At 60.3% G+C, this 57,671-nt stretch carries 48 protein-coding genes (1 of these 48 cut by a window edge); 23 read left to right on the top strand and 25 right to left on the bottom strand.

Annotated elements, in window-relative coordinates:
* Positions 1–6 precede the first annotated feature (6 nt).
* The 9 genes from L0U79_RS04235 to glk all read right to left on the bottom strand — a co-directional run bounded on the left by L0U79_RS04235 (position 7) and on the right by glk (position 15,859).
* Positions 7–1,944: a M61 family peptidase gene (locus L0U79_RS04235; protein ID WP_345778417.1), complete on the bottom strand. Its 1,938-nt coding sequence runs from the start codon at positions 1,942–1,944 to the stop codon at positions 7–9.
* Between the two features lie 284 nt (positions 1,945–2,228).
* Positions 2,229–3,770, bottom strand: coding sequence for an amino acid permease (locus L0U79_RS04230; protein ID WP_233840637.1), 1,542 nt, complete (start codon positions 3,768–3,770; stop codon positions 2,229–2,231).
* 243 nt (positions 3,771–4,013) lie between these two features.
* Complete coding sequence (locus L0U79_RS04225; RefSeq protein WP_233840636.1) at positions 4,014–5,258, bottom strand: sterol desaturase family protein; 1,245 nt, start codon at positions 5,256–5,258, stop codon at positions 4,014–4,016.
* 98 nt (positions 5,259–5,356) lie between these two features.
* Entirely contained in the window at positions 5,357–5,776 is a 420-nt protein-coding gene (locus L0U79_RS04220; protein ID WP_233840635.1) for a DoxX family protein, read from the bottom strand.
* Positions 5,777–6,087: 311 nt separating this feature from the next.
* Positions 6,088–7,164: a hypothetical protein gene (locus L0U79_RS04215; RefSeq protein ID WP_233840634.1), complete on the bottom strand. Its 1,077-nt coding sequence runs from the start codon at positions 7,162–7,164 to the stop codon at positions 6,088–6,090.
* A gap of 416 nt (positions 7,165–7,580) precedes the next feature.
* Positions 7,581–9,875, bottom strand: coding sequence for a family 20 glycosylhydrolase (locus L0U79_RS04210; RefSeq protein ID WP_233840633.1), 2,295 nt, complete (start codon positions 9,873–9,875; stop codon positions 7,581–7,583).
* Between the two features lie 72 nt (positions 9,876–9,947).
* The gene (locus L0U79_RS04205; RefSeq protein WP_233840632.1) at positions 9,948–11,783 is read right to left on the bottom strand and encodes a glycoside hydrolase family 9 protein; all 1,836 of its coding nucleotides are present in this window, start codon (positions 11,781–11,783) and stop codon (positions 9,948–9,950) included.
* 138 nt (positions 11,784–11,921) lie between these two features.
* The gene (locus tag L0U79_RS04200; protein WP_233840631.1) at positions 11,922–14,702 is read right to left on the bottom strand and encodes a TonB-dependent receptor; all 2,781 of its coding nucleotides are present in this window, start codon (positions 14,700–14,702) and stop codon (positions 11,922–11,924) included.
* A gap of 125 nt (positions 14,703–14,827) precedes the next feature.
* Entirely contained in the window at positions 14,828–15,859 is a 1,032-nt protein-coding gene (gene glk / locus L0U79_RS04195) for a glucokinase (protein WP_233840630.1), read from the bottom strand.
* A 412-nt stretch (positions 15,860–16,271) separates the two neighbouring features.
* Here glk and L0U79_RS04190 point away from each other — a divergent pair, with 412 nt between their 5' ends.
* The 4 genes from L0U79_RS04190 (at position 16,272) to nagA (ending at position 21,086) form a co-directional block, all read left to right on the top strand.
* The gene (locus tag L0U79_RS04190) at positions 16,272–17,558 is read left to right on the top strand and encodes a sugar MFS transporter (protein WP_233840629.1); all 1,287 of its coding nucleotides are present in this window, start codon (positions 16,272–16,274) and stop codon (positions 17,556–17,558) included.
* A gap of 97 nt (positions 17,559–17,655) precedes the next feature.
* Complete coding sequence (locus tag L0U79_RS04185; RefSeq protein ID WP_233840628.1) at positions 17,656–18,684, top strand: LacI family DNA-binding transcriptional regulator; 1,029 nt, start codon at positions 17,656–17,658, stop codon at positions 18,682–18,684.
* 207 nt (positions 18,685–18,891) lie between these two features.
* Positions 18,892–19,926: an SIS domain-containing protein gene (locus tag L0U79_RS04180; protein ID WP_233840627.1), complete on the top strand. Its 1,035-nt coding sequence runs from the start codon at positions 18,892–18,894 to the stop codon at positions 19,924–19,926.
* Positions 19,926–21,086: an N-acetylglucosamine-6-phosphate deacetylase gene (gene nagA / locus L0U79_RS04175; protein WP_233840626.1), complete on the top strand. Its 1,161-nt coding sequence runs from the start codon at positions 19,926–19,928 to the stop codon at positions 21,084–21,086. Before L0U79_RS04180 ends, nagA begins: the two co-directional genes overlap by 1 nt.
* Before the next feature lie 64 nt (positions 21,087–21,150).
* Here the strand turns inward: nagA and L0U79_RS04170 are convergent, their stop codons facing one another.
* Positions 21,151–22,863 (bottom strand): LTA synthase family protein, encoded by a 1,713-nt coding sequence (locus tag L0U79_RS04170; protein WP_233840625.1) that lies wholly within the window; start codon positions 22,861–22,863, stop codon positions 21,151–21,153.
* 166 nt (positions 22,864–23,029) lie between these two features.
* On the opposite strand from L0U79_RS04170, the gene L0U79_RS04165 reads away from it, so the two are divergent.
* The 4 genes from L0U79_RS04165 (at position 23,030) to thrC (ending at position 28,866) form a co-directional block, all read left to right on the top strand.
* The gene (locus tag L0U79_RS04165; protein ID WP_233840624.1) at positions 23,030–25,060 is read left to right on the top strand and encodes a bifunctional 2',3'-cyclic-nucleotide 2'-phosphodiesterase/3'-nucleotidase; all 2,031 of its coding nucleotides are present in this window, start codon (positions 23,030–23,032) and stop codon (positions 25,058–25,060) included.
* 349 nt (positions 25,061–25,409) lie between these two features.
* Positions 25,410–26,552, top strand: a complete 1,143-nt coding sequence (locus L0U79_RS04160; RefSeq protein ID WP_233840623.1) for a homoserine dehydrogenase — start codon at positions 25,410–25,412, stop codon at positions 26,550–26,552.
* Positions 26,549–27,538: a homoserine kinase gene (locus L0U79_RS04155; RefSeq protein ID WP_233840622.1), complete on the top strand. Its 990-nt coding sequence runs from the start codon at positions 26,549–26,551 to the stop codon at positions 27,536–27,538. The genes L0U79_RS04160 and L0U79_RS04155 overlap by 4 nt, the downstream gene beginning before the upstream one ends.
* Entirely contained in the window at positions 27,535–28,866 is a 1,332-nt protein-coding gene (gene thrC / locus L0U79_RS04150) for a threonine synthase (RefSeq protein ID WP_233840621.1), read from the top strand. The genes L0U79_RS04155 and thrC overlap by 4 nt, the downstream gene beginning before the upstream one ends.
* A gap of 147 nt (positions 28,867–29,013) precedes the next feature.
* Here the strand turns inward: thrC and L0U79_RS04145 are convergent, their stop codons facing one another.
* Positions 29,014–30,366 (bottom strand): GH1 family beta-glucosidase, encoded by a 1,353-nt coding sequence (locus tag L0U79_RS04145; protein WP_233840620.1) that lies wholly within the window; start codon positions 30,364–30,366, stop codon positions 29,014–29,016.
* 95 nt (positions 30,367–30,461) lie between these two features.
* Between L0U79_RS04145 and ugpC the strand changes: the two genes are divergently transcribed.
* Positions 30,462–31,553 (top strand): sn-glycerol-3-phosphate ABC transporter ATP-binding protein UgpC, encoded by a 1,092-nt coding sequence (ugpC, locus tag L0U79_RS04140; protein WP_233840619.1) that lies wholly within the window; start codon positions 30,462–30,464, stop codon positions 31,551–31,553.
* A 22-nt stretch (positions 31,554–31,575) separates the two neighbouring features.
* On the opposite strand, the gene L0U79_RS04135 is transcribed toward ugpC, so the two are convergent.
* The 7 genes from L0U79_RS04135 to L0U79_RS04105 all read right to left on the bottom strand — a co-directional run bounded on the left by L0U79_RS04135 (position 31,576) and on the right by L0U79_RS04105 (position 41,259).
* Complete coding sequence (locus L0U79_RS04135) at positions 31,576–32,397, bottom strand: carbohydrate ABC transporter permease (protein ID WP_233840618.1); 822 nt, start codon at positions 32,395–32,397, stop codon at positions 31,576–31,578.
* On the bottom strand, positions 32,394–33,272 hold the full coding sequence (locus tag L0U79_RS04130) for a sugar ABC transporter permease (RefSeq protein WP_233840617.1): 879 nt from the start codon (positions 33,270–33,272) through the stop codon (positions 32,394–32,396). The genes L0U79_RS04135 and L0U79_RS04130 overlap by 4 nt, the downstream gene beginning before the upstream one ends.
* Positions 33,269–34,552, bottom strand: a complete 1,284-nt coding sequence (locus tag L0U79_RS04125) for a sugar ABC transporter substrate-binding protein (protein ID WP_233840616.1) — start codon at positions 34,550–34,552, stop codon at positions 33,269–33,271. The genes L0U79_RS04130 and L0U79_RS04125 overlap by 4 nt, the downstream gene beginning before the upstream one ends.
* Before the next feature lie 32 nt (positions 34,553–34,584).
* Positions 34,585–36,120 (bottom strand): glucoamylase family protein, encoded by a 1,536-nt coding sequence (locus L0U79_RS04120; protein WP_233840615.1) that lies wholly within the window; start codon positions 36,118–36,120, stop codon positions 34,585–34,587.
* A 40-nt stretch (positions 36,121–36,160) separates the two neighbouring features.
* Entirely contained in the window at positions 36,161–39,178 is a 3,018-nt protein-coding gene (locus L0U79_RS04115) for a TonB-dependent receptor (RefSeq protein WP_233840614.1), read from the bottom strand.
* Between the two features lie 30 nt (positions 39,179–39,208).
* Complete coding sequence (locus L0U79_RS04110) at positions 39,209–40,273, bottom strand: LacI family DNA-binding transcriptional regulator (protein WP_233840613.1); 1,065 nt, start codon at positions 40,271–40,273, stop codon at positions 39,209–39,211.
* A 416-nt stretch (positions 40,274–40,689) separates the two neighbouring features.
* Positions 40,690–41,259, bottom strand: a complete 570-nt coding sequence (locus L0U79_RS04105; RefSeq protein WP_233840612.1) for a hydrolase — start codon at positions 41,257–41,259, stop codon at positions 40,690–40,692.
* Between the two features lie 70 nt (positions 41,260–41,329).
* On the opposite strand from L0U79_RS04105, the gene L0U79_RS04100 reads away from it, so the two are divergent.
* Entirely contained in the window at positions 41,330–41,926 is a 597-nt protein-coding gene (locus L0U79_RS04100) for a TetR/AcrR family transcriptional regulator (RefSeq protein ID WP_233840611.1), read from the top strand.
* 11 nt (positions 41,927–41,937) lie between these two features.
* On the opposite strand, the gene L0U79_RS04095 is transcribed toward L0U79_RS04100, so the two are convergent.
* Complete coding sequence (locus L0U79_RS04095; RefSeq protein ID WP_233840610.1) at positions 41,938–42,360, bottom strand: DUF4156 domain-containing protein; 423 nt, start codon at positions 42,358–42,360, stop codon at positions 41,938–41,940.
* A 290-nt stretch (positions 42,361–42,650) separates the two neighbouring features.
* On the opposite strand from L0U79_RS04095, the gene L0U79_RS04090 reads away from it, so the two are divergent.
* From L0U79_RS04090 to L0U79_RS04050, 9 genes are read left to right on the top strand one after another with little or no spacing between them, the layout of a single operon-like run.
* Positions 42,651–42,857: a hypothetical protein gene (locus L0U79_RS04090; protein WP_233840609.1), complete on the top strand. Its 207-nt coding sequence runs from the start codon at positions 42,651–42,653 to the stop codon at positions 42,855–42,857.
* A 35-nt stretch (positions 42,858–42,892) separates the two neighbouring features.
* The gene (locus tag L0U79_RS04085) at positions 42,893–43,066 is read left to right on the top strand and encodes a hypothetical protein (protein ID WP_233840608.1); all 174 of its coding nucleotides are present in this window, start codon (positions 42,893–42,895) and stop codon (positions 43,064–43,066) included.
* Between the two features lie 39 nt (positions 43,067–43,105).
* On the top strand, positions 43,106–43,576 hold the full coding sequence (locus L0U79_RS04080; RefSeq protein WP_233840607.1) for a tRNA (cytidine(34)-2'-O)-methyltransferase: 471 nt from the start codon (positions 43,106–43,108) through the stop codon (positions 43,574–43,576).
* A 49-nt stretch (positions 43,577–43,625) separates the two neighbouring features.
* Complete coding sequence (locus L0U79_RS04075; RefSeq protein WP_233840606.1) at positions 43,626–44,276, top strand: SCP2 sterol-binding domain-containing protein; 651 nt, start codon at positions 43,626–43,628, stop codon at positions 44,274–44,276.
* Positions 44,273–45,919, top strand: coding sequence for a ubiquinone biosynthesis regulatory protein kinase UbiB (gene ubiB, locus L0U79_RS04070; protein WP_233840605.1), 1,647 nt, complete (start codon positions 44,273–44,275; stop codon positions 45,917–45,919). The genes L0U79_RS04075 and ubiB overlap by 4 nt, the downstream gene beginning before the upstream one ends.
* Positions 45,920–45,966: 47 nt before the next feature.
* The gene (locus tag L0U79_RS04065; RefSeq protein WP_233840604.1) at positions 45,967–46,695 is read left to right on the top strand and encodes a pseudouridine synthase; all 729 of its coding nucleotides are present in this window, start codon (positions 45,967–45,969) and stop codon (positions 46,693–46,695) included.
* 9 nt (positions 46,696–46,704) lie between these two features.
* Positions 46,705–47,127 (top strand): alternative ribosome rescue aminoacyl-tRNA hydrolase ArfB, encoded by a 423-nt coding sequence (gene arfB / locus L0U79_RS04060; RefSeq protein ID WP_233840603.1) that lies wholly within the window; start codon positions 46,705–46,707, stop codon positions 47,125–47,127.
* Complete coding sequence (locus L0U79_RS04055) at positions 47,124–47,720, top strand: 1-acyl-sn-glycerol-3-phosphate acyltransferase (RefSeq protein ID WP_233840602.1); 597 nt, start codon at positions 47,124–47,126, stop codon at positions 47,718–47,720. Before arfB ends, L0U79_RS04055 begins: the two co-directional genes overlap by 4 nt.
* Before the next feature lie 14 nt (positions 47,721–47,734).
* Positions 47,735–48,370 carry a LysE family translocator gene (locus tag L0U79_RS04050; RefSeq protein WP_233840601.1) on the top strand — a complete coding sequence of 212 codons (636 nt, stop codon included), beginning with the start codon at positions 47,735–47,737 and terminating at the stop codon, positions 48,368–48,370.
* 52 nt (positions 48,371–48,422) lie between these two features.
* Here the strand turns inward: L0U79_RS04050 and L0U79_RS04045 are convergent, their stop codons facing one another.
* Together L0U79_RS04045 and L0U79_RS04040 are read right to left on the bottom strand one after the other, a co-directional pair.
* Positions 48,423–48,869: a nuclear transport factor 2 family protein gene (locus tag L0U79_RS04045; protein WP_233840600.1), complete on the bottom strand. Its 447-nt coding sequence runs from the start codon at positions 48,867–48,869 to the stop codon at positions 48,423–48,425.
* A gap of 47 nt (positions 48,870–48,916) precedes the next feature.
* Complete coding sequence (locus tag L0U79_RS04040; RefSeq protein WP_233843828.1) at positions 48,917–49,825, bottom strand: LysR family transcriptional regulator; 909 nt, start codon at positions 49,823–49,825, stop codon at positions 48,917–48,919.
* Positions 49,826–50,089: 264 nt separating this feature from the next.
* On the opposite strand from L0U79_RS04040, the gene aceB reads away from it, so the two are divergent.
* Together aceB and aceA are read left to right on the top strand one after the other, a co-directional pair.
* The gene (aceB, locus tag L0U79_RS04035; RefSeq protein ID WP_233840599.1) at positions 50,090–51,700 is read left to right on the top strand and encodes a malate synthase A; all 1,611 of its coding nucleotides are present in this window, start codon (positions 50,090–50,092) and stop codon (positions 51,698–51,700) included.
* A gap of 35 nt (positions 51,701–51,735) precedes the next feature.
* Positions 51,736–53,031: an isocitrate lyase gene (gene aceA / locus L0U79_RS04030; RefSeq protein WP_233840598.1), complete on the top strand. Its 1,296-nt coding sequence runs from the start codon at positions 51,736–51,738 to the stop codon at positions 53,029–53,031.
* 48 nt (positions 53,032–53,079) lie between these two features.
* Here the strand turns inward: aceA and L0U79_RS04025 are convergent, their stop codons facing one another.
* Positions 53,080–54,594, bottom strand: coding sequence for a YifB family Mg chelatase-like AAA ATPase (locus L0U79_RS04025; protein WP_233840597.1), 1,515 nt, complete (start codon positions 54,592–54,594; stop codon positions 53,080–53,082).
* 139 nt (positions 54,595–54,733) lie between these two features.
* Positions 54,734–55,063 carry an accessory factor UbiK family protein gene (locus L0U79_RS04020; protein ID WP_345778416.1) on the bottom strand — a complete coding sequence of 110 codons (330 nt, stop codon included), beginning with the start codon at positions 55,061–55,063 and terminating at the stop codon, positions 54,734–54,736.
* A gap of 110 nt (positions 55,064–55,173) precedes the next feature.
* Here L0U79_RS04020 and glnK point away from each other — a divergent pair, with 110 nt between their 5' ends.
* On the top strand, positions 55,174–55,512 hold the full coding sequence (gene glnK / locus L0U79_RS04015) for a P-II family nitrogen regulator (RefSeq protein ID WP_233840596.1): 339 nt from the start codon (positions 55,174–55,176) through the stop codon (positions 55,510–55,512).
* Positions 55,513–55,520: 8 nt separating this feature from the next.
* On the opposite strand, the gene L0U79_RS04010 is transcribed toward glnK, so the two are convergent.
* The gene (locus L0U79_RS04010) at positions 55,521–56,060 is read right to left on the bottom strand and encodes a DUF1453 domain-containing protein (protein ID WP_233840595.1); all 540 of its coding nucleotides are present in this window, start codon (positions 56,058–56,060) and stop codon (positions 55,521–55,523) included.
* Positions 56,061–56,144: 84 nt separating this feature from the next.
* The gene (gene gpmA / locus L0U79_RS04005) at positions 56,145–56,888 is read right to left on the bottom strand and encodes a 2,3-diphosphoglycerate-dependent phosphoglycerate mutase (protein WP_233840594.1); all 744 of its coding nucleotides are present in this window, start codon (positions 56,886–56,888) and stop codon (positions 56,145–56,147) included.
* A gap of 147 nt (positions 56,889–57,035) precedes the next feature.
* Between gpmA and L0U79_RS04000 the strand changes: the two genes are divergently transcribed.
* Positions 57,036–57,671 carry the 5' portion of a hypothetical protein gene (locus tag L0U79_RS04000; protein WP_233840593.1) on the top strand. 12 nt of this gene lie beyond the right edge of the window, so only the first 636 of its 648 coding nucleotides appear in the window; it begins with the start codon at positions 57,036–57,038; its stop codon lies off the right edge, out of view.

Here is a 57,671-nt window from a genome sequence, read left to right as displayed (position 1 = left end):
TAGGAGTTACTTACTACGCGGAGCGAGAATCGCCCCCATCAAGTCCTTGCCATCGCCACGCACCAGATGCGGGTAACGCAGGCCCTCGTGGTAGTCGACCTTCACCGTGCTGTACACGTCGACGTTCTTCACCAGCAATTCGATCGGCGCTTGCGAAGTCTTGGCGGCTGTCACGGCATCTTTCAGCACTTCGCCGGAGTAATCGTGGCCGTTGACCGCCACGATGGTCAGGCCCGGCACCAAGCCGGCCTTGAACGCCGGACCGTTCCACTGCACGTCCGCGATGCGACCGTGGCCGTTCACCACCATGCCGACCGAGTACGCCATGTTCACGGCGCCGTGACGCAGGCCTTCGGAGGCTTTTTCTTCGCCGTTTTGCTTGTCGGTGAACACCAGCTTCCAACCGCCGCGTTCGATGCCGTGCTCGGGCAGATCCGCGCCGGTGTAATCGAGGCGATCGCGCAGGAACTTCGCCCAGTCGAACGGCTGCACCTGGTTAAGCGTGCTGACGACATCCTCGAACTTGTAGGTCTTGGTGACGTAGCTGCCGTTGTCCATGCCATAGAACGCATGTGCGAAGTCGTCGAGCGAATGCTTGCCGCCGCTCAATTCGCGGATCTTGGTGTCGACATCGAGCCACAGCAGCTGGCCTTCCGGATAGAAGTCCGTGTCGCGCACATAGTTGATCCAGCTTTCGGAACCGTAATACGTCAACGGCGCCGCATCGGCGGTGTCTTGCAGCGAACGCCATGCGCGTCCGGTGCGATACGTCATGGAGCCGGCGATATTGGCGATGGAATCGCGATATTGCTCGGGCGTCCACAAACCGGCTCGCGCAGTGAGCACGCCGCACCAGTAGTCGGTAAGACCTTCGTAAACCCACAGCAGATCGTCTTGCATCGGAATGTTGAAGTTGGGCGTCCACAAGTCGGCCGGACGGCGGAATTTGCCGTTCCAGGAATGCACGAATTCGTGCGGCATCAGGCTGGCGGTCACCAGATGCATGTCGTCGTCGGTGAAGAAATTCGCCGGCAGACGATCGTCGCTGGATTGATGGTGTTCCAAACCGAAGTGACCGGTGTGATCGGACAGCGTGAGCAAGAAATCGTAGTGACTGTAGTGGTGCGCGCCGAACAGGAAGTTGGTCTGCTTCACCACGTTGCGCTGCTGCTCAAGCTGCTTGTCGGTAAGCTTGACGTCCTTGTCGCCGTCGCCGACGACATTCAAATGCACCGGCACGCTTGCGCCCGGCGCGAGATCGACGCGATTGAAATGCGCGCCAGCGATCAGCGGCGAATCCACGAAGTTGTTGAAGCTCACCGGTTTGAAATGGACGGTGTTGCCAGATTGGCTGTCCACTTCCAGCGCCGAACCGAACTTCCAGCCTTGCGGCAGCGTGACGGTCGGTTGAATCTGGATTTGCCGCGTGTAGTAACCCGCGGGATAGAACGCGACCTGGTTGAATTCCATGTCCACCAGATCCGGCGTCGCCGATGCGCTAGCGCCGAAGTTGCTGCCTTCGCCGTCGCCGGGCGACAGGAACTGAAATTCCAGATCCAGCTGGTTCACGCCTTCGGGCACGTCCAGATGGATGGCGAACATGTCGCGCAGATCTCGACGCCACGGCAACTGTTTGCCGTTCGCGCGAATGATCAGACCCGACACGTTTTGCACGGGACCGGATGGTGCGTGTTCGCCAGGAATCCACTTCGGATAGAACAAAGTGACCGCGCCGGCTTTGACCGGAATGGTTTCGTGCGAACGGAAAATACGCTTACCGGCATCGGTGAGATCCACATCGACCGTCAGCGTGCCTGCGTAAGATTGATCGACCGGCGCGGGCGCATCGGCCATTTCGGTTTGCGCGACGGCGGCGGCCGACAACGTACAAGCCGCCATCACGGCGGCGGCGATCACACTGAAACGCAGGGTTTGGAACTTCACGCGGCGACTCCGGCAGGCACTATCCCCGCGGAAAGTCGCGAGGACAGCAGGATGATAAAAACCGCCGAACAACAGGCGGGTTGCCCCGCATGGTAGAACCAAGCCCCCACCGCACCTCCCCTGCCAGAGGTCATGTTGCGAACGCTTTTGCGCAAACCACGAAAAAGCCCGGCTTAGCCGGGCTTTTTTTTCGTGCGACAGCGCATTGCGGGGCGACAAATCGTTCGAGCGCCCATGCGTCGGGACTATTGCATTGCGGCAAAATCCCGCACGACGTCGAGCACCTACTTTTGTTCCAGCCGACTATGCCGCATGCCGTATCCGAAATAGATCAAGCAACCGATCACCATCCAGATGATGAAACGCTCGAAGGTGATCCACGGCAAACCGCCGATGCGATGCCAGCCGTCCGTATCCGACCACGGCACACCGAAAATCAGCAGCAAGGAAAACAGCACGCCCAACGGTGCGACCAAAGCCAACGCCGGCGCGCGGAAACTGCGTTCGACATGTGGCTTGCGCACGCGTAGCACCAATACGGCGGTGCAGATGATGATGAACGCGCTCAGCGTGCCGATATTCACCAGCTCGGCCACTTCGCCAATCGGCAGCAGACCCGCCACGATGGCCGTGAAAACGCCAAGGATTACGGTCGGCCGCGCCGGCGTACCGAAACGCGGATGAATATGCGCGAACCACGCCGGCAACAAACCGTCGCGCGCCAACGCAAACCAGATACGCGCGGCGCCAAGCATGAAAGCGAACAACACGCTGGTCACGCCGATCACCGCCGCCACGGCGATTGTCACGCTTACCCATTTCAAACCGATCGATGCGAACGCCTCGGACACCGACGCATCGCCACCGAGATGGCTGTAGTGCGTAATGCCGGTCAACACCAGCGACACCGCGATATACAGCACCATCGCCACCGCCAGCGACAACAGCACCGCGCGAGGAAGATCGCGTTGCGGGTGCTTGGCTTCTTCTGCCGCGGTGGTCAACGTGTCGTAACCGAACACGGCGAAGAACACCACGCTCGCGCCGGTCAGCACGCCAGCCCAGCCGAAATGTCCGACGCCTTGCGCGTCGATCACGCGTGCCGGAATAAAGGGTTGCCAGTTCGCGGTATGGATATAGAACACGCCCACGCCCACCACCAGCATCACGCCGATCACTTTGATCGTCACCACCAGCGTGTTGAAGCGCGCACCCCATTCAGTGCGAATAGTGAGCAACGCCGCCACCAACAACGAAATGGCCGCGGCGATGATATTGAAACGATGCGCATCGCTAGGTCCGGCAATCGCCTGCCCACCGTGCACGCCGAAGAGCTGTTGCAGGTAATACTCCATCGTCTGCGCGCTCATGCTTTGCTGCGCCCAATCCGGCAGATGGATACCCACCGATCCCAGCAACACTTGCACATAACCGGACCAACCGATGGCCACTACCGCCACGACCAGCGCGTATTCCAGCAGCAAGTCCCAACCGATGATCCATGCGACGAATTCGCCCAGCACCGCATAACCGTAGGTGTATGCGCTGCCGGTCACGGGAATCAGCCCGGCGAATTCCGCATAGCACAACGCCGCGCATGCGCTGCCGAAGCCAGCGATGATAAAGCTGAGCGCGACGGCCGGCCCGGCGTTCATGGCCGCCTGCTGGCCCGCCAAGACGAAAATGCCGACACCGATAATGCCGCCGATGCCGATGGCGGTGAGCTGCCACAAACCGAGCACGCGACGAAAATCGCCGCGCCGACCCGCCTCCGTTTGTAATTGCTCCACGGATTTATGGCGCAGCATCCGGCTAAGAAAGCGCATCGCCCATGACTCCCCAAATCGCGAAAACGCGATCATAGCGAAAGCGCGACGCTTGCATGCACCCTGGCCGGGAGAGTGTTCCTAGACGGATGTCGCCTGTTGCGCTGCGCCGTGACGCCAAGCGGTGCGCGCCATCAGGCCATCGAACGGCAACACTGGCATGCGGAAAGCCGGTGTTCGCACATGCTGCGCGGTAACTTCCTGATGAGTCGCGTCTGGGTCGCCTTACCGCGTTCGCAAGCGTTACGCCAGGCGTCGATGCGAGGCGAGCAACGACAACATCGCCACCACGCTGACCCCGAACACGGCCGATATCGTCGCAACGCTTTGCGCGTTGAGATCCGCCATGCCGAACCAGTGTCCGCTTGCCATTACCGCTATCGCGGTTCCAAGCGTCCTGGCCAGTTCAAGCCATATGCCGATGCGACGCCCCTCCATCAAAAATCCGAGCGTCCACAAGCTATAAACCAGATACACCGCGTACGCGGCTGCTTGCGCCAGCGCCAACTTCGGTGCGGCATTCAAGAAATGCACGCCGATCATCAACAACACCGCGAACTGCACAAGGCAGTAGATCTTCCATGCCTTGGACATCGGTGGGTTGAAACGCGCATGCGCGATATCGAAGTCGGATTTCGGGAAACGTGCCGCCACATCGGCGGGGCGCCAGCCCGGCGGCTTGATCCACACGCGCAACTTGTCCAACAGGCTGCGCGCATGCCAGCTGTCTTTGAGCATCGCCCAATACACTTCGGCATTCGCCCACAGCGGATTCCAGCTTTGCAGCGGCGCGCGCGTGCCGTAGATCGGCGGATCGTCGTCGTTCTCTTCCACGAAGGTGCCGAACAAACGGTCCCACACGATCAAAATGCCGCCGTAGTTGTGGTCCAGATAACGATCGTTTACCGCATGATGCGCGCGATGATTGGAGGGTGAACAGAACACGCGATCGAACCAGCCCAACCGATCGATCACTTCGGTGTGCACCCAGAATTGGTAGAGCATATCGATGATCGCGATAACGGCGAATACTTCTGTGGGATAACCGAGCAAAGCCATCGGCAGATAAGCGATCCATCCCAGCAAAAATCCGCTGCCCGTTTGACGCAACGCGGTGGTGAGGTTGTAACTCTCGCTTTGGTGATGCACTACGTGTGCGGCCCACAGCACATTCACTTCATGCCCGAGCCGATGCAACCAGTAATAAAGCAGGTCGTAGAGGAGCAGCCCGCTGATCCACACCCAGATGCTGTTCGACGGCAACGTCCATAGCGCAGCATGCGCGGCGAACCACGCGTAGATGCCGATGGCGAACAATTTAGTGAATACGCCGACGATCTGCGAGACGACGCCCAATCCTAAGCTGTTGATCGCATCGTTGATGTAATAGACATCGCGACCGCGCCATTTTGCGATCAGCAATTCGATGCCGATCAGGATAAAGAAGCCTGGTATCGCCCAGGCCATGATGCGTTCCGGTGTGATCATCTCGCCCCTGTATGCCTGCAAGTCTTAAGGTCCTGCGTGCGGATTGGCGCGGCGCAACCGCGTTCCAATCCGCCAATCGGAGCGAACCGTCCGCGCCCCTATCGCCGGTCTAAAGAATACTTGCCCGGCCCGGTGATACACAGCAGCAGCAAGCCGCCGACGATGCCCATGTTTTTGTAGAAATGGATCATGGTGTCCAAATGCACGCCGGGATCGGTGATGGCCCAGTAGCGATGGCCGATCAAGGCCGTAATCAGCGTGTACAACGCCAAGGCGAACGCCAGTGGGCGCGTGTAGAACCCGACCAGGATCAATACCCCGACGACCAGCTCCATCACCAGCGCGACAAACGAAAACAGCGTCGGCAGGGGCATGCCGACCTGTTCCATATAAGCGGTGGTCCCCGAGAAATTCAGGAATTTGTCCAGACCGAAGATGATGAACAGCGCAACCAGGAACACGCGGGCGATCAACAGCAGTTCGTCTTTGCGACGATCGAACATCAACGTGTATCGCATGATGATTCTCCTCTCACAGAGAACAGCACAGACCCGGTGCAGATCCGCCCAACCCCCGTGAGGATGCGATTTTTTAGGCGGACCGCCCTGTAAGCACTATGAAACAATTCTCCCCACAGTCAAGCGCGAAGCGATCACACTTTAGATCGTGCAGAAAGGCAGGCTTCGTCGGGGCTGTCGTTTTTTGCAGGTCTGGGGCGCCGCACCACGACCTTAGCCTGGATATCGATGCGCAGCCTGAGAAATAAAAAACCGCACCCGGATGACCGGGTGCGGCGAAGGAAGGAAATCCGCAATGAACAGGTCGTGCGCTAAAGCGACAACTCGCACGCGCCGTTTTTGTCGGAATAGGTGCTTTGCATCGCGAACGTACCCGTCTTCATGCTGACGTTCCCAGAGGCGCCCTGCCCCGTGCTGATCCACGCGCAAACGTCGCCGGTTTCGCTGCCGCGCTTGGTCACCCAGCCCACGGACGGGAATTGGTCGGTAAGGGTCTCCGCGTATTCGTGACCTTCCACGATGGAGAACCCATCGTCGACGCCACCCACGCCCGCATTGACGAAGTTCTGTCCGCAGCTGGCGCCTGCGTCGGAGACATAGGGCATGTTGGTATAGGCGACATCTCCCGATGACGACGTCGTGTAATCGTGCCACGCGCAGAAATTAGCGCCTGCGTTAAAACCGTCCGGGTTCGTGCCCGTCGGCGACAGGATCACGTATTGCACATAGCGATTCGATGCCGCCGTGTTATTGCCGAAATGCGCCGCCGCGTTGAGCGCTTCTTGCGCCAACTGCGCTTGCGTCGCGCTTTGCGGCGACGGTGCGCTGTTGTCGTACCACACGCCTGCCAGCACGGTGCTGCCAGCCGGATACGGGATGAAATTGGCGCTGGCGGGACAGCTGGACGCGCCTCGCGCGACCGCCGCGCCATCGCAGTATTGCGTCATCACGTTGGACCAGCCTTCGCCGGTACCTAAACCCAAGAACAAATTCTGCAGGTAGGGCGCCGCGTTCGACGGATCGTTGGAAAACGTTGTCCGACCGCCACTGGAACCCGATGTGCCCCATTGCGATCCGTAGAACACCAGATACACCTTTTGCGGGCCGCTGGTGACGGCGGCATTCGCGAAGCTGCCGTCCGTGGCGCCGCCGCCGTAATACAAGGTCTTGGACGAAGCCTTAAGACGGTGAAGCGACGATTCGTAAGACTGCATCACGCGCCATGTTTCCATAGTCGGAATAACACCATGGCGATAGGCGTGCCCGTTGGCAGGCGAATAAGGATTCACTTGCAGCGACGACTGACCGGCGGCAAGCGCAGCGCCGGAAACGGCGGCAATCAGGGATGAAAAGAGGATGATCCTTCCATGCTTCGAAAAAGCAGACATGTCGTTTCCCCAGGAGATAGGACAAAAGGACCCATTGCGGCCACCTCGCCAATAACCTTTGCATCACCGCGTTGGGCGTTCACATGCATGGTTCGAAACGCATCGCATGGCGTCTTGCGGTGACGATGTCTTAGTGAAACATCATTGCGGATATTAAAAATCCGCTCACACGCGATGACGACATCGTTCACTGTCCCCTCGCAGCGAACCGGCGCAAGCTATCCGATAACGTTGCCGAAAACAACTTACGAAATTGACAAATCGCCGAATGATTTCAGGCCGATTAAGTTCGGCGCGACGACGTCACGTTTGTCGCGTCGCATCAAGAACGATCTATACGGCGCCATGGCCGCACGTTCGATACGTTGCGGCGTAGCGTGTCATTCGATGCATGCACCGTTGAAGCGACTGCGTCGCTAGAGCTTGCCGCTTGCTTTTCGAATCAACGAAACGCGACCGAGTCCGTACAACGGCCCATCCGTCGGCGCCGTAAATACCAAGCAAAGCAGATGTTCGCCGTGCTGCGAAGACATCGTCGCGTCGAGCGAGAATTGCCGGCCGCTGTGCGCGGGATCGGGTAACGGAGCGGTAGCGACGACAGGACCATCGCAGCGATCCAGATGCGCCACCAATTCGCCGTAAGGCGTGCTGTGCGGACGCGACACCACCAGATTGATGTCGTGCGCCAACGCGAAGTTGCGTTCCAGTCGAACCGCATCGATGTGAAGCGCCTTTACATTGTCGAGCGGCGCGGAAGGATATTGCTGACACGTGTCGAACACATTGATCGCGTACACCGGTGTCATGCTCGTCGCATCAGGCATGGGTTGCAGGCGCAGACGAAAATCGCTCCCTGGGCAATTGGGCATGTCCACGCCAAGGCGACTCAACAACGTTTGTTCGTCCAGCACGCGCGTACGCACGGCGGCGAGTTCGCTGCCGTCGTTCGCGAACGTGGCGGCTTTGATCGTTGCGGGCCATTTGACGTCGAATGGCTTGCTGTAAAGCGTCGCACGCGAATCGGGAGCGCTGCCGTCGGTGGTGTAGCGAATCGCACCGTAACCGGCTTGATCGGAGATCTTGACGTTCGCTTTTCCGCTCTTAAGCGCTGCGTTGGCGTCGGCCTGAATGTTGGGAGCGAACGCGCTATCGGCGTGAGGGATATTTTGATCGGCGTACCGCTCGAACTGCACGGATAGCCGCGCGAGGAAATCTTTCCAATCGCGCTGCTTCGCCGACGACCAGGTGACTTCACTCAACGCATCCAACCGTGGGAACACAGCATGATCCACGTGCTGCATGCTGGGCATATGCTCGGTCCACGCATTCACTTGCACGCCCATGACGTGTTCGGCTTGCGCTGCACTGAGCACCGACGGAACAGGATTGAAGCGATACACGGTTTCCAGATCGCGTACGGGAATGCGTCCAGCCGCCTCATCCGGCAGATCGCTTTGCGCGCTGTCCAGATACAGATCCGGCGCCGGCGACATCACCACATCGTGACCGAGCTTGGCGGCCTTGATCGCGCCATCCGTACCGCGCCACGACATCACCGTGGCGTCGGCCGGCACGCCGCCATCGAGAATTTCGTCCCAGCCGATCAGCCGGCGTCCATGCGCAGTGAGGTAGCTGCCCACGCGGCCGATAAACCAACCTTGCAGTGCATCTTCGTCTTTCAGATGCAAGGCGTGCATTTTCGCTTGCACGGCCGGGGATGCTTTCCATTGATCCTTGATCGCCTCGTCGCCACCGACGTGGATGTAGTGCGACGGGAACAACGCCATCACTTCATCGAGCACGTTGTCGATAAATTCGAACGTCGCGTCGTCGACATTGTAGAGATAGGGGTTCACGCCCCAATCGACGGATACCGGCGGACGCTTACCCGTCACGCCCACATTGGGATACGCCGCCACCGCAGCCTGCGCGTGACCTGGCATATCGATTTCGGGAACGATGGTGATATGGCGCGCGGCGGCATAAGCGACCACATCGCGAATCTGATTTTGCGTGTAAAAGCCGCCGTAGCGTTGCGGCTCGCCATCGTGACCTGCATCGGGCGGCGTGCGCCATGCACCGATGCGCGTCAAGTCCGGATAGCGTTTGATTTCGATGCGCCAGCCTTGATCGTCCGTAAGATGCCAGTGCAGCACGTTCATTTTGTGCTGGGCCATTTGATCGAGCAATTGCTTGACGTCGTCGACGCTTTGGAAATGACGCGCGGAATCGAGCATCACGCCACGCCACGCGAATCGCGGCCAGTCGGCGATATGTACCGCGGATACCTGCACCGCACCTTGCTCTACGTTAGGCGTCAGCAGTTGCCACAGCGTCACTGCGCCGTAAAAAAGACCCGCATCATCGCGCGCCTGGATACGAATGCCTTGCGACGTCACGTCGAGGGTGTAGCCCTCGGCATGCGCGACAGCCGCTTTCGGATCGTGCTGGAAGACGATGGCGCCGTTTGCGGCCGAGCCTTCTTTCACCGTCAGATGCAGTCCGCGCGTGCGCGCGAGCAGATCCGCTAGGTACTGCGCAGTGTCGCGCGCGGCCTTGTCGTGAGGCGGTACGACGATGACCGTTTTATCTTGGACTTGGAACGCGCCATCGGCCGTCGTTATCTGCACCGGAAACGGAATGAGCGGCAGACTGGAAGCCTGTGCGGCGCCGCATAGGGCTGCGCAAAGAAAAAAACCGGCTAACTTCATGAAATCATCCCGTTATCGTTGTACACGCGGTCGCCTTGTCTCCGAAGCGGCGACCTCGTTCGCACGTGTGACTCAGTCGTGCGGCAGACTCACCGCATACAAATACCATGCATCGTGGGGCAACCACTGTTCGGTCCAGCGCCAGTCGTCGTCGCGACCGGTTTGCGCATAGCCCAGATTGAAAGCGATACCATCCTCGTCGTCCAGTCCTGCGGTGATTCCATTGATGATGGCGCCAGGCGCACTGGTATATTCGTAAGAACGGAAGAACATGTATGGCGCGTTGCGCTGGCCGCTGCCCATCAGCATGCTGGTGTTGTAAGGATTGCGGCCGAGAATCCAGTGCAGCTGGTTCCAAGCGTAAGCTTCCAATTGCATTTGGAAATGGGCGTCGTCGGCAAACAGCGGTTCGGCCATGCGCGCGGCCGCCGCGAGTGAAGCAAGTCGCGCGTTCTCGCCCTGCCACCAAGGCGCCGCCTCCGAATCGTGCGGGAAGAAGTACGCGGTGCGCACCGTGCCGTTGCCCATGCGTATCAGTTGCCGCGCATAACCGAACGGATTGTTCGTTTCACTGGTAACGCTCAGCTCATAACGCAACGACCGGCCCACCGCGTCGCGAACGGTGCTTCGCTGCGTCGGCGATGCGATGAGGTCGTATTCCAGCAACGCGATTACCGGCAAGCCGGCGTCGGTAGGATGAAAGAACGGACGCGTCTCTGCGTCGGCGCGCCAATAGTCCTTTTGGCCGCCATGCGTGGTCAGGCGCGCCATAAGGCTTTGCGCGCGGCGATCCGCAGCGTCGCGCCAGGTTTCATCGTGCGTCGCGCGATAGAGCTCCGTCGCGGCGAGCAGCGCGCAGTAATCGTCGACGATATTTTCGACGCCATCGTTGGTCAGCGCTTTATTGTGCGTATCCAGAAAACGATAGGCGTCTTCCGCCGTGCGCAGATAATCCTGTCGGGTGAAATCGCCATCGGCATCCATGGTGCTGGCGAGCGCCAACGCGGCGATCGCCATGCCGCCGCCGGCGCGAAAGCTCGACTCGTAAGCGTGCGGTCCGCGCGCGGGTTGCTCGACACGCTGTGTCGTATCGTTGGCGCTGCGTTTGATCTGCGTGCGCCAATTGGGATCGCCAATCACACGATCCTGCGGCAACTTGTCTTTGCCAGGCGCGTCGATCGATTCATAGAACGATCCATCCGGCCGCTTGTCGCGCACCAGAAAATCCGCACCGAACAAACCTTCATCCAAAAGGCGACGCAGATACTGCTGGAAATTCGGATCGCGCCGCGCATCCAGTTGCTGGTAACTGCGCAGCAAACTCCATACGACGAGCGGTAGTTGCTGCGTATTGAAATACGAGGTCAGATTCTGATGCGACAGATGGATGCCGTAATCGCCGGTAGCGTCGTACCAGCCGCCATGGATATCCAGCGTGCCTGACTCGCCACCGGGTCGCGGCAAGCGGCGATCCGCTTTATCCATCAAGCCACTGGCGCGCTGACCTTTGAAGTAATAGATGACATTGGAAAGGGTGTTGCGCTCGAGCACATCGTCCTGCACGAGGAATTCGTCGGAACGTATGCACGCACCTTTTTCCTGTAGCGCCAGGTAATAGCGTCCCGGCGATTTCATCGAGGAGAAATCGGCGCGCCAATAATGCTGTTTACCCCATTTACCCACCGGGCCGGTGTCTTGCAACGTGCCTGTGTAGACCGGCTTTCCGGTAAGCGTGTCGATGACCTGAAATGCCTGCAGTGATCGATCCGGTTCGGCGGACACGATCGCTTGTTTGGATGCCTGTCGCTCGTAGCCGACTTGATCGACCAGAATCGTCGGCTCCGTAGCCCACGCCTGCAACGCGTACACACCGAGGCAGGCCACCATCCATCGCACAGCAGACTTCATTCGGTAGCTCCTGCAAGGCGCCAGCAACGCCGAATCGACGCTGCTGGTTTTATTGCAATCGACTTCCCCTAGAAAAAAAACGGACCTGGCAAAAATCGCCAGGTCCTTGGCGGGGAAGAAGAAAGGCGGTGCTTTACATCAGAACTTGAAGTGCGCTTCGAGCATGAACTGACGACCGGTTACATACTCTTCGGACAGCTGCGTCTTGCTGCCCAGGTAGGCGTAGTACTTGTAGTTGAGCAGGTTCAACATATCGAGCGTGACCGAGAAGTTCTTGTTGAACTGGTAAGCGACCGAACCGTCGAGTTCCTTGAAGCCGTCGACGTAGGTAGCCGGCGCACCCGCCACATAGCCACCGGCGAGGTAGCTGCTGCGATAGTTGTACGAAATGCTCGCGCTGTACGGACCTTGTTCGAAGTACGGCGCGATGTTGTACGCGTTCTTCGAGTTGTAAGGCAGCAGACCGCCCGAACGCGTGGTGCCGTCCGAGTAGGTGTAGTTCGCACGCAGACCGAAGCCCGTGTCGCCGAACGCTTGCTGATAGCTCAGCGTGCCGCCCTTGACCTTGGCGCGACCACCGTTGACCGGCGCGGTGACGTCATAGTTACAAACGCCTCCCGCCGTACATTGACCGGTCGCAACCAGTGCGGCCGCACTCTGTGCGAAGCCAGGAGTCGTCCACGAACCATTGATGCGGGACTGCGTCGTCGCCGAGTTGACGATGTAGTTCAGCACGTCCTTGTAGAACACCGACGCCGCAACGACCGACTGGTTGTTGAAGTACCACTCCGCCGACGCATCGAAGTTCGCCGAACGATACGGCTTGAGGTTGGGATTACCGGCCGTTGCCGTCAGCACCGTGTCGTTGGCTTCGAAGTACGGAGCCATCTGGTTATACGGCGCATAAGCCACCGTTTCCGACGCCGCACCGCGCAGGATGAAGTCCGGCGTGATGTTCCAGGCCACGTTGACGGCCGGGAGTACGTTAGTGAACGTGGTTTTCTGCGTGATGTAGCCAAAGCCGGGCGGGAAGGCGCAATTGAACGTATCGGCGGCCGCGCAGTAACCCGGGACGTTGTAGCCGGACGAGGTGAACTGGGTATGCACGAAACGCACGCCGAAGTTGCCGTGCACGACGTCGTTACCGAAGTTGCCCTGCGCGTAGGCGGCGGTGTTTTCCTGCTGCACGCCCCATGTGTTGTCGTAGTAGACGTTGGCGTCTTTGTTCGCACCGAAGCCCGGCGTGCTGAGCACGGCGTTCTTGATGGCGTTGAGTCCGGCCGTCTGAACGTGCTGCACGAAGCTGTTGGAAAGGCCAAGATCGCTCGCGCCGGAAAGATTGGTCAGACCACCGTAGCCGATCTCGTTCAACGTCAGCTGCTGCGGACCGGTGTAAGCCTGCTCGACCTGGCTTTCCCAGTGACTTGCGTAACGCACGCCGACCAGCAATTCATTGAAGAATCCGTCGAAGTCCTTGGTGAAATCGACCTGGCCGTAGGTGTCTTTCGCCTTGTAGAGAATGGTCTCTTCGTTACCGCCCCAACCATTGTCCGCCCAATAGTTCGGATTGTTGGCGGTGCTCGGATCCGTAAACTGCACGCCCTGATTGATGTTCCAGGTGAACGGACCGCCGTAGAAGATTTCCTTGATGAACGACGTCATCGGGTTCTTGGAGGTGCTGATACCGGCATTGCCGGCCAACGACCAGCCGTCACCGTTGTAACGCGCCTTCCAGTCGATGCCCTTGGTGCTGACCATCGATTGACGCGCATAGTTGTCGGTGAAGGTGTGCGCGGTACTGGCGCAAGCAAGGTTGTTGAAGCAGGCGGCGCCCGCTTGCGTACCGCCTACGATGATGCCGTTCGGACCTTCGACGAGCGAGGTGATGCCGCCCGGCGCGTGCGTCGCCCAGGGGTACATCGATTGGTTGGTGTTATCCAGACCGTCCTTCATGTACAGCAAGCTGAGCGAGGACTCGAAATTCTGGTTCGGTCGATACTGCAGATTCACCAGCACGCTGTTGCGCTTTTCGGTCTGCTGGAAGTTCGCAGCACTGAGCTGGTTCGGGATCTGATCCGTCGGCTTGATGGCGCCAGAATTGATTTCGTTCTGGATGGCTGTGTTGCCAGCCGCCAACGCAGCGGTGTTCACGGAAGCCACGCTGCTATAGCCGTAGTTTTCCATGCCTTCGCGCGAGGTGTAGAGCTCGTAGTGCTGCGCGGCGACGTCGACGCCGAAGGTCTTGTCGCTGTTGTGCCACGAATAGAACACCGAACCATTCGGGCGCTGGTTGCCGACCATGTCGTTGTAGTTGACGCCGAACGAGCCGCTAAGCGTGCCCGAAGCGACATCGAGCGGTTGCACGGTGTGCATCAGCACGGTACCGCCGAGGCTGCCCTCGACCACGCGCGCTTCCGGGCTCTTGAGAATTTCCAACTGGCCGAGGAATTCCGCCGGCAGCAACGAGTAGTTGAAGCCGCGGTTCGGGTTGTCGCCGAACAACCAAATCGCCTGCGCGACCGGATGGCCGTCCAACAAGCTCACGTTGAGGCTGGGGTCCATGCCGTCGATGCTGACGCGCTGGGTACCGGGAATGCTGCGGTCTAGCGTGACGCCGGGAACCTGCGCCAACGCTTCGGCAACGTTGGTGGCAGGGAATTTACCGATGTCGGTAGCGGTGATGGCGTCGACGATGGCGTCGGCGTTGCGCTTGGTATCCATCGACGCCTGCAAGCTGGCGCGAATGCCGGTGACCGTCACCGTCGCCAGCTGTTTCGCATTGGCTTTCTCGGCCTGTTGCTCGGTTTGGTTTGCGCTGGTGGCGGGTTGCGCCTGCGTGTTGTCCTGCGCGTACAGAGCGCCGGACAAACAAAGCCCAGTGATGATGCTCGCGGCTAGTAGAGTCTTACGATGTGACATGACTTCCTCCCCTCAGAGGCGTTTTCAGCACGGAATATGTTCGCGGCATGTCCGTACTGCGTGGCGTATGGGCTTGCGCCCGGTTCGTTTCAATAAACCTCGTTTTGCATCGTTCGACACGCTCATCACTGAGCGTGCTGACCATCCAAATACAGGCCGGCGGCGCCAATGACGCCGAGCTGGCCGTGATCCATCAGCCGTACAGGTACCTGTTGCAAAAAAGGGCGCATGACGCCTTTGTTGAAAAAACGCTCGGCAAAAGTGCTCGACAAAAGCAGATCGCGAATCTGCGGCAGGATGCCGCCGGCGAGATACACGCCGCCGCGCGCGCCGTAGAGCAGCACGAGATCGCCGACAAAGCTGCCGAGCAATCCGCAGAACACGTTCAACGCTTCCACCGCCGCCGCATCGGTGCGTTCCACGGCGCTACGCGTCACGTCGGAAGGCAACTGCAAATTCGGTTTCGCGCCGCGCAAGGTGCAGATCGCGTTGTACAAATTCACAAGGCCCGGACCGGACAACGCATGCTCATAGGAGACATACGCACGATCGCGCGCCAAGAACTTGAGAATGTCGATTTCCAGTTCGTTGCCGGGTGCGAGCGATACCTGCCCCGCTTCGGTCGCCAACACCGTGGCGTGCGGCTTGCCTGGAAAAAGCACGGCCGAACCTAGACCTGTGCCCGGGCCCATCACCAGCACCGGGCCGTTCGTTTGCGGCGCACTGGTCTCGATCACCGGAATGGTGTCGGACTGCGTCATGAATTGCGTGGCGTACGCCACCGCTTCGAAATCATTGATCACCGCCAGCTGCGCGATGCCTAGGGTTTCGCGGATATCGCGAATCGACACGGGCCACGGCAGGTTGTCGTTGACGATGGAGTCGCCCAACACATAACCGGCGCTCGCCACCGCGCACTGCTCCACGCGCGTGCCGGCGCTGAGCTGCTCGACGAAATCTTTCAGCACCGCGGTAAGGCTGGGCCATTCGGCGCAGGCGTAGCGGCGGTATTCCAGCACCGTCACGGGACGGCGACCATCGGGACGCGGACTTACAAGCCCAATGCGCGCATGCGTACCGCCCACGTCGGCGGCCAAAAAGGCCAGCTCCCGCGTCGGTGCCGATTGCGCTTTGCCATGAACGACAGCCTGAACCACGCCCCCTCCTCACGCTTTGTGTCGTGCGTGCCCTACTTGATTCGTAGAGCTTCCCCGCTTGGCACGACTTTGATGGCGGAGTCTGGTCATGAATGACAACGCTGTCAACATGCCGTAGAACGGGTTCTTTCGCGGCGTTTGCCGCGCCGCGAAACGGTTTGCGATGTGGTTGCAGATGAAATTATTTAACTTATTGACAACAAATGATTTTGTTACCAATCATGTAGGACAATTGGCCTAGTACCCACGCTGTTGCGGCGCATCACGAAAAGACGCCGCTTCGGTCGAAATGACGCACGTTGTCGGCGCCATCTGACGCCATTGATTGACAACGTTGTGCCTTGAGGACAATAAAGGCCGTTACGGTGATGTCGGTTGTCGACATCGGGTCTATGCACGGGGAAAACGCTACATGTCGTCCACCACTTACACCGCCGACGCGTCACGTTCGTCGACACTGCTGCCAATGATGATCATCGGCGTGCTGTTCTTCATCATGGGCTTTTTTACGTGGCTCAACGGGCCGCTGATTTCGTTCGTGAAGGTGGCTTTTATGCTGGATGACATCAACGCGTTTCTGGTGCCGTTTGCGTTTTACGTTTCTTACTTTGTGCTCGCGTTGCCGGCAGGCGCGGTGCTCAAGCGCACGGGCATGAAAAAAGGCATGGTTTTAGGCCTTTTCATCATGGCGATCGGTGCGGCGGTGTTCGGCGAATTCGTGCGACTTCGCGTTTATCCGGGCGCGTTGACGGGGTTGTTCGTAATCGGCGCAGGCTTGTCGCTGCTGCAGACGGCGTCCAATCCGTACATCAGCATTCTCGGCCCGATCGAAAGCGCAGCGCAGCGCATCGCGTTGATGGGTATCTGCAACAAAGTGGCTGGCGCGCTGGCGCCGCTCGCCTTCGGTGCGTTGGTGATGACGGGCATCGACGCATTTCTCGATCAGATCACCAAGATGGCGACCGGCCCGTCGCGCGATGCCTTGCTCACCGAATTCGCCGCACGCGTTTTTTGGCCTTATATGGCGCTGGCGGGACTGTTGGTGGTGTTGGCGATCTGGATTCTTCTTTCCTCGCTGCCGGAAATCAAACCGTCCGGCGCGAACAGCGAACGCTCGATCGGTCACAGCAAGGGCGGCATTTTCAGCTTTCCGCATTTGTGGCTGGGCGTGCTGTGTCTGTTCTTGTACGTGGGCGTGGAAGTGATGGCCGGTGACGCCATCAACACGTACGGACAGGGTTTCGGTCTGCCGCTGCGCATGACCTCGCATTTCACGACGTACACGATGGCGGCGATGCTGGCCGGCTACGTGCTTGGCTCACTGCTGATTCCGCGCGTTATTTCGCAGCAACGCTACCTCGCCGTGTCTGCAGTGCTCGGCGTGCTGTTCGCCTTGGGCGCGTATGTCACGCATGGCCTCACGTCGGTCGCGTTCGTGGCCGCACTGGGCTTTGCCAACGCCATGATGTGGCCGGCGATTTTCCCGCTGGCCATCAAGGGTTTGGGCAGTCACACCGAGCTGGGTTCGGCCTTGCTGATCATGGGCATCGTGGGCGGCGCGCTATTGCCGCAGGCATTTGTGCATTTGAAGCAATACATCGATTTCCAGCTCGCGTTCGTGATTGTCATCGTGCCGTGCTATCTCTACATCCTGTACTACGGGCTGCGCGGCCATAACGCAGGTAACCATGCCGGCTAAGGCGCTTTCGTGACGTCAGGCTCCAGCCCTTCCGCCATCCACACTAGACCCGGTCACTGGGCTACGATGCCCATCCGACACCCGGGAGGAACTCTCGTTGCACAGCCCTACCATCAAGGATGTCGCCAAACACGCCGGCGTTTCGTTGAAGACGGTTTCCCGCGTCATCAACCACGAAGCGGCGGTACGGCCCGAGACCCGCGAAAAGGTGGAACGGGCGATCGAGCAGCTTGGCTATCGTCCGGACCCTTCCGCACGCAGCCTGCGCAGCAGCACGCACTCGTATGCCATCGGACTGGTGTACGACAACCCGAACGCGCACTACGTCATCGATATGCAGAACGGCGTGTTGTCGGCGTGCCGCGCGCGCGGCTTCGGGCTGCAGATTTATCCCTGCGATTCCACCGAGCCCGGCCTGGCCGACGAGCTGGTGTCGCTGGTGCAACGCGCACGTCTGGCCGGATTGATTCTGGCGCCGCCGATGTCGGAGCAATCCGCGTTGCTGGCGAAGCTGAAAGCGCACGACGTGGATTTCGTGCGCATCATCGCGGCGCGCGAGGACCCCAAGGACGGCATGCCGTGCGTGTATGTGGACGACCACGACGCGGCCTACGCGATCACCGAGCATTTGATCCAGCTCGGTCACACGCGCATCGGTTTTTTGTGGGGCGAACCGCATCATCGCTCCAGCCCGGAACGCTATCAGGGCTACGCGGATGCGTTGAAGGATTACGGCATCGCGCTCAACCGCAAACTGATTCTTCCCGGCCGCTACGCGTTCGACGATGGTTTCCGCGGTGCGCGCAAATTGCTCGCGTTGAAAGAACCGCCCACGGCGATCTTCGGCTGCAACGACGAAATCGCGGCTGGCGTATTGGCCGCGGCGCGCTCGGCGGGTTTGGACGTGCCGTGGGATTTGTCCATCGCCGGTTTCGAGGACAGCCCGTTCTCCAAACAGGCGTGGCCCGCGCTGACAACCGCGCGGCAATCGACCAGCGAAATCGGCCAGCATGCCGCACTGCATTTGATCGACGGTTTGCAGCAACGCGAAACCGAAATCGTCAACGAAGGTTTTATGCCGGAGTTGGTGGTGCGCGGATCGACCGCGCCGCCGCGCCAGACGTGACGAAGACACTCTCTCTCCCCTTCGGGGAGGGGGTTGGGGTGAGGGGTCAATCTAGCCAAATTCCCACCTCAATAAGTTTTAGAAAGTTTTTTATTCATTTCCACCGCACTTGCCAGCGCTACGGCGAGGCTCCCCCCCTCACCTCAATCCTCTCCCCGAAGGGGAGAGGAAGCACTGCATGGTGCACCCCCTATTTTTGGAGCTTCCATGAAATCCGCTCGTGACACGTTGATGTACAACGAGGCGCAGGAAAGCGCCGCCACTGTCGAACGACAGCTTGCGCAGAATGCGTCCCTGCTCAAAGCGCTCGGCGAACGCCTGCGCGCGAATCCGCCGCGCTTTATCGTGACGTGCGCGCGCGGAAGTTCCGATCATGCGGCGGCCTACGCGAAGTATGTGTTCGAAACGCGGCTCGGTCTGGTCACGGCGTCGGCGTCGCCGTCGATTTCGTCCATCTACGATGCGAACCTGAAACTCGATGGCGCGCTGTTTGTCGCGATTTCGCAATCGGGCAAAAGCCCGGATCTGCTGCGCAGCGCCGAAGCCGCGAAGCAGGCGGGCGCGTATGTGATCGCATTGGTGAACGTGGAAGATTCGCCGCTCGCCGCATTGGCCGATACCGTGATTCCGTTGCGCGCCGGTCCCGAACGCAGCGTAGCCGCCACCAAGAGTTATCTCGCCACGCTGGCCGCCGTGTTGCAGCTGACGGCGTATTGGTCGAACGACGACGTGTTGCACGCCGCGATCGCGCGTCTGCCAGACGATCTTCGTCGCGGCTGGGAAAGCGATTGGAGTCCGTTGGAACAAGGTCTCGTCGACGTGCACAACTTGTTCGTGGTCGGCCGCGGTTACGGTTTCGGCGCGGCGTTGGAAGCCGCGCTCAAATTGAAAGAAACCTGCGGACTGCACGCGGAAGCGTTCAGCGCCGCCGAAGTGAAGCACGGTCCGATGGCGTTGGTCGGCGAAGGCTTTCCGGTACTGTTCCTCGCGCAGGACGATGGCACGCTGGAAAACACGCTTGCCGTCGCGGCGGAATTTCGCGCGCGCGGCGCACGCGTGTGGGTGGCCGCGCCCGGTGCGGAAGGTCCCGATGCGTTGCCGCTGCCTACCAATATCGCACCCATCGTGACGCCGTTGCTCGCCGTGCAAAGTTTCTATCGCGCCGCCAGCGCCTTGTCGCTCGCGCGCGGTTACGACCCGGATGTTCCGCCGCATCTGCGCAAGGTCACGGAGACTGTGTAATGCCGCCGAATCCGTTAATCGCTCTGGTCAATGGTCGCGTACTCGGCGATCACGGTCCGCGTGAAGGTTTGGCTGTTTTGGTGCGAGGCAAACGTATCGTTGCGATCGTCGCGCACAATGATGCGCGTATCGCCGACGCGCAGAAGCACGATCTGAAAGGCAGCCTTCTACTGCCCGGCTTTATCGACGTGCAGGTCAACGGCGGCGGCGGATTGTTGTTCAACGATGCGCCGACGGTCGAAACTTTGCGCGGCATCGCCGAAGCGCATCGCACCTACGGCACCACCGGCATGTTGCCGACCTTGATTACGGACACCGCCGAAGTGATGCACGCCGCCTTGCAGGCGGTGGACGATGCGATCGAACAACGCGTACCGGGGATTCTCGGCATTCATGTGGAAGGCCCGTTCCTCGCCACGGCGCGCAAAGGCATTCACAACGCCGATTTGTTCCGCCATCCGAACGACGACGATGTGGAAGCGTTGATCGCACCGCATAAGGGCCCGGTGATGTTGACGCTTGCGCCGGATCAGGTACCGCCGCACGTGATCGCGCGATTGAGTGGCGCCGGCGTTGTTGTCGTCGCGGGCCACACGGGCGCCGATTACGCCACCACGCGCACGGCGCTCGATGCGGGCGTGTGCGGATTTACGCATTTGTATAACGCCATGACGCCGCTCAGCAGTCGCGATCCCGGCGTAGTGGGTGCGGCGCTGGACGATCCGTACAGCTGGTGTGGCTTGATCGTCGACGGTCATCACGTGCACCCGGCGACCTTGCGCGTCGCGATCGCCGCCAAAACGCGTGGCAAGTGCGTGCTGGTGACCGACGCGATGCCGCCGGTCGGCAGCGACAATCCGGAATACGTGCTCAACGGTCAGACGATCGTGATGCGCGACGGTATCTGCCAGAGCGAAGCAGGCGTGTTGGCCGGCTCCGGTTTGGATATGGCAAGCGCGGTACGCAATGCGGTGCACATGCTTGGTCTTCCGCTCGCGGAGGCATCGCGCATGGCGAGCAGCTATCCCGCCGCATGGATCGGGTTGGATCGCACGCACGGCCGGATCGCCGCGGGATATCAGGCGGATTTCGCCGTGATGGACGATGCGTTGACCGTGCGCGAAACGTGGATGGCCGGCGTGCCTCACGCCGTCGGTTGAACGGAATCCTTGCAGGTCGGCGTTCGCCAATGCGACGCCAACCTGCACGACTCACGCACGCATATCACTGATACACGTGCAACCGATTGAAGATCCATCCGTAATACGACTTCACCAAAGCTTTGTCGTCGCAATCGGCGTACAAGCCGTTGCAACGCTCGCGTAACGACGTCAGCGCGGAAAAATACGGGTCCATCGGCAATCCCGCCGCCTTGAGCACCATGCCGGGTAAATGCGCGATATCCAACATCGGATACGTCGGCAGCGGCGCGCCGGGCACGTTGCTCTTGATCATGTAGTACGTGAGGTAATCCTGATACGGCGTCAGCGCCGGCGGCAGCGTGCGCGGCAACGTGTGCATCAGATTGTCGAACGACGGCTGATGATCGCCGAAGTGCACCAGCACCGTCGGCTGCTCGCGGTCGAGGAAGTTGTGCTCCAGACCCTTCATCGCCACATCGGAATCGTGCACGCGCTGCAGATACGTGTCGAAGTTCAACGCTGCATCCGGCGGCAAGCCCTGCAACAAGTTTTGAAATGGCTTCGGCAACGTCGACATCGGATCGTCGTGTGGGCCGTGCTGATTGATGGTCAGGATCATCATAAAGATCGGTTGACCGGGCTTTTTCAGCTTGTCGTAAACGCGCTTGGCCGCATCGAACATCTGCGCGTCGGTTTCGTCCCAATCGTCCAGGCCCAACTCGCCGGCGCCATAGAAGTGGTCGACGCCATACGACTTGTACGCATCGTGCCCGTTGAGGAATTCGCCGTGCGTCGGATAGATGGCGACGGTGGTGTAGCCCAGTCGCTTCAGCAGCAGCGGCAACGAATCGCGCACATGCGGGGCGAGCACGTACGGCGCATACATGCCGCCGGGTCCGAAAATATCCTGCGGCATACCCGTCAACGCAGCGAATTCGCTGACCCAGGTGCCGCCGCCGAAGGTATGCACGCGCATCACGCCTGTGCCGCGCGTGTTCGCATCGGGTTTGAACATGTCCAGATGACATTCGGGCACGGTGCAATGCGTGTACGGCGCGGGATCGAAGGTGCTTTCTTCCAGCACCTGCACGATATCGGGATAACGGCTGGGATTGATGCCCGCAGGCACGTCCGTCGCCGTGGATTGCCAGTCGTGCTCGGCCGTCGCGTCGTCCGCCGTGGCCGGCACATGCACACTTGAATCGCGCAGATTGACGAAGAAATTCGTCAGCGCTGCATCGTCGGACATTTTCTCCCACGTGCCGCGCGCGTGAACGCGTTCGAACGGCCCTGTCGGAAGCAGACACAGCCAGAACACCGCCACGCTGAGCGCAACGCCACCGGCGCGTAGCAAAGTGCGCGGCGCGCGACGCCAATGCACGAACAACTGTTTATCGCAATACCACGCTAACCACAGCACGATGGGCACGGCGATGACCACGCAAAGGCCGACGCTGTAGATATTCGGATAACGCCGCAAGGTTTCGAACAAGCTGGAGCGCACGTAGTACACGAAATCCGCCGGCATCAGCGGCGACTCCAGATACTCTTCCTTCAACACCGTAATGCCGCGCAAGAGCAGGAACAGTCCGCTGGTGAAGACCAGCGCGAACGCCATGCGCACAAATACGAAGAGCGAAACACCGAACACGCAGAACATCAGCGATAGCACGAACAGGCGTTGTTCCAGCAAAGGTTCCTGCCACGCGGTAAACCACACGCAGATGGCGAAAAAAATCCATGCACAGACCGCAGTCAGGCTATTTCGCGTAGCGCGAAATGGTAGTAACGGCATGTGTGGGCTCCCCCTGCTAGGGCGCCGCTTGGGCGGCGCCTTATTCTGTTTGTCAAAATGGCGTCATTTTAGTGCCATTTGGCCACCAAACAGATGCCCGTCCCCACGCGGAATGTCACCCGTATCTGCTAGGTTCATGCATTCCACCTGCCCCACCGGAAGCCCCATGCTCCAACGTTCTCGCCGCCTTACCGCGCTGGTCGCCGCCCTGTTGCTGGCCGGATGCGCCAGCCATCCGCATCAGGAACAGTCCCCGGCGCCGCCGGTACCCGATGGCGTGCGCGCGGACGTGGCGATCCTGGAAACCACCGATCTGCATTCAAACGTGCTGGGTTACGACTATTACAAGCAAAAGGCCGACCCCACCCTGGGTTTCGACCGCACCGTCACCCTGATACGCAAGGCCCGCAATCAGTTCACCAATAGCCTGCTGTTCGATGCCGGCGACACCATTCAAGGCAGCGTGCTGGCCGATTACCAGGCGCAGGTGCACAAGGTCGGTTGCGACGAAGAACTTGCGATTTACAAAGCGATGGATGCCGTGGGCTACGACGGCGGCACCATCGGCAATCACGAATTCAATTACGGCCTGCCGTTCCTGTCGCAAGTGACCGGCACGCCGATGAACGTGGACGGCGGCAGCGCGCAGCGTTGCGCGGGACCGCACTATCCGCTGGTGTTAGCGAACGTCAACAGCGCGCGCGACGGCAAGCCGATCTTTCAGCCGTGGACAATCATCCATCGCAAGATGGCCGCATTTACGCCGGATGGCAGCCAACTCAGCGTGCCGATGAAGATCGCCATCATCGGCTTTGCGCCGCCGCCGATCATGCAATGGGACAAGCTGAATTTGCAGGGCAAAGTCACCGTCACCGGCGTGGTGGAAGCGGCGCAGAAATACATGCCCGAGATTCAAGCGCAGCATCCGGATCTGGTGATTGCGATTTTGCACGGTGGTCTCAACGCCGCGCCGTATACGTCGGATATGGAAAACGGCGGTTGGCATCTCGCCGGCGTGGCGGGCATCGATGTGTTGCTGCTCGGCCACGAACATACCGATTTCCCCGGCCCGCGCTTCGCGCACATGCAGGATGTGGACGACGAACACGGTTTGGTGCGCGGCGTGCCGGCGGTGATGGGTGGATTCTTCGGCAAGGATCTGGGCGTGATCCGGCTTGCGCTGGTGCATCAACAAGGGCGCTGGACCGTCGACAAAAGCAAAAGCTTCAGCCAGGTGTGGCCGATTTGTCCGCCGCTCATGGTGGCTGGCAAACCCACCGTTTCGCCGTCCAACTGCGTGCAAGCCGATCCGCAAATCAAACTGGCGACCGACAAAGTGCATCAGGCCGCCATCGCCTACGTCAATACACCGATCGGCCAAAGCAATGTACGCATGAGTACTTATTTCGCTGACGAAGGCGATATGAGCGCACTCGCGCCGGTGAATGCGGCGCAGATCGATTACGTACGCAACGCCTTGCGTTCTTCGCACCCCGAGTTGGCGAATACGCCCGTATTGGCCGCCGCCGCGGCGTTCCGCACCGGCTTCGGCGGTCCGGACGATTACACCGATGTCATGCCGGGACCGCTGACCCTGCGCAGCGCGGCGGATTTGTATTTCTATCCCAACACGCTTGCGGCGGTGAAGATCGACGGCGCACAACTCAAGGCGTGGCTGGAAGCATCGGCGGGCCGTTTCAATCGTATCGATCCACATGCAACGGGCGAACAATCGCTGATCAACGAGAAGTACTCGGGCTTCAACTTCGATCAGATTCAAGGAGGTATCGGTTACGTGATCGATGTATCCAAGCCCGTCGGTCAGCGCATCGAGAAACTTAGATACAACAACAAACCGGTATCGCCTTCGCAAAGTTTTATCGTGGTGACCAACAACTATCGCGCGAGCGGCGGTGGACATTTCCCTGGCTTGGACGGCAGCAATATCGTGCTCGCCGCGCCCGATGGCACGCGCGATATTCTTGCGCGCTGGTTGCAGGCGCATCCCACGCTCGGTGCGAACGACCTACCGCCAGCATCGTGGCATTTCGCGCATCTGAAAACGCGCGGCGCAGTGGTATTTACGTCGGCCAGCGACAAGCAGTCGATCGCGCAAACCGATGGGTTGAGCGACGTGCAACAGGTTCGCGATAACAGCGATGGCACGGCGGTTTACGCCATCGATCTATCGCACTGAACGCATAAGGTTTCTTGTGAAACTTTCCCGCCGAAACCGTCATGCCATAGTTTCATGTCGCAACTGTTGACAGTCGCTGCAGCGCACAACTATTGTCGAGCCATGTCACACGCATCCGCGCCAGCACGCAGCTTTATCGCACCGGTCAACGCCGGTCGTGCTTGCGTTGCGGTGACAACGATTAGCGTCATTACGACGATTACGACCACTACCGGAACCGGAACGACCGGGTTCGGGGTGGTTTCTGTGCGCGAATAAAGTCTTAATCGCAAACGGTCCCGCCCTCGACGAGGCGGGCCGGCGCAGACCGAAACCCGCCAGCGAGATCGGGGCCTCTACGGAGGCTGTCATGGAAAGCTGTGCATCACTCATCGCCGAACACCCACACCGCCTGCCGCCTTTGCAGGCTGCGACGGCGCGCCGACGCACGCTGGCCGTGGGTTTGATCGGCCCTGGACGAGTAGGAAGCGTGTTGCTGGCTCAATTACGCGCGGCGCAAGAACGTCTGTTGCGCGAAGCCGGATTGGAATTGAAGCTCTGCGGCGTCGCGGCGAGTCGACGCATGTGGCTCGATTGCGACGACCCGGAACTCAACGCGCAACACGATGCGCAAACCTGGCGCCCCACCGATCTGGATCAATTCGCCGCCTACATGCGCGGCGACGATGGACGTCACGCCATGCTGATCGATTGCAGCGCGAACGATGCCGTGGCGTCGCACTATCCGTATTGGCTCGCGTCCGGTTTGCACGTCGTGACGCCGAACAAATTGGCGAGCAGCGGTCCGTTATCGCGTTGGCAAGCAATTCGCGCCGCGAGTATGCACGGCGGAAGGTTCCGTTATGAAGCAACCGTGTGTGCGGGATTGCCCGTAGTGCAAACGTTGCGTGATCTGCTCGATACCGGCGATCAGCTGCTTTCGGTCGAAGGCATGTTTTCCGGCACGCTCGCATGGTTATGTTGCCAATACGACGGCACGCGTCCCTTCTCGACGCTGGTGGGCGAAGCGCATGCGCTGGGTTACACGGAGCCCGATCCGCGCGACGATCTTTCCGGCGTCGACGTTGCGCGCAAGTTGGTGATACTGGCGCGCGAAGCGGGCTGGCCGCTTTCGTCGCACGATGTAGCCGTGGAAAGCCTGGTGCCGCGTTCGCTGATGGACGTGTCGCTGGACGAATTCATGGCCAGACTGGATGAGCTGGACGTCCCCATGGCCGTGCGTCTGGCGGAGGCAAAAGCTGAACAGGGCGTGCTGCGCCACGTCGCCAGCCTGGATCGCGATGGCCGCGCCCAGGTGCGTTTGCAGGTGGTCCCCGCATCGCATCCGTTCGCACATACGCGGCTTACGGATAACATTGTGCAATTCCGCACGCAGCGTTACCGCGATAATCCGCTGCTGGTGCAGGGCCCCGGCGCCGGTCCGGAAGTGACGGCCGCCGGGGTGTTCGCCGATTTGCTGCGCATCGCCGAGTCGCTGGAGGTGCGCGCATGAACGCTCCTCTTGCCGTGAAGTCATCCATGTCATCGCAACGCCTGCAAGTCGCATCCGCCACGGCCTTTGCCAGCATCGGCAATGTCGGCGTGGGTTTCGACATCCTCGGACATTGCATCGCCGGCGCTGGCGACCGTGCCGAAGTGCGGCGCATCGATGCGCCCGTCGTACGCATCGCCGGCATACAAGGCTGTGTGGAAGTACTGCCTACGGACGCCGCGCAGAACACGGCCGGCGCCGCGTTGATGGCCTTGCGCAAAGCGCTCGGTTTGCAACACGGATTCGAAATCGTGCTGCACAAAGGTATTGCATTGGGATCGGGCATGGGTGGTTCCGCGGCATCGTGCGTCGCCGCGTTGGTGGCAGCGAATGCCTTGCTGGAACGGCCGCTGTCGCGCGAATCGCTTTACGGTTTCGCGATGGAAGGCGAAGCCGTCGCCAGCGGCGGACGTCATGGCGACAACGTCGGGCCGATGCTGTTGGGCGGACTGGTGCTCGCCACGCGCGATCGACTGGTGCGTTTATCGGTGCCACCGTCGTGGCATTGCGCGTTGGTGCATCCGCATGTCGTGCTCGAAACGCGCAAGGCGCGTGCAGCACTCGCTGGCGATTACGCATTGAGCGAATTCGTCGCGCAGTCCGCCAACCTTGCGCTGGTGCTTGCCGGCTGCTGGCGCGGCGATGCGGAACTGGTGCGCGAAGGGTTGAAAGACGTGCTGGTGGAGCCGCGCCGCGCGCCACTGGTGCCCAATTTTGCGCGCGTAAAGCAGGCGGCGCTGGATCACAAAGCGATGGGCGCCAGTATTTCCGGCGGCGGTCCCAGCGTGTTCGGCTGGTTCGAACATCGCACCGAAGCCGAGGCCGCCGCGGTCGCGATGCGCAGTGCGTTCGCCGACGCCGGATTGGATAGCGACAGCTTCGTATCGCCGATCGACGGACCTGCAGCAACATTGCTTCCCGCCGTCGACACCGGAGAACATGCATGAGCGCAGCGTTGCGATACCTGAGCACACGCAATGCAAACACGCATGCCACATTGAGCGAAGCGATTGCAGCGGGGCTTGCGCCGGACGGCGGATTGTACGTGCCCGAACGCCTGCCAACGCTAAGCCCCGAAGATTTCAGTGCCGGCGGCACGCTGGCCGACACCGCCGCCACGCTGCTCAGCCCGTTCTTTGCTGGCGATGCGCTTGCCGGCGAATTGCCTGCCATCTGCGCCGAAGCGCTAACGTTTCCTACGCCATTGCGCGCGCTGACGCATCATCCAAAAACCTTGGTGCTGGAGTTGTTTCACGGCCCCACCGCGGCATTCAAAGATGTTGGCGCGCGTTTTCTAGCAGCATGCCTGCGCCGAGTGCGCAGCGATGCGTCCAATCCACTGACGATACTGGTCGCCACTTCCGGCGATACCGGCGCGGCCGTCGCCGCGGCGTTTCATCGACAGCCCGGCATCGACGTCGTCATTCTCTATCCCGACGGTCGCGTGTCGCCGCGACAAGCCCACCAGCTCGGCTGTTTTGGCGACAACGTGCAAGCACTGCGCGTGCAAGGTCGTTTCGACGATTGCCAGCGCATGGTGAAAGCCGCGTTGAACGATGCGGCATTGCAAGCGCAATCGCCGCTTTCTTCCGCCAACAGCATCAGCCTTGGACGTCTGCTTCCGCAGATGAGTTACTACGCGCATGCGTCACTCGCGTGGTGGCGCGAGCATCGCGAGCCGCTGAATTTGATCGTGCCTACCGGCAACCTCGGCAATGCCTTGGCCGTGGTGTGGGTACGCGCGATGGGATTGCCGATTGGAGCGATCCGGTTGGCTTGCAATGCCAACACGACGCTTCCGGATTTTTTTGCGGGCGAGGATTACACGCCACGCCAAGCCGTGGCGACACTGGCCAATGCGATGGATGTGGGCGCGCCCAGCAATTTCGAACGTTTGCAATGGACGTATCCGGATAACCAAGCATTGCGCGCGCAGTTCCGAGCGCAAAGCGTGGACGACCGAACGATTGCGGCGACCATCGCTCAGCATGCGCGCGAACACGACGAAGTATTTTGCCCGCACACGGCGACCGCCCTGCATCTGCTGGATCAGTATCGTGCGGCGGGCGACGATTTACCGTGGGCCGTTGTAGCCACCGCACATCCGGCGAAATTCGAAAGCGTGGTTGAGCCGTTGATCGGCCGCTCGGTCGACGTGCCGTCTGCGCTGGCGGCGATGCTGCAACGCTCGGCGTCAGCGGAGTCGATGTCAGCGGAAGATGGCGCCCTGCGCGGATGGCTGTTGGACAAAGCTGCGCAGCACGTCGAGATTTAAACTCCGCCTCCCGTCATTCCGGCGAAGGCCGGAATCCAGTGCAAACACGTTGTGCGAAGCACTCAATACAAAAAATAATGTGTCCTTCGGACGCATTTTCATACTGGATTCCGGCCTTCGCTGGAATGACGTGAGGCGAGAACCCAACTACTCGGCAAGCGCTTCACCGTTGCTTTCGATGACCTTCGCATAAAACTTCGCCGAAGCCTTCGGTGTACGTTTCAGCGTCGCATAATCCACGTGATACAAACCAAAGCGCTTGGCAAAACCCAGCGACCACTCCAGATTGTCCAGCAACGACCACGCGTAATAGCCCTTGAGATTCACGCCCGCTTCGACGCACTGATGCAACGCGCGTAGATGATCGCGCAAATAGGCGACGCGCTTTGGATCCTTCACGACGTCGCCTTCCGCCACCGGCGGATCGTAAAACGCGGCGCCGTTTTCGGTGATGTACAACGGCAGATTGCCGTAACGCGTTTTGAACCACATCAGGGTGTCGATCAATCCCTGCTCGTAGACCTCCCAGTCGGTTTCCGTATGCGTGACATGTTTTTGGTGCACGCGTGATGCCTTGCACGGGTAACCGTTATCGTCGTGCTTGACCACGGAGCGCGTGTAGTAATTGATGCCCACGAAATCTACCGGCTGTTTCGTAAGCTGGAAATCGTCTACGGGGAAATCGGGCCACGCGTCACCAAAAATTTCTTTCAGTTCCGGCGGATAGGATCCAAGCAATGCAGGGTCGGCGAATTGCTCGTTCATATACGCGTGCGCACGACGCGTCGCGGCGACATCTTCTGGACGTTGCGACGCGGGGTACTTCGGCTCGATATTGAACACAACACCGATCTCATGTCGCCCCACCGAGCGATACGCCTGAATCGCGGCGCCGCTCGCGCGCATCAGATTATGTGCAGCAATAGGCGCTTCGTATTTGCTGCGATGCCCTGGCGCCAGCGCGCCGTTCAAATAGCCGCCGTCCGTCACGACCCACGGTTCGTTGATGGTGGACCAAAGCTTTACGCGACCGTCCAACGCCTTGAAGACCACACTCGCATACTCGGCAAACCAATGCGCGCAATCGCGGCTCAACCATCCGCCGCGATCGTCGAGCGCGGCAGGCATATCCCAATGGAACAAGGTCGCATTGGGTTCGATGCCGTTTTCGAGCAGTTCGTCGACCAGGCGCGAGTAGAAATCCAACCCTTTCTGATTGATGCGACCCGTTCCCTCCGGCAGCACACGACTCCACGACAAACTGAAGCGATAGCCGTTAAGGCCGAGCGCACGCATCAGCTGCACGTCGTCCTTGTAACGGCGATAGTGATCGCAGGCGATATCGCCGTTATCGTCATTGGCCATCATGCCCGGCGTATGCGCAAATCGCTGCCAGATGCTGGGACCCGCGCCATCGGCCAGGGGCGAGCCTTCGATCTGATAGGCCGACGTGGCAGCGCCCCAAACGAAGTTGGCCGGGAAGCGATAGCTGCGAGTCATGATGCGAAACTCTCCATGCCGCAGTGCGGCTTGATGTAACTAATTACGCGGCGAGAATAGCCCAACGCTGCATGTAGATGGGGCAATGCAATTCGATGGCGACTGTCAGTCTTGAGCGAGTGCGCAAGGTCTATCCCAACGGCCATATCGGCGTCGATAACGCCAGTTTCGATATTGCGGACGGCGAATTGCTGGTGCTGGTGGGCCCTTCCGGCTGCGGCAAAACCACCTTGCTGCGCATGATCGCCGGATTGGAACCCATCACGTCGGGCTCGCTGCGCATCGACGGACGGACCGTCAACGACATCGCGCCGAAAGATCGCGATGTGGCGATGGTGTTTCAGAATTACGCGCTTTATCCGCACATGACTGTCGCGGAAAACCTGGGCTTTGGGCTGCATCTGCGCGGCAAACGGCAAGACGAGATCGACCGCCGCGTGCATGAGGCGGCGAAATGGCTGGAGCTGGAGCATCGCCTGGATGCTCGACCGGCAGCGCTGTCCGGCGGACAACGTCAGCGCGTGGCGCTCGGACGCGCGCTGGTACGCGAACCTAAAGTGTTTTTGCTTGACGAGCCGCTTTCCAATCTCGACGCACGGTTGCGTTTGTCGATGCGGGTGGAAATCGCGCGACTGCACCGGCAGCTCGGCACCACCACGATTTACGTTACGCACGACCAGGTGGAAGCGATGACCCTGGGCGAGCGCATTGTGGTGTTCGACGGCGGCAAGATTCAGCAGATCGACACGCCGATGAATTTGTACCACCAGCCGGCGAATCTGTTTGTCGCGGGCTTTCTCGGCTCGCCGGCAATGAATCTTCTGCGTGGGCGTTTGCTGCCCGAAAACGGCTGGCATCTGTCGATGCCGCACGCATCGATACCGTTGCGCTTGTCGCCACAGCAAGAAGCTGCGTTGCAGACTTGGAACGGAAGCGAAGTCGTACTCGGCGTGCGCCCGGAAGATCTCCAGCCGACGGCATCGAACACTGCCGCGCTGGAAGCAAAAGTGGAAGTTATCGAGCCCGTGGGCAACGAGATCTTTCTCAATCTGCGCTTCGGCGATAAAGCGATTGTTTCGCGCGTACCGCCTCACGATGTATCCGCGCCCGGCAGCGTCCTGCAGCTGAGTATCACCACCGACCGCCAGCATTTCTTCGATGCGGAAAGCGGAACGCGCATTGTGTGAGGACCCTCGCGGCATCGCACACCTAGCCTTTTACGCTGCCGAGCAATAAGCCTTCCAGGTAATAACGCTGCAGAGCCAGAAACAACGCCAATACCGGCACCACGGTGACGACCGAGCCGGCCATCATCAGCTCGGCATCCTGCGCATGTTCGCGCGCTAACGATGCCAGCCCTAGCGGCAAGGTGTAATGCTCCTGCCCTGTCAGCACGATCAATGGCCACATGAAATCGTTCCATGCGGTGAGAAAGGTGTAGATCGCCAGCGTCACCATGATCGGTTTCAGCAAAGGAAGCACGATGCGCGAGAAGATGCGCCACTCGCTCGCGCCGTCGATGCGCGCCGCCTCCAGCAATTCGTCGGGAATGCCGCGCGCATACTGGCGAACGAGAAAAATACCGAACGCGCTCGCCATTGCCGGCACGATCACGCCGCCGTAGTTGTTCACCAGGCCAATGGGTTTCAGCATTAGAAACAATGGCAGCATCGCCACTTGCGCAGGGATGGCGAGCATGCCGATCACCGCCTTAAACACCGTGTCGCGCCCTGCGAATCGCAGCTTTGCGAACGCATACCCCGCCATGATGTTCAACGCAAGCGATAGTACGGTGATAACGACGGAGACGAGCAAACTGTTGAACAGATAGCGCCCCATACCCGCCCGCACAAACAATTCCTGATAGTTGTAAAGCGTGGCATGCGCCGGCAACAGCGGCGGTGGCAGCGCGCTAGCTTCGCTCGGATGCATCAACGATACCGACAACATCCACAGCAATGGGAAAAGCGCAACGATCGTGCCGCCGATCAGCAAGCCATTGATCAGCGCTTTGGCGATGCGCGGATTCATGCCTCGCTCTCCTGTCGCCCGAAACGCAGCATGCAAGCGGTAACAACGAACATGATCACAAACAGCAGAAAAGCGATGGCCGATGCGGAACCGAGGTTCCACCATTTGAAGCCTTCGTTGTACATCAGATACAACACGCTTACGGTGCTTTCCAGCGGACCGCCCTCGGTAATCACGTACGGCTCGGCGAAGAGCTGGAAGTAGCCCGACACGGTAAGTATCCCCACCATCAACAAGATGGGCGCGAGCATCGGCAGCGTGATGTGGCGGAACTGCTGCCACGCCGATGCGCCGTCGATACGGGCCGCCTCGTAATAGTCGGCGGGTATCGCCTGCAAACCCGCCAGCAGAATGATCATGTTGTAGCCGAAGTTCTTCCACACCGCGAACAGGATGATCGCAGGCATCGCCCAATGCGGATCGCCCAGCCAATCGATGGGGTGGATACCGACTCCGGCCAAGACGTAGTTCACCAAGCCGTACTTGGTATTGAAAAGATACCGCCACACCACCGCGACAGCGACCACGGTGGTCACGACGGGCGCAAACAAAGCGGTGCGAAAAAAGGGTTTGCAGCGCGCCAAGGGCGAATGCAGCAGCAAGGCGGCGCATAGCGAGACGATCATCGACAACGGAACCGCTACGACGACGAAATACACCGTATGCCACAAAGCCGCCCAGAACAGGGGCCGATGCAGCAGCGCCCAGTAGTTGCCGAAGGCGACGAAGCGCAAGTTATGCAAATCCGCCAGCGCATAAAGATCGTAGTCGGTGAGGCTCAATACGAACGCCCCGATCACCGGCACGAGAAAGAACACGCCCAACACGATGGCCGCCGGCGCCAGAAACATCCATGCCGCGTGCTGCCGATTCATAGCGATACACCGGCGTGTTGAGGACGATCGAGCATCCAGCGCCGCTTTTCCAGAATGCGATCCGCGCGCTTATCCATTTCGGCGGTCGCCTGATCGATGGTGAGATCGCCTGCGACAGCCTGCGCCGCGACAAGCTGCATCTCGTTGACGATCTGTTCCCACTCCGGCACCGGCGGCGTTGGCTTCACGCGCTCCAATTGTTCGCGGAATGCTTGCGCTTTGGGGTCATCTCGAAGGCTGCCCTGACTCCAGGAGCTGCGTCGCGGCGGCATGTCGCCAAGCAAGTCGTAGAAGCGATCTTGCACCTGCGGCCGGGAAAGGTATTCGACCAACTTCCATGCCGCGTCTTTGTGTTCGGATTTGCGAAACACCACCAAACTGGAACCGCCTGCTACCGATGCACCGGGACCATCGGGACCTGGCAGCGGCGCCGTATCCCAGTCGTCTTGTTCAGACGCCGGCAAACGCTTGCGGAATTCGCCGATATTCCACGGTCCGGAGAAATAAAAGCTGTACACGCCGCGACCGAATTCCGACCACGGATTGCCAGCCTCGATATTGGTGATATCGGGCGCCTCGTGCATGCGGAACGTATCGACGTAAAACGTCAGCGCACGCTTGAATCCTGCGCTTTCGAAATTGCCGTAGCGACCGCCGTCGCGCAAGAGCGAATCCGGCTGCTGCAACGCCAGCGCCGTAAGCTGATCGTATTCGTTCGTCGGCAGCAAAATGCCGTACCGATCATGATCGGGATGACTCAACGCCGCCAGCATGCGCCGCCACTCCGACCAGTCGCGCGGTGGCGCATCGAAACCTGCGGCCTTCAACATATCGCGACGGTAAAACAACAAGCGCGTGTCGACATACCACGGAATGCCATACGCAACGCCGTCGTAGACATTGGTCGACCAGATGCTGGCGAAATAGTCATCCGGACGCACGACCTGCGACGTCGCCACACGCGCCTGCAAAGGCTGCAAAGCGCCCAGCGCCACAAATTCCGGCATCCATGTATTGCCGATTTGCGTCATGTCGGGCGTGGAGTCGCCTGCGAATGCGGTGAGCAATTTCTGATGCGCCGCCGTTAGCGGCAGCTGCTGCAGGACGACATGGATATCCGGATTTTCGCGTTCGAATTCCGGAAGGAGTTGGGTGATCGCCTCGCCTTCCCTGCCAATCGTCCAGAACGTAAGCGTGTGCGAGTCTGCGTGCTGCGGCGCGCACGACGTCAGCCAAGCAACAATCATCGCCGCGCCCATCACGCGCCACAGCGTCTGCACTAGACGAACTCGTGACGGGTATCGGCGCATGGCTATTTCACGGCTTTATCCAACCATCCGCCGGTGAAGCCTGCGCGCTGCAGGCCTTTGCGGATATAGGGATTCTTGCGCATCACGCTCCACACAAATCCGCTGCGCCAGTTTTCGATCATCAACACGATGGGCCCCTGATCGATGCCGATCTGCAGCGTATCGAACCAGCCTTTGCCGCGCACCACGCGTCCTTCTTTCGGCGGAATGTCCGTATCGAAGCTGGGATTGAATGCATCGACAAAGCCGTAGCGATCGTAAACATCGTCACCATAGCGATCCTTTATCGCCTGCAAGGCCGGCACCACGATTTCCGGCGCGAAGGCGATGGAGCCGCCCGCAGCGGTCGGCGCGATCGTGCCGTCGTCGGAAATATAGTCCAGTCCGGCACCGCGCGCGGTGTAACCGTCGAATCGGCGCATGCTGCTATCGGGCATGCGCAGCATGATGTCGCCGGGACCATTGCAGGCGGTTAGGCCCCAGACGTTGGCGCCGTAGTCTTTCCAGTGCGACGGATTGGCGATGGCGTACGCGCGCTGCGCATAGGCGGCGCGGCGACCGTTCTCGACGTAATCCAATCCGTGTTCTCGACTCCACGTATCGCGAATGCCACGAAAATCCACCCACGATTCGCTGTATTGATGCCCAAACATCGGCGCGAAATTCAGAAACGTTTGCCCTTCGAACCGCCCCCATTGCTTGGGATAGGTGCTCGTCCATGCGGACCACGCATCGCTGGAAATCGTATGCGTGGGCGAACCCAGCGCCAGGATGTAAACCAGCATGCCTTCGTCGTAGCCTTTCCAGTCCGCATCGATAAATTTGCCGCCCGGCGTCCAACCCATGCTGACCAAGGGTGCGCGCGGTTGCATCCATGCCCAATCGACACGGCGATAGATGGTGTCGGCGAGCGAACGGATTTCCTTTTCCTTCGGCGTGTCGCGATCGAAGTACGACTGCGCGAACAACACGCCGCTAAGCAGCCACGTGGTATCGACGCTCGACAATTCCGTCCAGCGCGCAAAACGCTTGCCGGTTTTCATATCGAGAAAATGATAGAAAAAGCCGTGATAGCCGGAGGTGTCGTCTTCGCTATCGTTCTGCGAGGCGTTCGCGAAGAAACGCAGCGTCGCCAGAGTACGATCCACCGCCTGGTCACGCGTGATGTAGCCGCGCTCGGCGCCGATACCGTACGCCGTCAAACCGAAACCGACCGACGCGATGCTTGCAAACGAAGGACCAGGGTAGTGGTCCGGAATCAGACCATTGGCAGGGTTGGCGCCGTCCCAGAACCACTGGAACGTGCGCTTCTCCAAATCTTCCACCATCGCTTGCTGTGGCTTGGAGAGCGTGTCGAAGCTGTGTGTGGGCGCTTTGGGTTCTGTCGACCATGCCGCGCCGCTAGTGAAAGCCAGAGCGGCACACAACACATTCAGCGTAGCGCGGCGGAAGAAATGCTTGTTCATGATCAGAATGCGTCGATTCACATGGCCGGGTGAAAGTAAGCGCGCGAATCCCGACACGCGGAGGGGGCTCATGCCGGGATTCGCAGGCTTACCTGACCGTCACAGAAAACAGTTAGAACTTAATTCCCAACGTCAGTTTGACTTCGCGCGGCGTACCGAGAATGTTGCCGGTCGGATCGTAAGAGGCCATGACGCGGTTCAACACGCCGTTCTGACCGGGGTTGTAGTTGTAATCGCTGTAGTTGTTCCAATTGAACGCATTAAGCAGATCGAAGCGAACGTAACCGTTGAAGTTTTGATAGATCTTAAAGTTCTTCGTGACTTGGAAATCGATGGAGCGGTAGCCAAAGATCGGACCGCTCAAGAACCGTGACCCCGAAGGCGTGTACGAATACGGCAGACATCCGCTACCGAGGCTGCCATTTCCAGGAGCGGGCGCACCGTAGCACGCCAGGTTGATAGCGGGGATCGGCGTGGCCAAAGTAAGTTTGTAGCCGAACAGCAGTCCCCACGGCGCATCGTTCGACCCGGCGACGACAAGGCGGTGCTTGGCGACGGCCGAATTGAGGTACGGATAGTCCTGGATCGTCGCTTCGTCGAACGCGTATTGGTCGGTGACGTCCTGGTTATCGTTGTTCTGCTTCGCCTTGGTGTAGGTGTAGGCGATATTGATGCCCCAACCCGATTCCGCTGTATACGGTTTTTGCGCCGAAACCAAGAATTGCTGCGTTTTCTGCGTAAGACCGTTGTTGGCGATGATCAGACTTCCGAAACCCGGAATGCTTTGGCCCCACGGTTGACTGCCGCCTTGCCAGAACGCGCCGTTCGGCCAGCGATTGCCCAACGTAAAGACCACGCCGTTGAAGCGATTGACCTGCGCCCAGGTGACGTCGGTGACCCACTCGCCGATCTGGTTGCGCATACCGAGGCTAATCTGATCGGAATACGGTGTGCGCAGATTGTTGTTCATCAGATCCACTTCGCGACCGGCCGTCGTGCCGGTCAGCAAGCCCTGTAGCACGCCGATGCCGCTGAGATACGCGGGGTTCCAGGGAATGCAGTTGGGACTGGGTGTGCACGAGTGATACTGATTCGGGAAGGTGATTGTCGCTTCGGCTAGAGCAAGCTTGGTTTCTTCCAGTTGCAGAATCTCGTAGATGGTGCGGTCGTAGGAACGTCCCGCGCCACCGTGGATCACGTGCGCCTGATCGCCATTGATGTCGTACGAAAAACCGAAACGCGGCTGGAATTCATTCATCTGCGCATGGCGATTGTTGCCGGTGCTGATGTAGTCGTTGACATTGACGCCGCCCGCGGCCAGCGATTGCGCGTACGTCGTGCCCGCCGGCGCGTTCGGGTTTTGCGAATTGAGCGCTGCAACCACCGAAGCAGGCGTAACGAAGTTGAGGTACGAAGGCGTTTGTTCGTAATCCCAGCGAATGCCCAGATTCACCGTAAGGTGATCGTCGATGGTCCAGTCGTCCTGAATATACGTACCGAACTGGCGATCGTTAGTTCTGACCACCGGACTCAAGCCCGGCAGCGCAATCGGGAACAGCACTTGATACGGCGCCGCCAATGTTCCCGTGGGCGTCACATCGTAAGTAAACTGTGGATTGAACTCGCCCGCGTCTTGCGCGAGCAGCTGCACCATCTTGTACTTGACGCCCATCTTGATCACATGGTCGCCGTGCCATTCCAAATCGTTGAACGTCAGATCGTCTTGGATGGCCGGACCTTTTTGCCCTTTGTTCTGCGTACCGCGCGGATCGGCGGCGCCCACCGTCAGGATCGACGTGTTCTGGTTATCGAACGGCGTGTACGTAGAACCGTTGCCGATATTTACGGCGCTTGGCTTGAAGAACGCATTTTCATAGGTGAATTGCAGACGATTGAACCAGGCGTCCGCGCTGTGATCCCAACGAATGTCGAAGCGGCGGTCGTAGTTGATCTGATTGAGCGCCGAAGACGCCGCCACGCCAGTGCCCGTACCCGTAATCGCCGTTTCATTGCGGTACTTGCCGCTCACCTCGATGCGATCGCGATTGGTGGGCTCGTAGTCGAACTTGAGGAAGTACAAGTTTTCCTTGAACGGCAAACTCGACGGCCCAAGTTGCGCGAGCACGCTCGGCGGCAATTGCGCGAGAATCTGCGGCGACGCGGCACCGGGCACCACCGCAATCGGCGTGTCGTATTCCTTGCCCTCGTACGCGAGGAAGAAATGCGCCTTGTCCTGAATGATAGGACCGCCGAATGCGAAGCCGTATTCCTTGTCGTGGGAGGGCTGTTTCTGGTTGATGGCCGTTTCGGATGGCGTCTCCGAACGCATACGAGTGTCGGTCCAGTCGCCGAAAATCTCGCCGTGGAATTCGTTGGTGCCCGACTTGGTTTCGGCGGTCACCGCTGCGCTGGAAATCTGGTCGTACTCCGCCTTGTAGTTGGACGTGATGACCTTGTATTCGCCGATAGCCAGCTGCGGAAACGGATTGCCCTGCGTGTTGTTCTGACCGCTGATGCCGCCGTTTTCGACGTAATTTTTCTGGCCCACGCCGTCAATGTAGACGTTGATGCCGGCCGGCGCCTGACCGCCCGATTGCAAGCTGGTGTTGCCGTTCTGCTGCACAGTGAACACCATGCCGGGCACGGTGTCGGCAAATTCCAGGAAGTTGCGCGTGATCTGCGGCACGGTGGAAATTTCGCGTTGCGTAACGGTCGTGCCGACTTCCGACGTGGTCATTTCCTGCAGCGTGGTCGCCGTAACCGTGACCGCCCCGAGATTCCGAGTACCGGCCGGCGCGGTTGTGGGCGCCGCTGTGGTGAGGTTGAGTGTCGCGGTCGACGCCACAGTCAGCGTGACGGTGTGTTGCGTACCCGGACCGGCATCGACCTGATACGTGCCCGGCTGCAAGCCGACCAACGCGTACGTGCCGTCCGCGCCCGAGGTGGTGACGCGCGAGTAGCCCGTGGCGACGTTCTTCGCCGTTACCGTGGTGTTGGCTGCCGCCGTGCCGCGCAGCGTGGCGTCGGAGCTTTGTGCGAATGAAATTGTCGGCAGCGCTGCGGCGGTCGTTATCGATACCGCAATGAGCCGCGCGAGCATGAGTTTTTTGTATTGAGATCCGGCTTTCATGGTTCTCCCCTTCCCGAAAGTAAAACGGCGTTATGTATGTGATGAGCGTCGCGACCGACGAGGCTCGCGTGGCGCAGCGTCTGCGCCGGGTTTTCCCCCACAGGAATCGCGGATGACGACGTCGCATCCCAACGTCTGCACCGATGACGGTGTCTTGTCGGCCGGATCCAGCAAAGCCGCGAGGCGCTCCAATGCAATGCGGCCAAGATCGGCGATACGCACCTGCACCGTGCTCAACGGCGGTGTGACGTAACGCGCGATCAAGATGTCGTCGAAACCGGCTAATGCGATGTCTCCCGGAACATCGATGCCGGCTTCTTTGAAGGCGTAAAGGCAGCCGATCGCCATCATGTCGTTGGCGGCGAATACGGCTTGCGGACGTTTTTTCTGCGCCAGCAATTCGCGTGCGGCGCGATAGCCCGATTCCTCGGTAAAGTCGCCGGCCACGATGGCGAGCGGCACGCCCGGCGCATGCTTGGCCATGGCAGCGCGATAGCCCTTCTCACGCTGTTGCGCGTCGAAGTTGTTTTTCGGGCCCGTAATGAATGCGACGTGCTGGCGTCCGGCTTCGATCAGGTGCTGCACCATCGCGACGGCGCCGGCGCGGCTGTCGATATTGAGCACGGGAAAGCGTGCGCTTTTGACGGGGCTATCCAGCAACACCGCCGGCAATTTCTCCGGCAGGTTTTCTTCCAGAAACGCCACGTCGACGTATTCGGAAAGAATCAGCATGCCGTCCACGCGTCCGCGCATGGCGCGCACCGCCGCGGCAGCATCTTCCACGCCGTCGTGCGAACTGGAGACCAGCAAATGCAGGCCGCGCGCACGCGCCGCCAGATCGATGCCGCGAATCAGTTCAGAGAAGAATTCGCCGTAGAGATCGGGCAATACCGCGCCGATCGTGTTCGTGCGCCCGGTAATCAAACTGCGTGCGGCGTTGTCCGGCACGTAATGCAATCGCGCCGCCACTTCGCGCACGATTTTCTGCGTAGCAGGCGTCACGCCGCCGGTGCCGTTGAGCACGCGCGACACCGATGCCACGGAGACTTTCGCCTCGCGCGCCACGTCCTTGATGGTTGCACTTTTGGTCGTCATCGAACGTATCCCGCCGAGAAATTGATGACCCGTAACCCCAACAGCGGCGCAAACGTAAACGTTTTCATGGCGGCTTGTAAAGCGGCCGTAATGCGCACCTGCGCTGCAGTGCAATAAATTCAGAAATTGCTAAATCGAGGCAAATGTCACTGCGCGGCGATCAAATCGCTTTTGTCATAGGGATGTTGTTGACGCGGCAGTGCAACATCCGACAGACGTAAAGCAAGCGACGACATAACAAATGGCCGTGAAGGAGCCGTCGCGAGGGCGTGACGCTGACGAAGAGAAACGGAATGAGGGTAGTCGATATGGGAGCGCGTGGTGTGATTGCATGATGGCAAAGCACGCGATCGACGCATAAGCGGCGCATCTCTCGCGCACAATGTCGCGAGAGATGCGATGCGATCGGTTTTCGATCAGCTCAACATGTCGAGAGTTTGCGCGGCGGAACGCACACGTCCGAGTCGCGGAAAAATATTGTTCACGGCAAACGCATGATGCTCGCCGCTGGCGGCGCTCATCACATCTTCGGCGAACACGATGCCGAAGCCCAGTTCCCATGCATTGCGCGCGGTGGATTCCACGCCAATGTTGGTGGAGATGCCGCCGAGCACGATCTGTTCGACGCCGCGACGACGCAATTGCAATTCGAGTTCCGTGCCGTAGAACGCACCCCATTGACGCTTGATCACGCAGATGTCGCTGTCGGTGACGCCTAGCTCATCGGCAAATTCCAACCAGTCGGCAGGAAGGGTTCGGGCTGGATTGGGTTGATCGACGGTTTGGCGCAGCGCGTCGCCCCCGTCGGCCGACCAACCCACGCGCACGAGCACGACCGGAGCGCCCAATTCGCGGAAGCGACGTGTGAGCGAGCCAGCCTTGTTCATGACATCCGCCGCCGTGTGAGGACCGCCCGCGAACGGTACGATACCCTTCTGCAGGTCGATAAGAACAAGCGCCGTACGGCGCGGATCGAGCTTTTCCACTGGATTCTCCGAATTTGAAAAGTGAGGATATCCTCACTTGGAGTTTATGAGGATGCCCTCACAAAAATCAATGGACACCCATCGCAAACCCCAGCGCCAACGCGGTCACGACCGGGTTGCGGCGCTGCTGGAGGCGGCGGCTTCGTGTTTTGTCGAGAAGGGGTACGAGGCGGCCACGATGACCGAAGTCGCCGCGCGCGCGGGCGCGGCCATCGGGTCGCTTTATCAATTTTTTCCGACCAAGGAGACCTTGGCGCGCGCGCTGCTGGAGCAATACGCGCAGGACTTTTACACGCAATTGGGAAAACTCGCCGAGCAATCGTCGACGTGGACAACCGAGGAATGGGCCGCGCAGCTGTGCCCGTTTCTGATCGGGTTCCGCAAGCGTCATCCCGCGTTCGTGACGCTGGTGGAATCGTCGGTGACACCGGCGGCGGACGCGATGATCATTCGTCGACGCTTTCGCGCGGAGTTGCAGGCGTTGCTGGCGCATCGCGCGCCGCACCGCTCGCAGGAAGAAACCTATGCGGCCGCCGTCGTGGTGCAGCAAATGATGAAAGGCGCTGCGGCGATCCAAGCCGAACCGGGCATGCCGGGCAAACTGGCTGCGTTAGCGCAATTGCAGCGCGCCATGCAGGGTTACCTGCATGGCGTGTTTGGAGATTGAATCAACGGCCCTTAGTGGCTGGGATAGGTCTGGAAACCACCGCTCTGTTGCGCGGGCGGCGGCTGCGCGCCCGGATTTTGATTCTGCATCGGAGGCGGCGCTGACGGCCCCACCTGATGATTGCCGCAGGAATACGCTTCCCATTCCTGCTTGCCGTCGACCGGATCGCCCAGCGGCTTCATGGTATCCGCATGCATGCTCATGGCGCTGTTGCGCGCCTGCACCTGCAATTCGTCGCGCACCTTGATGTCGTTGCGATCGAACGGTCCGACGTGATCCATCACGGACACCGTGATCTTGCCCAGATCGCGACAACCCGTCACATCGCCGCTCCACACCGTGCGGACGGCGCTCGATCCCGGATCGGGATTGATGCCCCAGGTACAGCCGCCGAGCAGCACAACCGGCGCGAGCAGCAACAGAGTCTTGCGCATACGTAACTCCATGAAAGCGAGGAATGGGAAAGCAGTGCGTCCGCTTTGCATCGTAGCGCGTTGCCGCGGTTTATCGCCGAACGCAGGCTTAGCGCGCTCGCGCCCGCGTCCGGCCGCGGACACTGTCCGCTTGGTGGTGTCCGGTGTCCGCGGACAATCTGTCGCGTGCGGCGATTTCAGATAAATCCATATAGATCAATACATTGATGGCAGGTCACGCCTTGGCACGGGGATTGCTCATTCAAGGGCGAGGGCCTTAGGTCCCTTTCCTCTGAATTGGAGATACGGACATGAAATTCGAGACAGTGATACTTCGCGGTTTGTTTGTCGCATGCATGCTGGTTTGCGGACTGATCCTGGCAGCGATGGTCACCAGCAAGCCCACGCCGAGCCAAGTCGCGGCCAATAGTTCGATGGCGACGTTGCTTGCCTCTGCACCTTCCACCTGCGTACTTCCGGGCATCGGCGACATGATCTGCGTGCGCGCAGTGATCTGACCACCACGTTTTTCCTCGTATAAGGAGATACCACCATGAAATTCGAAACGCTTTTCCTCCGCGGCCTGTTTGGCGTTTGCGCATTGCTCTGCGGTCTGACCTTGATCGCCATGATCACCGCCAAGCCTGTACCGAACGCCACGACATCCGGCCACGCCGTCGCCGCCATCAGCGCCTCGGCGAACGCGAATGCTCGGACGGTTGGCTGATCTGCCCACAAGATCGCCCAGCCGTCCGATAATGGCGGCATGCTGCATGTCATCCTCTTTCGCCCCGAAATCCCGCCCAACACCGGCAACGTGATCCGCTTGTGCGCCAACACTGGCGCCGCGCTGCACTTGATCCGCCCCTTGGGCTTCGAACTCGACGACGCACGCCTCAAGCGCGCAGGCCTGGATTACCACGAGTACGCGCGCGTCAGCGTGCATGACGATCTCGACACCTGCCTGGCCTCGCTCGATCACCCGCGCGTTTTCGCGTTTTCCACACGCGGACGCACCTGGCACGTGGACGCACGCTTTGCCGACGGCGACGCGCTGCTGTTCGGCTGCGAAACGGCGGGATTGCCCGATGCGGTGCTGTCCGCACTGCCGGCGGAACAGCGTTTGCGTCTGCCGATGCGCGCGGGCAGCCGTAGCCTCAATCTGTCCAACAGCGTGGCCGTAGCGGTCTATGAGGTGTGGCGCCAGCTTGGGTTTCCGGGCGCGGTCGATCCTTAAATCGTTTACTTCGCGGCAAGGGCGACGCCTAGCCGGCTACAATTCCGGCATGACTGTCGCCCCTTCGCCCCCATTGCTTCCTCGTCCGCTGCACAAACTGGCGGGTCGCGCGCTGGAAACCGCGCTGAATCACGCGTTGTCGCTCGACCCGGACACCCAGGCGAAGCTTCCTGCGCTGGATGGCCGCAGCGTGCAAGTGCATTTGCGCGGCGTGGAGATGGCGCTTGCCATCACCGTCGAGCGCGACCGCTTGAAGGTCGGGCCGGCCCCGGACAGCAGCGATCTGCGCGTCGCGGCCACGCCCGGCAGCCTGTTGTCGATGCTGTTTCGCAGGAACAACGAAAGCCTTGCGCCCGGCAAGGTAGAGATTGCGGGCGACGCCGAACTGGCGCGCCGCCTGGAAAAACTGGCCAGTGGTTTCGCGCCGGATTTCGAAGAAGTGTTCACACGCACTTTCGGCGATGTGCTGGGTGTGCCGATGGCCAAGGCCATTGGCGAAGGTTTTGCGCATGCGCGCGAAACCGCCTCGCATCTGACGCAAGACAGCGCGGCGTGGTTGCGTGACGAAGCGCAGATGGCCGTGGCGCCCGGCGAGGTGGAAGGCTTTCTCGACGATGTGGATGCCTTGCGCGAACGCACCGAACGGCTCGAAGCGCGCCTTGCGCGACTCGAACGTCTGCAACGGGGATCGCACGCGTGACGCCGCTGAAGGTGGTACCCGGCCTGCTGCGCGTCGCCATCGTATTGGTGCGTTACCGGCTCGATGAGTTGATCGACGCGACGCATTTGTTCCGGCCGCTGAAATTCGTACGTCCCTTGCTGGGTCGGCCGCCGATCGACGTGCGTCCGCTTTCGCGCGGCGCGCGCATTCGTCTTGCGTTGAACGAACTCGGTCCGATCTTCGTGAAAGCCGGTCAGGTGCTGTCGACACGACGCGATCTGGTTCCCGGCGATATCGCCGACGAACTCGCGCTGCTGCAGGATCAGGTGCCGCCGTTTCCCGGCGATGAAGCGCGCGCCATCGTCGAGCGCGAACTGAAGCTGCCCGTTGACAAGCTCTATGCGAGTTTCGATGCCGCGCCGTTGGCGTCGGCGTCGATCGCACAGGTGCACGCCGCCACCTTGCACGATGGTCGCGCCGTGGTGGTGAAGGTGCTTCGTCCGCGTATCGCGCAACGCATCGCGCGCGATATCAGTCTGCTGCATTCGCTGGGACAACTGGCGCAGCGCTGGCATCCGAACGCCGACAAGATTCGCCCGCGCGAAGTGGTGAGCGAAGTCGAGAAAATGCTCGAAAACGAGCTCGATTTGCAGCGCGAAGGCGCGAATGCGAGCTTGCTACGCCGCAATTTCATCAGCGGCGTCGATCTCTACGTGCCCGAAGTGCATTGGGAACTTACCACCGCGAAAGTGTTGACGCTGGAACGCGTCACGGGCGTCAGTTGCGACGATATCGTGGCGATCGACGCCGCCGGCATCGATCGCAAGGAGCTTGCAGCCAAAGGTGTGCGCCTGTTTTACGAGCAGGTGTTCCGCGACAATTTTTTCCATGCGGATGCGCATCCGGGCAATATCTGGGTCGATCCCATGCGCCCGACCGAACCGCGCTTTATCGCGCTGGATTTCGGCATCATGGGCTCGCTGCCCGAAGCGGATCAGTATTGGCTGGCGCAGAACTTTATCGCGCTGTTCGAACGCGATTACGCGCGCATCGCCAAGTTGCACGTGGATGCCGGCTGGATGCCGTCGAACGTGCGATTGGACGAGCTGGAAGCCGCTGTGCGCACCGTGTGCGAACCGTACTTCACGCGCCCGCTTTCGCAAATTTCGCTGGCCGAATTGGTGGTGAAGCTGTTCCAGACCGCGCGCAAGTTTGAGCTGACGCTGCAGCCGCAGTTGATCCTGTTGCAAAAGACGCTGCTCAATATCGAAGGCGTGGGCCGTATGCTCGATCCGGATATCGATATCTGGGCCGTGGCGCATCCTGTACTGAAACGCATTTTGCACGAGCGTTACAGCCTCAAGCGCACGCTGCGCGATATTCGCAAGCGCTTGCCAGAGTGGTTCCATAACGCGCCGCAATGGCCCGATCTAGTGCGCGATGCGATGCGCCAGGTCGCCGCGGGCGAACAGAAACTGATGCATGACGCCGATCACCTGATGCATCAGCGCCGCATGGTGCGTCGCATGCTGGAAGTGATCGGCGCGACCTTGCTCGGCACGACGCTGATCGTTTGCGCAACGCTGCTGTGGGCCTTTGCTTCGCAACATGGGCCATGGCTGCCGGCTGGCATGGGCCTGGCGGGCTTGTTCTCGTTTGCGTTCGGCTGGATGCGGCGATAACGGGCTGTTCGGTGTAGCGGCTAGCTGCGCCGACGAAGCGAACAACCATGCTCGACATTCTCTACCAGGACGACGCGCTGATCGCGGTGAACAAACCCGCTGGTCTTGCCGTGCATCGCTCGAAAATGGTCGGCAATGCCGATACGTTTTTGATTGACGTCTTGCGCGAACAAGTCGGCGGCACGGTGTATCTGGCGCATCGCCTCGACCGCGCCACCAGCGGCGTGCTGCTGATCGCCCGCTCCAGCGACGTCGCTGCCGCGCTCGGCGAGCAATTTATGGGCCGGGATGTGCACAAGCGATATCTCGCCGTCGTGCGCGGCTGGCCGGAACCCACCGAAGGCGCGGTCGACTATCCGCTGCCCGGCTCGCGCGATACCGGCCCGCGACGTGATGCGCGCACCGCATACCGCCGGCTCGCGACGGTCGAAGTGCCCATCGCCTTGGGCCGCTATCCGCAGCAACGCTACGCCCTGGTGCTGGCGGAGCCGGAAACGGGTCGGTTCCGGCAGATCCGCAAGCATATGGCGCATATCCATCACCCGGTGATCGGCGATTGCCAGCACGGGCGCAGCGACCACAATCGTCTCTACAAGCAGTATTTCAGTTGCCATCGCATGCTGCTGCATGCCTGGCGACTGAGCTTCCGTCATCCGATTGATGGCAGGCCGATGCTGATCGAGGCACCGTTGGACGCCGCCTTCCAGGCATTGGTCGAACGCTTTGGCTGGACGCTTCCAACCACTGAAACCATGGATGCCATGTCGACCAGCTAAACTGGCGACATGTTGATCATAAGCCGTTCCATTTCCCTGCCGGAGTCCGAGTTGGTGGTGCGTTTTCTGCGCGCCGACGGCCCCGGCGGCCAGCACGTCAATCGCACCGAAAGCGCGGTGGAATTGCGCTTCGATGTGTTGCAGTCGCCCTCATTGCCCGAGGAGGTACGCGAACGTCTGCTCGCGCGACGGGATCGGCGTTTGACGGACGACGGTGTACTGGTGATCCAGGCGCGACGGTTCCGCGATCAGGGCCGCAATCGCGAAGATGCGCGGGAACGCCTGACGGAAATTCTGCACGGTGCGTTGGTCGTGCCCAAGAAACGCATTGCGACGAAGCCCACACGCGCTTCGCAACAACGGCGCCTGGACGGCAAGCAACAACGCGCCAAGGTCAAACAAAATCGGTCGCGTTCCTGGAGCAACGAGTGAGCGAGCCCATTCTTCCAGCGACGCCGGCGCAAGCGCCGCCGCTCCACAATCGCTTCTGGCCCTGGTTGATGCGTGGCCTGCTGCGCCTTTCCGGCTGGCGCCTGCTCGGCGAGCTGCCGAACATCCCCAAACTCATCATTATCGGCGCACCGCATTCGTCGTATTGGGACGGCGTGTGGGGCCTGATGATGAAGATCGGCTTGGGCATCAACATCAACGTGATGATCAAGCGCGAAGTGCTGGACGGTCCGCTCGGCATCATTCTGCGCCCGGTCGGCTTGATTCCGATCAATCGCAGCGCGGCGTTGAATGTCGTCGATCAGATGGTGAATCGCTTTAACGAGCAGGAACGGATGTGGCTGGGCATTACGCCGGAAGGCACACGCAAGCGCGTTAAACATTGGAAATCCGGCTTTTTGCGCATTGCGCATGAGGCGCATGTGCCGATCCAGCCGGTATTTATCGATTATCCGAGCAAAACGTTTACGCTGGGTTCGCTGATATATGCCAGCGACGATCACGACGCAGATATGGCGACGATACGCGCGATGTTTCGCCCGTATCGCGGCAAGCATCGCAACACCGAAGCCTGACAACGGAGAGACGCATGAGCACGTTCGGCATCCAGCATTACGATGCGTTTCTGATTGCATGCATTGCACTCAGCATCACGCCGGGACTCGATACGTTTTACATCCTTACGCGCAGCGGGCGCGAAGGACACGGTGTCGGCATGGCGGCGGTGCTTGGGATCAATGCGGGTTGCATCGTGCACACGCTGGCCGCCGTGCTTGGCATTTCCGCGATTCTGATGGCCTCCGCCATCGCATTCAGTGTCCTGAAGTATCTCGGCGCGGCGTATCTCGCGTGGATTGGCCTTCGCATGCTGTTTTCGCGTGTAAGCGCGCGCAAGCCGACGGAGACGAAGGGTAAAGGATTTGCCGCCGCGTTCCGGCAAGGCATGTTGACCAACGTGCTCAATCCCAAAGTCGCGCTGTTCTTTCTCGCGTTTCTTCCGCAGTTCGTCTCCATGCATGCTCAGCACCCGCAGCTCGGGCTGACGCTGCTTGGCTTGAGCTTTATCGGTATCGGTTTTACGTGGTCGACGGTGCTTGCGCTGATGGGCGGCCGTATTTTTCGGCTGCTGACAACGCGTCCGAATGTCGAGCAATGGATGGATCGCTTTTGCGGAACGGTCTTCGTGGCTTTCGGCGTAAGGCTTGCCCTGCAGCAGCGCAGTTGACGCAGTGTGATGCGCGCGATTCGCTCGCGCGCATCACTTTCACCGAAAATCGTTACTGGCAATTCCCTTTTCGTTCGTTGTCGGACACGCCGATGATCGTCCAGCGATCTGCAATTTTTCCGAGCGTAAAGACGTCCGTGCCGCAGTGTTGCACCTTGCCGTCCACGGTGAACTTGTAGGGCGCCCACACGACGGCGAGATCGTTATCCACATGCACGATGGGCTGATAGATATGCTCGGCGATGGCGCCGCCTTTATGCGCGGCGATATTCGTCGCCAGCTTGTCCATGCTTACGCGATGCAAGGCGTTCTGCTGCACGCTGGTGATTTCGATATTCGGCGCGACCACGGCGAGCATGCCGGCTTTATCCTGTTTACCAAATGCGTCGAAAAAGCGATGCACGGGCTCCAGCACTTGAGCGTCTTGATCGGCGGCATAGCAGGAACTGCCTAAACAACCCATCACGGCGGTTGCCATAACGACGGTGCGAAGGTTCATGAGGTTGCCTTGTGGTGATGTTCCGTTGGAGTCTAACGCGGCGTCGATCAGCGTTCGGAATGACCGGACTCGTCGTAGTCGCGATGCGTAAGCAAGCCCGGACGAATCAAATCGATAAAGGCCCTGGCCTCCTGCGTGAGAAATTTGCCTTTGCGCATGACCACGCCGTAGCTGCGTTGCGGAAAGTATTGGCGCATATTGCGCACGGCCAAGCGCTGGCGATCGGCATCGGTAATGCAGATGCCCGTGACGATGGAAATGCCCAAACCCATCGCGACGTACTCTTTGATCACCTCCCAGCCACCGACTTCAATCGCGACGTGATACGGCACTTGTCGTTGCTGGAAGACGAGATCCACCAGTCGATACGTGGACAAACGCTGCGGAGGAAGAATCAACCCATACGGCGAGAGATCGTCCAGCAGCACGTTTTCCTTGGCGGCCAGCGGGTGATCCAGCGGCATGATCAGCATCGGGTCGTACTGATAGACCGGCGCCCAGGCGATGTCGTTGGGCACATCCAGCATGGAGCCGACCGCAAAATCGGCCTCGTCCGCGCGCAACAAGGCCATGCCGTCCTTGCCGGTGACGTTGGCCAGTTGAAGTTGCACGTCGGGGAAACTTTCCCGATAGCGCCGCACCAGATCGGGCAGCAAGTACTGGATGGTCGATGTGCCCGCGGCCACCGTCAGCCTGCCCGATGGCAGTCCTTTGATTTTGGTTTGGAAGTCGCGATCCAGATGCTCCCAACCTTCCACCAACGGGCGCGCCAGTTCGTAAAGCGCTTCGCCGGCGTCGGTGAGGTTGATGCGTCGACGGCTGCGTTGCAGCAGTTGCACCCCCAACTCGCGCTCAAGCGCCTGCAACTGGAGGCTGACCGATGGCTGCGACAGGTACAACGCTTCAGCAGCCCGGCTCAGCGTACCCAGCTTTACCGTCGCCACAAAGGCGCGCATCTGCTTGAGCCGGTTGCCCTTGTAGTAGTAGCGCCCCGCGTCGGCGGGCGGATTCTTCTTGCGAGTTGATCGTTTGGGCGGGCTCGGCGGTAGCTTTTTCGTCATGTTCAGCCTCAAGCCGGGTTCTGCATGACAGTTCTATCAGTACTTTAGCGTATGTATTGACAATTTGAATAGTAAAAATTGAAACATTTGTTTTGTCAAATCTAGACTCGATAACTAGCTTCTCCCCCAGACCCGTCGTCACCCATGGTGGAGAAGCACATGGCAGTACCGAGCGAAAAAATCGTCAGCCAGCCCGCCCTTAGTCAGCCCGTACAGGTTCAGGCAAAAACCGTCGGCTACGAAGACATCCTCACCCCGGAGGCTCTGGCCTTCCTGGCCCGGTTGCACCGCTTTGCCGAACCTCGTCGCCAGCAGCTGCTGGAAGCGCGTCGTCAGCGCCAGGCTCGCTATGACGCGGGCGCGTTTCCGGATTTCCGGGCGGACACGCTGGCCATCCGCGAATCGGACTGGACGGTAGCCCCGATTCCCACCGCCCTTCAGGACCGCTGCGTGGAAATCACCGGCCCGGTGGAACGCAAGATGATCATCAACGCGCTCAATTCCGGCGCGAAGGTGTTTATGGCGGATTTCGAGGATTCGTCCGCCCCAAGCTTCGCCAATCAGCTCGACGGCCAGATCAACCTGCGCGACGCCGTCGCCGGCACGCTGGAATACCGCGCGCCCAAGGGCAAGCACTACCGCGTCGGCGACAATCCCGCCGTGCTGGTGGTGCGTCCGCGTGGCTGGCATCTGCCGGAACGCCACCTCCGCGTGGACGGCGAAACGATGGCGGGCGCACTGGTAGATTTCGGCCTCTTCGCTTTCCACAACTCCCATGCGCTGCACGCACGCGACCTCGGCCCGTATTTCTATCTGCCCAAGCTCGAAGCGATGGAAGAAGCCGCGTTGTGGAACGACGTGATGAGTTTGGCCGAAGAAGAACTCGACCTGCCGCACGGCACGATGAAAGCCACGGTACTGATCGAAACGCTGCCCGCAGTGTTCCAGATGCATGAAATTCTGCACGCGTTGCGCGATCGCGCGGTCGGTCTGAACTGCGGCCGCTGGGATTACATCTTTTCGTACCTGAAAACGATGCGCGGACATCGCGATCGCTTGCTGCCGGAACGCAGCCAAGTCGTGATGACTGTTCCGTTCCTCAAAACCTATTCCGAGCTGCTGATTCAAACCTGCCATCGCCGCGGCGCGTTCGCGATGGGCGGCATGGCGGCGCAGATTCCGATCAAGGGCGACGACGACGCGAACGACAAGGCGATGGCGAAAGTGCGCGCGGACAAATTGCGCGAAGTGCAGGCCGGTCACGACGGCACGTGGGTGGCGCATCCGGCGCTCGTGCCCGTGGCGATGGATATTTTCGATCGCCATATGCCGACGCCGAACCAGCTGCACGTGAAACGCGACGATGTCGTGGCAGATCGCGACATGCTGATCGCGCCGTGCGGTGGCACGATCAGCCGCGCCGGTTTCGACAACAACGTGGAAGTGTCGCTTCGTTACACCGCGGCATGGCTTGAAGGTCTCGGCTGCGTACCGATCCACAACCTGATGGAAGACGCCGCGACGGCCGAGATCGCGCGTTCGCAGCTGTGGCAGTGGCTGCATCACGGCGACCTGGAATTCCCCGATCACGCGCCGATCGATTTCGCGCTGTTCGATCACGCGCTCGCCGCGCACACGCATCGTTTGCAGGAAAGCACGTTCCCCGGCGCACGACGCGCCGCCGAAGCGGCGCAGTTGCTTTCAACGCTGATGCACGACGACGAACTCGCCGACTTCCTCACCCTTCCCGCTTACGAACAGCTCGCCTGATCGCGCGCCATCGAAACGTTTACGGAGCACACAGTATGAAAACCCATCTGCCGACTGCCGAACATATTGCGCTGGACTGGAAGAACAATCCTCGTTGGAGGGGTATCCAGCGCGCGTACACCGCCGAGGACGTCGCGCGCCTGCGCGGCACCGTCGCGATCGAACATTCGCTCGCACGACGCGGCGCGGAACGCTTGTGGAAATCGCTGCATGGAGACACGTTCGTCAATGCGCTCGGTGCGCTGACCGGAAATCAGGCCATGCAGCAGGTAAAAGCCGGTTTGCAGGCGATTTATCTCAGCGGCTGGCAAGTGGCGGCCGATGCCAATATCGCGGGCGAAATGTATCCGGATCAATCGCTGTATCCCGCCAACTCCGTGCCGCTGGTGGTCAAGCGCATCAACAACACGTTGCTGCGCGCCGATCAATTGCATCACGCCGAAGGCAAGGACGATACCGACTGGATGGTGCCGATTGTCGCCGATGCGGAAGCAGGCTTTGGCGGCGTGCTCAACGCATTCGAATTGATGAAGGCGATGATTGAGGCCGGCGCCGCAGGCGTGCACTTCGAAGATCAACTTGCTTCGGTGAAGAAGTGCGGTCACATGGGCGGAAAGGTGTTGGTACCGACGCGCGAAGCGGTGGAGAAGTTGAATGCCGCGCGCCTCGCCGCCGATGTGCTCGGCGTTCCGACGTTGCTGATTGCACGCACGGATGCCGATGCGGCGGATTTGATTACGTCCGACATCGACGACAACGACAAGCCTTTCACCACGAGCGAACGCACGGTAGAGGGTTTCTTCCGCGTGCGCCCCGGTTTGGAACAGGCGATCAGCCGCGGCCTCGCCTACGCGCCGTATGCCGATTTGATCTGGTGCGAAACCAGCAAGCCGAATCTGGAGCAAGCACGTCAGTTCGCCGAAGCGATCCACGCGAAATTCCCAGGCAAAATGCTCGCGTACAACTGCTCACCGAGTTTCAATTGGAAGCGCAATCTGGACGACGCGACCATCGCGAAGTTCCAGAAGGAACTCGGCGCAATGGGTTACAAATTCCAATTTATTACGCTGGCGGGCTTCCACAGCCTCAACTACAGCATGTTCGAATTGGCGCATGGCTATGCGCAACATCAGATGAGCGCATTCGTTGCCCTGCAGGAAAAAGAATTTGAAGCGGCCGAACGTGGATTTACGGCCGTGAAGCATCAGCGCGAAGTCGGCACCGGTTATTTCGATGCGGTGACGCAAGCGATCCAACAGGGTCAGTCGTCGACGACGGCGCTGAAGGGATCGACCGAGGAAGCGCAATTTCATCGCGCTTCGGCGGCGTGATTTGGTAACAGGGAACGACGTCGCCCCGGTGCAAGCCGGGGCGATTGTTTAGTCCGAAAGCAACGATAGACGCCGATATTGCAGCGCTTCGGCCAAGTGATGGCGATCCAATGCCGCCGCGCCGTTATCCAGATCGGCGATCGAGCGCGCGACACGCAAGGTGCGATGGTAGGCGCGCGCGGAAAGTCCGAGGCGTTCCAACGCCGCATCGAACCATTTGCGTTCGTTCGGACCTAATGCGCAATCGCGTTCGAGTTCGCGTGTGCTGATCTCGGCATTCGGGCGACCGGCACGCGCCAAGGCGTGCTGACGGGCGCGCATCACGCGCTTGCGCACCGTGGCGGAATCTTCGTCGCGCGTGGTACGCGGCGCGCTCAATTCGTTCAAGGGCATACCCGGCACTTCCACGCACAAGTCGATGCGATCGAGCAGCGGCCCGGAAATGCGCGAGCGATAGCGCTGCACTTGATCGGGCGTGCAGCGGCAACGTTGACGGGTATCGCCGGAATAGCCGCAGGGGCAAGGATTCATCGCCGCGATAAGTTGGAATTGCGCGGGAAAATGAAGCTGCCGCGCCGCGCGCGAAATCAGAATCTGTCCCGACTCCATGGGTTCGCGCAGAACCTCCAGTACGTGCCGACTGAACTCGGGAAGTTCGTCGAGAAACAGCACGCCGTTGTGCGCGAGCGAAATCTCGCCCGGCTTGGGTTGCGAACCGCCACCGACCAGCGCCACCGCCGAAGCAGTGTGGTGCGGCGCGCGAAAGGGACGGCGACGCCATTGCGCGGGATCCACGGTTTGACCCGCCACCGACATCACCGCGCAAGTTTCCAGCGCTTCGGATTCGCTCATCGGCGGCAAGATGCCGGGCAAACGTTCCGCCAGCATGGTTTTACCGGTACCTGGCGGCCCCATCAGCAACAAGTGATGACCGCCGACCGCAGCGATTTCCAACGCACGGCGCGCCTGCAGTTGCCCGCGTACATCGATGAGGTCGGGACCTGCATCGTCGCCGGTCAGGGTCAGCACCGATGTCGGCGGTGTGAGCTCATGCGAGCCGCGCAGCCAGCCGCAGACATCGGACAGCGTATCGGCGACCCGAACATCGACTTCGGAAATCAGCGCGGCTTCTTCCGCATTTGCGCGTGGCACGACCACGCGGCGGCCACGCGCTCTGGCGCGGAGCAGCGCAGGCAACACGCCAGACACGGGGCGCAACTGACCCGAAAGCGCCAGCTCGCCGAGAAATTCGCAATCGTCGAGCTTTTCGCGCGGCACCTGATTCCCGGCCGCGAGAATGCCCAAGGCGATGGCGAGATCGAAACGTCCGCCATCCTTCGGCAACTCGGCCGGCGCAAGGTTTACCGTCACCTTGCGGTTGGGATATTCGAAAGCAGCGCTTTGAATGGCCACACGTACGCGGTCGCGCGCTTCGCGGACAGCAGCTTCGGGCAGGCCAACGATATGCGTGCTGGGCAGGCCACCGGAAAGGTGCACTTCGACCATCACTTGCGGTGCGGCAACCCCTTCCTGGGCACGGCTTAGCGTGACGGCCAGACTCATGGGTGGCGCCGGCGACGGCTAAGGAAGTCGCTGATTGATCGGTCCATCGAGCGACCCCGTAACCTGTTTGAGAGGAAAAACAGCCGTCCCCGATTCCTTGGGGTGATGGTGACGAATCGGGGACGGCTACCGGAACTGGCTATGCCCCACGAGACGACACGCTGGCTTCGAGTTCCGCCACGCGCTTTTCGAGTTCCTCGACCCGGGCGCGGGTCCGCGCCAATACCTGGGCCTGAACGTCGAACTCCTCACGGGTAACCAGCTCGAGATGGCGCAGTCCCTGCGCCAGGATATCGCTGAAATTGGCGCGCAAATCCTTGTGCGCGTCTACCATCCCTGGAGGAACCAACGAGACAAGTCGTAGGGCAATTTGGTCGATATCCTGCCTCCCCATCATGGTAGGCACCTCGAACTCGTCGGCTGACAGTCTATGAAGAAGTGAAAACGCGGCGCCATCGGAATGCTCCATCAAGATTTGTAGGTATTTTCCTACACGGCGGGACAGGCTGCCTTCTGCGAGGCAGAATGTATATGCTCCGCAGCGCACCAGCGGGCCCGTTGATCCGCCGAGGAAATTTCATGAAATTGGTTGTGGCAGTCATCAAGCCGTTCAAGCTGGACGATGTCCGTGAGGCGCTCGCCGAGGTCGGCGTGCAAGGCATTACCGTCACCGAGGTGAAGGGGTTCGGCCGTCAGAAAGGCCACACCGAACTTTACCGCGGCGCCGAGTACGTGGTCGATTTTCTGCCCAAGATCAAAGTCGAGGTGGCCGTGGACGACGACCAGCTCGAACGCGTGGTAGAGGCCATTTCCCAGTCGGCGCGCACCGGCAAGATCGGCGACGGCAAAATTTTCGTCAGCAACCTGGAACAGGTGATGCGCATCCGCACCGGCGAGCTGGATCGCGACGCCCTGTAATCCAGGGCTTATTCCTGCAAACCGGGCCGGCTGCGCAGCAAGCGCTGATGGTGGATCAGCAAGCCCGCGAAGTAGCAGATGTAGTACCCCACCAGCAGGCCAAATACCGCCAGGGTCAGCGGACTCTGGCCGATATCGGGACCGTGGATGGGCGGCGTGGCGCCGGTCGGATCCTGGATCTGCGGCGCGACCATGGCGAAACGCCATACGAGTCGCGCCAGGAACACCGTGGTGACGATGGCGCCGACGTAGGGATTGGGAACGTAGCAATCCCCTTTCACCGGATCGACCTGAAAGCGGCTCAAGCGAAGCCCGACCAAGCCGAGCGCCGCACCTGCGACTAAACCTCCCGCCAGTCCAGCCAACAGCTGCACGTTGTGCATGGCAAAGAGCGTGATGAGGCATGCAAGCACGGCAAAGATGGCGATGCGCGCGATCATTCTTTTGCGCCGGATCGGCTGCAGCCCGAACTGGCTGCGCACACGCCGCCACACGGCAAACGCGATCAACGGAATCAACACCAGCGGCGTAGTCAAATGGGGTGCCATGCAATGTGCTCCTCCCTGATGAGCGCTTCCACATTAGCAGCGCATTTCGTGACAGGCGATTGACGCCTGCCACGTATTTTCTTGCTACTTGGCTTTGCCTTGATTCGCCACCGCCGCCATCTTGGCCGCAATCGCGTCCGCGTCGCCCAAGTAGTAGTGGCGAATCGGCTTGAGCTGATCGTCGAATTCGTACACGAGCGGCACGCCGTTCGGGATGTTCAATTCGACGATGTCGTCGTCGGAAATGCCATCCAGATACTTCACCAGCGCGCGAATCGAGTTGCCGTGCGCCACCAGCAGTACGCGCTCGCCGCTGCGAATGGCCGGCGCGAGCACTTCATTCCAGTAAGGCATCACGCGCGCCACGGTGTCTTTCAGGCACTCGGTGTCCGGAATCAGTTTCGGATCAAGGTTCGTATAACGCGGATCGTGCAGCGACGGATTCGCATCGCGTTCGAGCGGCGGCGGCGGGATGTCGTAGCTGCGGCGCCAGACCTTGACCTGATCCTCACCGTATTTGGCGGCGGTTTCCGCTTTGTTGAGGCCGGTGAGGGCGCCGTAATGACGTTCGTTGAGGCGCCAATCGGTGAGCACCGGAATCCACATCAGATCCATCGCGTCCTGCACGTGCCACAGCGTGCGCACCGCGCGCTTGAGCACCGACGTGTGCGCGACGTCGAAGTGATAACCGGCTTGCTTGAGCAGCTCGCCCGATTCGCGCGCCTCGGCCGCGCCTTGTTCGGTGATATCGACGTCGGCCCAACCGCTGAAGCGGTTTTCGAGGTTCCACTGCGATTGGCCGTGGCGGATCAAAACGAGCTTGTGCATGAGATGGATTCGAGTGAAGCGGAATAAGTAGGGAATGGTGCAGGCCATGCCTAGCCGCGTCAATTCCCGACCCTGTCGGAAGTCACGCTAAACCCCGGGGCCGTCGCGCGCATCCTATCTTTCGTCCCATCCTACGGAGCTTCCGACATGCGCCTCACCACCCTGTCCCTGACCCTCGCCCTGATCTTGCCGTTGGCCGCCACGGGCCAGGACATCAGCAAAATCAACGGCACCGTATCCGTGAATGCGGGCGAACATGCCGGCAACGTCAGCGCCGTAAACGGCTCGGTGTCGATTGGCGACCGCGCCACTGTCCAGGAAGCCAGCACCGTCAACGGCGCCGTCGAACTGGGCTCGGGCGCGCAGGCAAACAGCCTGCACACGGTGAACGGCTCCGTATCGCTCGATCAGGGCGCAAAGGTGACTGGCGCCGTGGAAAGCACCAATGGCGCCGTCTCGTTGGACCAGGGCGCAGTGGTCGCCAGTAACGTCACTAACGTCAACGGCGCGATCGAACTCAAACACGCGCACGTCGGCGGAAACATCGAAACGGTCAGCGGCAGCATTTTCGTCGGCGAAGATTCGCAAGTGGACGGCGGCATCGTCGTGCACGAGACGCACGGTTGGAACAATACCAATCACCCGCCGCACGTCGTGATCGGACCGCACGCCGTCGTGCGCGGTACGTTGGATTTCCGCCGCGAAGTGGTGCTTCAAGTCAGCGACTCGGCGCAGATCGGCCCGGTGAAAGGCGCCACGCCGGTGCGTTTCAGCGGCTCGCAG

Origin of the sequence: Dyella sp. 2HG41-7 (assembly GCF_021390675.1) — a bacterium.
Classification (GTDB): Bacteria; Pseudomonadota; Gammaproteobacteria; order Xanthomonadales; family Rhodanobacteraceae; genus Dyella_B.
This window is presented reverse-complemented; position numbering and strand designations above follow the sequence as displayed.

Bases quoted from the DNA above. Each gene is read 5' to 3' on its own strand.
- L0U79_RS04230 (WP_233840637.1), bottom strand. From the start codon at position 3,770: ATGCGCTTTCTTAGCCGGATGCTGCGCCATAAATCCGTGGAGCAATTA.
- L0U79_RS04225 (WP_233840636.1), bottom strand. From the start codon at position 5,258: ATGATCACACCGGAACGCATCATGGCCTGGGCGATACCAGGCTTCTTT.
- L0U79_RS04220 (WP_233840635.1), bottom strand. From the start codon at position 5,776: ATGCGATACACGTTGATGTTCGATCGTCGCAAAGACGAACTGCTGTTG.
- L0U79_RS04215 (WP_233840634.1), bottom strand. From the start codon at position 7,164: ATGTCTGCTTTTTCGAAGCATGGAAGGATCATCCTCTTTTCATCCCTG.
- L0U79_RS04210 (WP_233840633.1), bottom strand. From the start codon at position 9,875: ATGAAGTTAGCCGGTTTTTTTCTTTGCGCAGCCCTATGCGGCGCCGCA.
- L0U79_RS04205 (WP_233840632.1), bottom strand. From the start codon at position 11,783: ATGAAGTCTGCTGTGCGATGGATGGTGGCCTGCCTCGGTGTGTACGCG.
- L0U79_RS04200 (WP_233840631.1), bottom strand. From the start codon at position 14,702: ATGTCACATCGTAAGACTCTACTAGCCGCGAGCATCATCACTGGGCTT.
- L0U79_RS04190 (WP_233840629.1), top strand. From the start codon at position 16,272: ATGTCGTCCACCACTTACACCGCCGACGCGTCACGTTCGTCGACACTG.
- L0U79_RS04180 (WP_233840627.1), top strand. From the start codon at position 18,892: ATGAAATCCGCTCGTGACACGTTGATGTACAACGAGGCGCAGGAAAGC.
- nagA (WP_233840626.1), top strand. From the start codon at position 19,926: ATGCCGCCGAATCCGTTAATCGCTCTGGTCAATGGTCGCGTACTCGGC.
- L0U79_RS04170 (WP_233840625.1), bottom strand. From the start codon at position 22,863: ATGCCGTTACTACCATTTCGCGCTACGCGAAATAGCCTGACTGCGGTC.
- L0U79_RS04165 (WP_233840624.1), top strand. From the start codon at position 23,030: ATGCTCCAACGTTCTCGCCGCCTTACCGCGCTGGTCGCCGCCCTGTTG.
- L0U79_RS04160 (WP_233840623.1), top strand. From the start codon at position 25,410: ATGGAAAGCTGTGCATCACTCATCGCCGAACACCCACACCGCCTGCCG.
- L0U79_RS04155 (WP_233840622.1), top strand. From the start codon at position 26,549: ATGAACGCTCCTCTTGCCGTGAAGTCATCCATGTCATCGCAACGCCTG.
- thrC (WP_233840621.1), top strand. From the start codon at position 27,535: ATGAGCGCAGCGTTGCGATACCTGAGCACACGCAATGCAAACACGCAT.
- L0U79_RS04145 (WP_233840620.1), bottom strand. From the start codon at position 30,366: ATGACTCGCAGCTATCGCTTCCCGGCCAACTTCGTTTGGGGCGCTGCC.
- ugpC (WP_233840619.1), top strand. From the start codon at position 30,462: ATGGCGACTGTCAGTCTTGAGCGAGTGCGCAAGGTCTATCCCAACGGC.
- L0U79_RS04135 (WP_233840618.1), bottom strand. From the start codon at position 32,397: ATGAATCCGCGCATCGCCAAAGCGCTGATCAATGGCTTGCTGATCGGC.
- L0U79_RS04130 (WP_233840617.1), bottom strand. From the start codon at position 33,272: ATGAATCGGCAGCACGCGGCATGGATGTTTCTGGCGCCGGCGGCCATC.
- L0U79_RS04120 (WP_233840615.1), bottom strand. From the start codon at position 36,120: ATGAGCCCCCTCCGCGTGTCGGGATTCGCGCGCTTACTTTCACCCGGC.
- L0U79_RS04115 (WP_233840614.1), bottom strand. From the start codon at position 39,178: ATGAAAGCCGGATCTCAATACAAAAAACTCATGCTCGCGCGGCTCATT.
- L0U79_RS04110 (WP_233840613.1), bottom strand. From the start codon at position 40,273: ATGACGACCAAAAGTGCAACCATCAAGGACGTGGCGCGCGAGGCGAAA.
- L0U79_RS04100 (WP_233840611.1), top strand. From the start codon at position 41,330: ATGGACACCCATCGCAAACCCCAGCGCCAACGCGGTCACGACCGGGTT.
- L0U79_RS04095 (WP_233840610.1), bottom strand. From the start codon at position 42,360: ATGCGCAAGACTCTGTTGCTGCTCGCGCCGGTTGTGCTGCTCGGCGGC.
- L0U79_RS04090 (WP_233840609.1), top strand. From the start codon at position 42,651: ATGAAATTCGAGACAGTGATACTTCGCGGTTTGTTTGTCGCATGCATG.
- L0U79_RS04085 (WP_233840608.1), top strand. From the start codon at position 42,893: ATGAAATTCGAAACGCTTTTCCTCCGCGGCCTGTTTGGCGTTTGCGCA.
- L0U79_RS04080 (WP_233840607.1), top strand. From the start codon at position 43,106: ATGCTGCATGTCATCCTCTTTCGCCCCGAAATCCCGCCCAACACCGGC.
- L0U79_RS04075 (WP_233840606.1), top strand. From the start codon at position 43,626: ATGACTGTCGCCCCTTCGCCCCCATTGCTTCCTCGTCCGCTGCACAAA.
- L0U79_RS04065 (WP_233840604.1), top strand. From the start codon at position 45,967: ATGCTCGACATTCTCTACCAGGACGACGCGCTGATCGCGGTGAACAAA.
- arfB (WP_233840603.1), top strand. From the start codon at position 46,705: ATGTTGATCATAAGCCGTTCCATTTCCCTGCCGGAGTCCGAGTTGGTG.
- L0U79_RS04050 (WP_233840601.1), top strand. From the start codon at position 47,735: ATGAGCACGTTCGGCATCCAGCATTACGATGCGTTTCTGATTGCATGC.
- L0U79_RS04045 (WP_233840600.1), bottom strand. From the start codon at position 48,869: ATGAACCTTCGCACCGTCGTTATGGCAACCGCCGTGATGGGTTGTTTA.
- L0U79_RS04040 (WP_233843828.1), bottom strand. From the start codon at position 49,825: ATGCGCGCCTTTGTGGCGACGGTAAAGCTGGGTACGCTGAGCCGGGCT.
- aceB (WP_233840599.1), top strand. From the start codon at position 50,090: ATGGCAGTACCGAGCGAAAAAATCGTCAGCCAGCCCGCCCTTAGTCAG.
- aceA (WP_233840598.1), top strand. From the start codon at position 51,736: ATGAAAACCCATCTGCCGACTGCCGAACATATTGCGCTGGACTGGAAG.
- L0U79_RS04025 (WP_233840597.1), bottom strand. From the start codon at position 54,594: ATGAGTCTGGCCGTCACGCTAAGCCGTGCCCAGGAAGGGGTTGCCGCA.
- L0U79_RS04020 (WP_345778416.1), bottom strand. From the start codon at position 55,063: ATGGAGCATTCCGATGGCGCCGCGTTTTCACTTCTTCATAGACTGTCA.
- glnK (WP_233840596.1), top strand. From the start codon at position 55,174: ATGAAATTGGTTGTGGCAGTCATCAAGCCGTTCAAGCTGGACGATGTC.
- L0U79_RS04010 (WP_233840595.1), bottom strand. From the start codon at position 56,060: ATGGCACCCCATTTGACTACGCCGCTGGTGTTGATTCCGTTGATCGCG.
- gpmA (WP_233840594.1), bottom strand. From the start codon at position 56,888: ATGCACAAGCTCGTTTTGATCCGCCACGGCCAATCGCAGTGGAACCTC.